Consider the following 57,671-nt stretch of genomic DNA (forward strand, 5'->3'; position numbering starts at 1 on the left):
TGAACAAATTTTCAAAAATTCATTGACCGGACTTCCCATGGGCGGCGGCAAAGGCGGCTGCGATTTTGACCCGAAAGGCAAATCCGACGCGGAAGTCATGCGTTTCTGCCAAGCATTTATGTCCGAATTATACAAACACATCGGAACAGACGTTGACGTTCCCGCAGGCGACATCGGCGTCGGCGCCCGTGAAATCGGCTACATGTACGGCATGTACAGAAAATTGTCCAACTCCAGCAGTCAAGGCATTTTGACCGGCAAACCGCTGACATTCGGCGGCAGCCTCGGCAGAACGCCCGCAACCGGCTACGGTTTGATCTATTTCATAAACGAGATGCTCAAAGACAAAGGCACTTCCCTTAAAGACAAAACAGTTGCCGTCTCCGGCTCCGGAAATGTCGCGATTTACGCGATTGAAAAAGCGCAGCAGTTCGGCGCAAAAGTCGTGACGTGCAGCGATTCCGGCGGATACATTTACGACGAAGAAGGCATCGATCTTGCCATTGTCAAACAGCTCAAAGAAGTCGAAGCCCGCAGAATTAAAGATTATCTGCAGTTCAGACCGAAAGCAAAATACGTCGAAGGAAGCACAAATGTGTGGGAAATCCCCTGTGACGTGGCACTCCCGTGCGCGACGCAGAACGAAATTGACAAAGCGTCCGCCGAAAAATTAATTCAAAACGGCGTCAAATTTGTCGCGGAAGGCGCAAACATGCCTTCAACGCTTGACGCGGTTGCCGCTTTCCAAAAAGCAGGCATCTACTTCGGTCCCGCCAAAGCCTGTAACGCGGGCGGCGTTGCGTGTTCCGGTCTTGAAATGACGCAAAACGCAATGCGATTGTCCTGGACTTTTGAAGAAGTCGATGAAAAACTTCAAGTCATCATGAAAAACATTTTCGCGGCATCTAAATCCGCCGCCAAAGAAATCGGTGATGACGACAATCTTTTGGCCGGCGCGAACATCGCAGGTTTCTTAAAAGTGGCCGACGCCATGATGAAACAAGGCATCATCTGAAAAGAAACTAAAAACAAATTATAACCAAAATATAACCAAAAAATAACCAAAAAATAACCAAAAAATAACCAAAAAATAACCAAAAAATAACCAAAAAATAACCAAAAACGAAGCCGAAAGTTCAAAAACGAATTTTCGGCTGTTGTTCCTCATTTTAATTTAAATGTCAAAAATGATTTCTTTTTTGAATTGTTGAAAGTTTCATTCTTTAAAGTGCAGCGGTCGCGTATTTTCCAATTTCTTCGGGTCATAAATCCTTTTTCCTTCTTTCAGAAAATCTGGTAGCCGTTTATTTTTTAGGCCGAGCATTTGAACGCAGTAAGTGATGCCGTCAATCTTTTCGCCCATCAAACCGTGAACGCGGTGTACGCCGATTAAATTGATGTAATCTTCCAAATCATCCCGTTCTGCTTTCATATGTTTGACGACTTCACAAAGCGCTTTTACATCGTCGATGGCGCGGTGGGAATTTTCAACGCCTTCAATTTGATAATAATCAATCGCATCGCTCAATGAATGCGGGTAAGTTTTTCGATCTCTTAAAATCGTAAATGTATCCAAAATATCAAATGAAACGGGAATGCTTTTGTCGTATTTTTCAAGCATTTTCAAAACAAAAGACATATCAAACTGTGCGTTATGTGCAATGATGAGTGTTTTTTCAGCCGGATTGAACAAATTCAAAAATTCATCAACGGCAACGCTTTCCGTTATTCCTTCTTCGTCAAGCATTTCATCCGTGATATTTGTCAGCTCAACGATTTCGGCGGGAATCTTTTCGCCCTCGGGCAATTTGATCAAAATATCAATTTCCCGTTCATCTGTCGTGTCAGGCTCGTATTCACAGCGCCGGATTGCGGCAAGTTCGATGATTTGATTCTTTTCAACCGAAAGTCCGGTCGTTTCGACATCAATAAACAGAATTTGTTCGTATCCCGTAAACAATTCCGATACGGGACAGGGGATATTTGTGACGGTCATGGGAGGTTTGTCCGTTAATTTGTTTCGTTAATTTGGTTTATTTTTTGTTTTTTCAAATTTGAATGAATTACTTGATTTCTTTTTAGAGATTAAACCGTTTCGCCGTTTTTTCGCAAAATTGAAAATAAAAATTGTTGGTCGGGTTTGAATTATTTTTTGAAAATGAGGGAATTCGCGCGCGGCGGCGGCTTTTGATGCAAACCTGAAGGTGGCAGCGGTAACAGAAATCTGAAGGTAACAGCGGTAACAGAAACCTGAAGGTAGCAGCGGCAACAGAAACCTGAAGGTAGCAGCGGCAACAGAAACTTGAAGGTAGCAGCGGCAACAGAAACCTGAAGGTAGCAGCGGCACGTTCGCGAATGCGAACGGATTACTAAAAAAAGAGCAGATGCAAGCGGCAACGCAAACCTGCCACGTCGCAGCAACATTAAAAGACAGTTGCAGACGAGCAGGCTCAGCCGGAAACCGACAGCAAAAAGACAGTTGCAGACTGGCAGGCTTGGCAGACACCGGAAAACGATTAAAACTCAGCGGTTTTTGTATTTTTTGTTTCGTATGGGAAGAATCCGCCAAGTCTCGTTTCCTCCGCTACGCTTCGGAAACTTGAAACTTCGTTTCAAGTCCGGTTCGCCGCTTCGCGCTGCCCGGAACTCAAATTGCGGGGGCGGTATTTGAAATTTTATTCAATCAAAAATCGATTGAAACATCTTTTTATCAAAATTATTCAAAAACGGAACGCCTTCTTTTTTTCAAAGATTAAATATTTCTTAGGATTTTATCGGGCGTTCGGATTTCACCGATTTTTGAAAATCGGATGTTTCGGTTTGACCCGAAATCCAAAATCGGCGGAAACAAAAGATTCGTTGAATTTTTTATATTGAATTCTGATTTTTTCATTATTCAATTTTCATTATTCAATCAAAGCCATTTCGGCCACTTAATTCCAAACGTTTCCGCCATTCCCGAAACTTCATCATGAATCGATTTGTCGGCTTTCAGCATAATCAAGCCGTAAAGAAGACCGCCGACGGTAAACGCAATTAAAAGCAAAATCACATTCGTGATCGGCAGCACATATTTGAATCCTAAAAGGAAGGCGCACATGATGAGCGATGCAATCACCATTTTGCCGATGGATTTCCAATTATAACTGACAGGAATCACTTTTCTTAAAAACAGATACGCCAGTAACGAGTTCAAAATCATCGCAATAACGGTTGCCGCCGCCGCGCCTTCCATGCCGTACATCGGAATCAAAATAATATTCAAAATCACGTTTGCCGCGATTCCGGCCGCAATTGAAATGAATGCCAATTTCGGGTGACTGATCGCGTTTAAACAAATGCTTTGCAAATACATAAAAACGGTAATGATTTGAATGAACGAAAGCAAAAACAATGCCGTAACACCTGAGACATAGGCGTCGCCGTAAAAGAGTGAAATGAAATCGTATCCCAAAATCAAAAAGCTGAAGAAAATCGGAATCGCAAGCATCAGCGAAAGAGACGTTCCGTTCCGAAGCCCGGCTGTAATGTTTTCAATATCTTTTGCTTCGTTCCAGGCGCTGAATTTTGGATACAAAACAGCTTTCACGGAAGTTGCCGCAAGTCCGGCGAGCATCGAAAATTGATAAACGATTCTGTAAATCCCGGCTTCCGTTTCCGTCATGAATTGACCGATCATCACGACATCAATATTCTGATAAATCAAATAGCAGCTCATCACCAAAAAAATCAGAACCGCATAAGTTAAAATGCGCTTGAAATGTTCCTTTGAAAATTTCACCAATTTCAATTGATTATAACGGTGCGCAAAGACCGCGGCGCAAATCATGCCGACCAAAAAACCGCCCGTCAAACCGAATAAATGGTAACCGAGATAGACAATGGCAATTTGAAACAAAGAACGAACGGCAGTGTTCAGAAACAAAGAGACTTGAAAAGCATTGACTTTTCCGTCCGCGTAAGCCGCATAAATCCGACTGTTGTAAAAGTAATCAATGATCAGCGCGGCAATGATCCACCAAAAAATTCCCGTTTCCATTATGGTTGAGTTCGGGAAAATAACAGCCGAAACAAACAGCAAGCCGACGCATAAAATCAAATAAATCGTGCGAAGCGTCATCGACGCCGTATAATATTCATTCCTTTCCTTCCCTTCACTGATCAGTTTCACACTTGATTCGCCGATTCCGCTTTCCGAAAACAGATAGAAAAGCGCGCTGTATGAAAAGAACAAAAAGTAAACGCCGACAATGGAAGGATCCACGACCCGCGTAAAATAAATCGTGCTCAAAAAACCGATGGCGGTCAATCCGAATTGCGAAAGGAGAGAAACAAAAGTTTGAGAACGAACGGAACCGGTATCACCGTCGTCGCCGCCGTCTTCGCTTTTATTTTTTCCCTTTTTTCCGATATTTGAAAAAATATCCGCCGTTTGAGCCATACAGCTAAAAAGCATCGGCAGTATTAAAATATTCTCCGAGACATGAAAATCCGGGTGCACAGGCAATTGCCGCGCCGCCCGCGCGCGAGCCGCATCATTTTTAATAATCTCTTAAAGAGGAATGCCCGTTTTTAAATCAAATCAAAAATAAGAAAATGTTTTATGATTCAGCATTCATAAAACGGTTTTTTAAACAAGTCGGGATAATTCTGCGGATTGACCAAAAAGTCCAATTTTTCCAAATCATTGACCAAACCGTACATATCAACGCCGGAATACAAATCAATTTCAGGATAACTTTTCGGCTTGCCGTACGAAAGCGGCGGCATTTTATCGTAATTGCCGTTTTGAGCGATTCCGTCTTCCGTGACGTAATAAGCGAGTCCCGCTCTGCATCGGACAGGCTCATATTCTGAATCAAAAGCGTCTGAGACCCAATTGGCCATCACAAGCTCTTCACTGTCGGCGTTGACCGTGACATGTCCGTAATTAGGCGGAATCAAAACAACATCGCCTTCATTCGCTTCAACAATAATGAAATCGGATAAATCTTTTTTCTGGAGAAGATACGTCGCCGTTCCGCGAATCACCTGATACACTTCGGGATACGAAAGCATCTCGGCTCCTTCGGCGCTGCAATAATCGGGACAGGGATGATAGTGGCCTGCCGTTTTCACAAATTCCGGACCGAGCATTGACGGCGGAATCACCGTAATATCGTAGCGAAGCTGCGCTTTTTTCATTTCCAAAAGCTCGGCGTCCGACAGATGGACCTCGCGGTACATATCGTAAAGGATTTTATCGGGATACGTAATCCACGTTTTGTCCATTAAAACATCCGTCATATCCTTTATTTTTCGGGTGCTGTGGGCGGTTGAGACTTTTGAAAAGTCGGGGTGTGCAAACATGAGTTTTTCTCCAACTTCGTTTTTAATTCAATTATTTTAATTTGATTATTCCAATTCAATTACTTTTAATTTAATTATTCCAATTCGATTATTTTTAATTGATTTAATATATTCATTATTTTTAATTCACCTGAAACGAATCAATAATTCATTCATTTAAATCAATTTTATTTGATTGTAATTTCATATGTTATGATTTTTATAAATATTTACTCATCGAAACGCTTTCTGATCGCTTCCGCGTGTTCAAAAAGCCCTTCCGTTTCCGCCAAATCAATGACGGCGTCTTTGATTTCGCTCAAACCTTCTTTACTGATCCTTTGAATCGTAAACGATTTCAAAAAGTGAGCCGTATTCAATCCGGAATACATCCGAACATAACCTGACGTCGGCAGAACGTGATTTGTTCCCGACGCGTAATCGCCCGCCGGAACCGGCGCGTAATTGCCGACAAAAACAGATCCGGCATTTTGAATCTGATTCAAAACCGAATCTTCGATTTGCGGGTCAACCATGATTTGCAAGTGTTCGGGTCCGAATTTGTTTGAAAATTCAATACATTCATCCATGTTTTTCGTCAAAAGGATCGCCGAATTCTTTAAAGACGCTTCAATAATTTCTTTTCGTTTCGCCGTTTCCGTTTGCTTTTCAACTTCGCTCATCGTTGCTTTCGCAAACTTCTCGGAAGGCGTGACCAATACGGAAACAGAATTCGGATCGTGCTCCGCCTGCGCCAAAATGTCTGACGCCGTCATTTTCGGGTCGGCAAAATCATCGGCAATGATCAAAACTTCGCTCGGACCGGCAGGGAAATCAATTTCCACTTCTTCTCTCACTTTCATTTTCGCGTACGTCACAAACACATTTCCCGGGCCGACGATTTTGTCCACTTGCGGAATACTTTCCGTTCCGTAAGCCATGGCCGCAATCGCCTGTGCGCCGCCGGTTTTGAAAATCTTGTCAACGCCTGCAATTCTGCAAGCGGCAAGCGTCAGCGGGTGCACCGTTCCGTCCGCGCGTGCAGGCGTGCAGACGATCACTTCGGAGACGCCCGCAACTTTTGCCGGCAGCGCCGTCATCAAAACAGTTGACGGGTAGCTGGCGCGCCCGCCGGGAACGTAGCAGCCGACCTTTGAGAGCGGAATCGTTTTCTGACCGAGAACGATGCCGGGCGTCTCTTCAATGTACCAGATTTCCTTGGGCAGCTGCGCGGCGTGGAAGCGGCGGATGTTTTCAGCGGCTTGCCTTAAGTGTTTCATCAAAGTCGGGTCAAGCGATGCGATTGCCTCTTCTGTTTCGGCCGGCGTGACGGCAAGCGTTTTTAAATCCGCCTTATCAAACTGTTTGGCGTATTCTAAAATCGCTGTGTCTCCATTCGTTTTCACATTCTCTAAGATTGCGTCCACAGCGGAGCCGACATCTGCAAGCCCCTTCCCGCGCGAAAGCATTTGGTTTAAATCCGAGTCGGAAAGCTCGGACAAGTTTTTGAAAATCATAAATGAAACAATGTCTGAACTTTCATAAACTTTACTCTTTTTTCAAAATCGAAAAGCTTAAAGAGGAGGCGAGACAGGTTAAAATTAAATAGCTTGTATAGAATTATTGTCTTACTTATTACGGGTGTTTGATTCATTTTTGCCGCATTGCGTTTTTGCGGGTTGAATCAATACTTTTAGAGTATTCTGTCAATACTTTTTATCGTGTATTGTATCAATACTTTTTATCGCGTATTGTATCAAATATTGTATCATAGAGGTTATTATCTTGGCGAAAAGAACTATCCGCAAACAAACTTCTGAACGCCGCACTTCTGATGATTCGGATACCGTTGTTACGGTTGACTATACTGTTGAAGAGTCCGTTGACGCGGATTCCGTAACGGTGGCAGAATCATATGAAGTCCGTTCCGAAGCGGCAGCGTCGCCGGAAGACGTGAAAACGAAGCCCGAGAAGAAAGGCTTCTTAGATGAGTATAAAGACAAAAACAATTTGATGAAAAGCCTTCTTTACGGAATCGGTGTCCTGTTTTCCGCATTGCTTGCTTTTTACATCCGTATTCTTCCAAGAGACGGCGTTTTCATGGAAAACGGATTCATCCGCTTCGGTGAGAATGACCCCTGGTACCACTGGAGAAACGTGGAGTTCCTGCTTGAAAATTTCCCGACTTATCTTTGGTTTGATCCGGCAACCACTTATCCTTACGGAACGCCTCAGGCATTCGCCCCTCTTTATGATATGATTTTGGCAACTGTCATTAAAATCCTTCAATTTATCACAGGAAACACGACCGAAGCGTTCGCGATGACTGTTGCAGCTTACTGGCCCTGTATTTTGGCGGCAGTTTGTGTCGTTATCGCTTACTTCGTCGGAAAGAAACTCTTTGACAGCAGAAACATCGGTCTCATGACGGCTTTCCTTTTGGCGGTCGCTCCGGGTCAATTCCTGTCAAGAAGTATCATCGGCTTCAACGACCACCACGTCGCCGAAGTTCTTTTCAGTTCACTTGTTATTTTGTTCCTTGTCATGACGCTTTTAAAAGCCCGCGGCAAAAACATTACGTATGAAGATATTTTCAAAGGAAGACTTTCGACATTCAAATCCATTCTGCCCTATGCGATTTTAACCGGTTTGGCGATGGGCACTTACACGCTTGTTTGGGAAGGCGCTCTTCTCTTCGCGTTCATTATCGGTATTTACATCACGGTTCAAATGATGATCAATCACCTCAAAGGCGAAGGAACGGCTTTCATTGCGGTGACGGGTCTCATTATTTACATCATTGATTTGCTGTTTATCGCTGTCACGCCGCAGATTGGTGAATACAAACTGCTTCACGTTCTGGCGCTCAGTGCAGGTATTATTGCAATGGTCTTCATGGCCGTTCTTTCCTACGCGCTTGAAAAGAAGAATTTGAACAGACTTTATTACCCCGGCATTTTGGCAGGGCTCGTTGTCGTCGTCACTCTTGTCGGTGTTTTGGTTTCAACGACCGTTAAAAATATGCTTCTCAGTCTTGTCAGTTTCTTTACAAGAACAGGCGGCGCAACGACGATCGGTGAAGCGTCTCCGTTCTTCGGAAGCGATGTCAATCCGCTTTTGTTCACGGCTTTGATTGCGATTTTCCTGATTCTTCTGCCGTTTATGGCAACTTCTTACATTAAAAGCGCAAATGTCAAGAAAGGGTTCTTAGCTGCTTGGGCGGTTGCTTTCCTTTTGCTTGTTTTGGCATCCGGAGAAGCAGTTGACTTGTACACAACTTTCTCTGTCATGGGATTCATTTGGATCATCGCTTTGCCGATCATGGCTTACATTGCGGTTAAAAACAACAGCATGGAAAAAATCCTTCTTGTTGTTTGGACAATTATTCTGCTTTGGGCTTTGGTTCAGCAGAACCGTTTCAGTTACTACTTCGTGGTTCCGGTCCTCATTTTGACGTCCTGGATCTTCATGGAACTCATGCGCGCCGTGAAAGCGGATGAAGCGTGGGCGCTCTTTAAGAAAAATTATCTCTCAAAAGACAGCAAATCCAAGAAAGAAGAAGCTGCGCCGATTTATTCTTCCAAGCAGGACAGAGCACAATCCCGCCGTGAATCTTCAAAGGTCAAAGCAAAAGCAGTCGACAACGGTAATGAAAAGATCGTTATTGCGGCAGTTGTTTTGGTGATTGCGCTTGCGGTCATTTTGGTTCCGACTTATTCAATGACAAAGCAATATACGGCAGGAACAGGCGGTCCGAATGACGCTTGGATCGATGCGTCTTTGTGGCTGCGCGACAATACGCCTGAAGTCGGCTTGGACTGGCACGGCATATACGAAGAACCGCTTCAGGATGCTGACGGTGACGGTGTTGCCGATAATAGTTCGGGTATTGGTATAGAATTCTTTGAAAATCAGGCCAGTACCGTTCCGTTTGATTATCCGGGTGTCGCTTACGGCGTCTTATCGTGGTGGGACTACGGTCATTGGCTCGAAGTCATCGGCGAGCGTATGGTTAACGCCAATCCGTTCCAGTTCGGTGTCGGCGGTCGCCGCGGCAACATCACGGATGATATGATTCCGGGTGCTGCTCCGTTTTTCGTTGCAGAATCGGAAGAAGAAGCAACCGGCTATTTGATCGACATTGACCCGCGCGAAGACATGATCGGCGCCCGTTACGTTGTAACGGACATTGAAATGGCGTCCGGTATGAGCAAATTCTATGCGATGACGGCGTGGACTTTGGATACGAATGACTATTATGTGACGTACAACATCAGCGGACAGACGAGTACTTTCATCGGCAGCGACCGTTATTTCAATTCGATGGTTTACCGCCTGCATATGCTTGACGCTGTCAGTATGGAACAATATCGTATGGTTTACGAGTCTTCGAAATACGATTCAAGCTACTACATGTCTCAGCAGGAAATCTTCTACAAGAGCCTTTACAACCAGCTTTATTCACAGAATGTGACCGAAAACAACACCGGTTACGTTAAAATCTTTGAATTTGTGGAAGGCGCTGTTCTCAGCGGAACGGTCGAGCCGAATGAAACGGTTGAATTGACTTTGACGATTCAGACAAACCAAAACCGTGTCTTCAACTACAACCAGACTGCCAAAGCAGATGCGAGCGGTGCTTATTCGTTCACTGTTCCGTATTCGACAACCGGCCCGATCGACGGTGAAACCAACTTCGCTGTTCAGCCGATGGGCAGCTACACCGTGACAACAAGCGCCGGCGAAGTCAGAGTTGACGTCACCGAAGAAGATGTTTTGAACGGCAACACGGTTCAGGTCTGATCGAGATCAAAAATCAAAATTAGATCAAAAACAATAATCAAAATTAAAATAAAAATATGAAACGGAATTCTTTTTCCGTTTCCTTTTCTTTTTTTTAGAATTCAGCCTCGCGCGCGAATTGCATCATTTTTCTTTAGATTTTCAAATTCATCCATCGTTTTTGTTTCATTTTCGGATAAATCTAAACATCCCTTTTTCAAAAATCGTTAAACATGAACGCCCGATAAAACCCTAAAAAATGTTTAATCTTTGAAAAAAAGAAGGCGTTCCGTTTTTTGAATAATTTTGATAAAAGATGATGTTTCAATCGAAAAAATCTGAATTAAAAGACCAAATACCGCCCCCGCAAGTTGAGTTTCCGAGCGCAGCGAGGAAACGAGACTTGGCGGATTCTTCCCATACGAAATGAAAAATAAAAAACCGCTGAGCTTATAATTTTGCTTTTCGGCTCCTGCTACGCCTGCCAATCTGTAACTGTCTTTTATTGTTGCCGTTGCGGGTCAGGTTTGCGTTGCTGCGTGCATCTGCTCATTTTAATCGTATCCGTTCGCATTCGCGAACGTGCCGCCGCTACCTCCAGGTTTGCGCTGCCACCCAGCAGCAACTCGCCCGCGCGCGAGCCGCTCCGCTTTTAATTAAAATGATAAACAAACCGAACCTTGATTTTAAAATAAAAATAAACAAACAAAGCCCCGAAATTAAAAAAATGAAAAAGCAGACACACGTTTTTTAATTTTCATCTTTGAGCCTGATGCTCATGAAAAGCACCGTCATAATAAACAAAAACCGTTACAATTTCGCCTTTTTCAAAATCCCGAATCCGCTTGTCATAAATTTTCGGAATATGTTTCAGCTTATTTTTGTCAAAATGATTTGAGACGGCGCGTAAGAATTCGATTTCTTGGGAAATATAGCCCGATTCATACTTTTTCGTGATTTCAAAAATATCGGCAGCCTCATTTTCATTGATTTCGGCGCCGTAAAGTCCGTGTTCATTGAGACCGCTGATTTCGCGCCAATCATACAAACCCGAATCGTCCTCTTCGCGGTGAATCATATAAGGATAAACGCGGCAGATGAGCGGGCGTTTTTCATAAATCCTGCAGCGGTTGTTTTCTAAAAAAATACAGCTGCCGACATCATCACCTTGCGTTTTTAAACTGTAGCCCGAAACATAAAAGCGGCCGTCTTGATCACAGAAGTCAAAATAAGGAGACGGAATAACAGCATCGGAATCAATTTCAAAAATGCGGGACGCGTCTTCTTTGAGCAGATAAACGTGATCGTTAAAAGCGTGCGTGCAGCATTTGCCGCACAAATCACATTCAAAACCCACATCTTGAACGACTTCCAAAAAATGAGATTTCGAATAGCCTGCGAGCGCTTCTCTCTCGTCTTCAAAATATTCCAAATCCGATTCCGCTTTTTTCATCAACGAAAAAAGGTATTTCATCTATTAAACCTGATGTTCAAATTTAAAACGAAAGACGTAAGATTTATATTTGTAAAACAGTGTAATAGTCAAACCTTAAAGATGACGATTACTTTTCAAATCTTTATCATTTTACACTTATTGTAAAATCAGGATTACTCGGCGGCAATCCGAAAACACAACGAATGAAAATAATTAGTAATATCGTGCACGATATTGTTTTTTAATTCAATGACATTCATAGAAATAATATTCAAAATAACATTCATAACGTAATTTATTATTTAATTTAAAGGAATATAATAAAGAATAGGAGGACTGATTATGGGCAAGACAGGAAGCATCATTTGGGTCAGAGTTAAAGGAAGAAAAGGTAACGCAAAGAAAGTTGAGAACGGATTGAGCACAAAAGCACACCCGGGACCGGCACAGAGATTCACCTCTTCCGGACACAAAAGAAGATACATGAAGAGATCCCCGAAGGCTCTCACAAAATAATTTCTTCAATTTTATTTTTTAACTTTTTGTTAAATTTTAAAATGAATTGATTATTAATCAATTTCATCATTTTTCAAAAAAAAGAACGAACAATTAAGTTCGTTCATATTTCGTTTTTAATTGTTTTTAACGATGTTTTTTAAAGTTACTTTCTGTAATTGTTTTTTAAAATTACTCTCTGTAATTGTTTTCTGCAATCGCTTTCATTTTCCATTGAATTGAAAATATTTTTCATCAATGTTTTAGCAATTTATTGGTTTTATGAAATATTTTTAGTGGTTCTGCAGCACGGTTTTTTCGTTGATGTTTTTTTCGCGGATTTTGCAGCCGGTTTTGATTCAGATTGAGAAAACTCTTCCGGAAGCACGATATTATCGGCATTGATAATAAAGTAATAAATCGTCTTGAATAAGAAATCAATGACGGATTGAGTAATGACGTGCGCTTCCATCTTGTTTTCGTCGCTGCCGATTGCGATCGCTCTTTTCACATCGGTAATGATAAAACAGCTTTGGTTGGTGAGATGGCTGTCTTCAAGCTCCTTCAATATTGATTGAACGCTTTCGGGATATTGCATGACAGGCAGTGAAAAGTTTTCATAATCCTTTTCATCATCCACTAAAATCAGCAGATTCAGGCGCTTTTTGACGGAAATCAAATCGCTTTCGATTTTTTTCAGCGCCGCGGGGGAGCGCGACAAAATAATAATATTCTTGCGGGATTCGTCCAGTAATTCATTGACTTTTTTGCGAATCGTAAATTCGCTTCTGAGATACTGGATATTCGTTTCAGGATTCGGGTCATCTTCAGCGTGCCGGTATTCAATTTCTTCGAATTGTTTCAAAATGTTTGTTGAAATCGATTCAAATTCTTCGCGAAGCATTAAAATCAATTCTTCCGGCTCAGTCGGCTGATAATGAACAGGCGTTCCCTGAAGAACGACTGCGTATCTTTTTTCGACAAGCCCTTCCAATACTTCATACACTTTCGCGCGCGGTATGTCCGTAAATTCATGGATCTCACGCGCGCTTGACTCTTTTCTGAAAACAAGCGCAATATACGCTTTTGCCTCATTTTCCGAAAGACCGAGTTTTTTCAAATTGAAAATTAATTCACCGCTTTTTCCGCTTAATGTCATCATTAATCTGCACCTGTTAAAGCAATTTCTGTTTTTATGCTGTTATCGTTTTTTTAAAATAAATGAAATTACAACACGTTTTTAAAAGGGTTACCTCAAATGTGACAACAATGTTTATATACTTTACTGTACCTTTCAGAATTATAGGAATTTGTTACCTTTGTCGTGACAACATTTCTATGCTATGCAATACCTCGTGTTAGAATGGAATTGTATTTGTATAAAAACGAAAAAAAATGAAAACTCGGCCGCAATGGACTCCCTGTTGCAGCTGTACGTAACAGATAACAAACTGAATAAATTTAATTTTCTTAATCCCGAGTTCGAAAAACGAATTTTAAACCCTATAAACCAAAACCCCCAAAACGAACCATAAACCAAATCAAAAACGAATCAACAAAACCCAAAACAAACCAACCCAAACAAACCAACCAACAAAAAATCAAACCCCAAAACCAAAACAACCTATCAAAAACAAACCATAAACCAACCCAAAACCACCCAAAAACAATCATAGACAATCAATTTCGAACTTGAAAAACGTTTAAGAAAATTAAATTATTATTTTAAATTATTATTATTACAATTTCAGTCAATTTATAATCAATTTTATTCTCCAAGTTTTGTCATTAAAATTTAATTTTAACATAATCAATAAAAATCCGTTTATATCACTCTTTTTCATTGTTTTTTATTTCTGTTTTTCGGATTTTGAAAAATTTGTTACTCTTTTCGTGACAACAAATTATATATAGTCGAGGATACTTCAGGGTATTGTATAAAACTGTTACTACTTTAGTGACAACAATTTTTGTAGCATTACTCCAAAAATAAAACAAAATATTGTAATTATTGTAACAGTAACAAATTGTAACAATTATCAAAATAATAAATCAAAGCAAAGGAAAAAACAATGGACGACAGGGATATGCTCAACGCAACTTCACAAACTTTAATTGTTCCAATCAAAATCTGCAAAAACGTCATCAAAGGATTATTGCTTTTTGCAGGCGCATTGATTATCGGAATCGGATACTTCACTGCTCTCGCATTTTTTGCAGTCGGGATCAGCGCAATTGTTATCGGCTTTATGAATTACACAGCCGGTGCCGGAAACGCATTTTTGTTCGCATTCGGCGGCGGCTTGCTGGCACTCAGTTTTACGGCCCCTTTGATCTACGTGTCAAATCACGCTCTTCGCGAATTTATTGACCTGAATAAAAAAACGATCAATGAATTTAAGAAAGGCGTTCAAATCGAGGTGGAATAATGGCAGAACAAAGTCTTCAAAAGAAAATACTGAAATACTCCGTTTTCGCGATCTTATTCGGCGTTATTCTTTCAATTTGGATGTATTCACGCAGCCGGAAAAACCAAAACTGTAAACAAAACTGCAAAAGAGAAAAAGGTGAATCATAATGGATTATGCAAAACTTAAAAACAGACTTTTAAAAGTGTCCGCATTCGCATTTGTTGCCGGCGGCATTTTCAGCATGATCGGAATATACACGGGCGGCCTGGACGCGCTTGTCATTCCTGAATCGTTTTTGAATCTGCTAACGGTCTTCGGCGTTACCTTGTAACAAAATGAAAACAGGAACCAATGAAAACAGAAAACAATGAAACAAAAGACAATGAAACAAAAGACAATGAAACAAAAGACAATGAAAACAGAAAGCAACAAAAAAATTGAATCAAAAAATTGTTACTCTGAAAAGAACAACATATGAAAATGTATATATAGGAAGACAGTGTTCTACGAATGTGCCATTCTATTACCTTTGGGGTAACAACACTGTGCGACCCGCTTTGATGCGGTGCAGCCTTTCAGGAAAGAATGTGTCTATATTCCAAAACGAATGAATTTAATTTTCTTTAAATTCACAATTCATCCAAACGAATTCTAAAACCCATAAACCAAACCCAAATTCAAACCACCCCAAAACAAACAATCCAAAAACCTATAACCATAAACCAACTCAAATGTATATACATAAGACTAAATATATAAATTAACTTATAAATATACATAGAATTGAAAACCAAAAAAAGATGAATTAAAAACGGTAAAGAAAATTAAATTCAATATATATTTGGACTAATTATAATATTAAAATCAATTTCTCGAGGAATTTCGGCATTGATTAAAATTTCTATTGATATCTATTGTATTGATATCTTATTGATATCTATTAGATAAGAAGAAGATAAGAAGAAAGAAGAGTTTCAAATCCGAAATTTTAAAAATCCGGAATCTAAAAACATGAAAATTAGAGATGAATCTAAGAATTAAAAAATGCAGCAAAACACGAAATTATATAACTTATAGTGTTTTTCAAAAGGTAAAATTCAAGTAATATTTAAAAACAACAAACCGAATCGAATTATAAAAGATTTTTATTTTAACAGAGGATTTTTATGTCTTTAACAAGCCTTTTCGAAAAAATGGGGAAATTTGCAGATCAAAACCGCAAATTAGTCTTCATCGGCTTTGTTGTTCTGATTCTTGTCGCTGTATACGGTGCAATGGGAATTACAATGTATTCCGGAATGGATACATACATTCAAAAAGATTCCAAATTGTATCAGGACCTTGACAAATATAACAGCATGTTCAGTGAAGAATCTGTTATTGTCATGGTGGAAGGAGCAAATGTTTACGATCCGGCCGTCCTGAAAGCAACCGAACGTTTTGAAAATCAAATGAAAAATGTATCGGGAGTAGATTCGGTCGGGAGTCCGGCGACAATTATCAAAGCAACAAACGAACAAGTGACAGGGCGAAGTGAAATCCCGTCTACGATTGATGAAGTCAAAGCACTTGTCGCTCTGAATCCGACCGTGTACGAAGGTTTGATTTATGACAACACACACTCGCTGATTGCAATTAAATACAGTGCGGATCTTTCAGAGCTGCAAAAAGAAGATATAACGACTGCGGCAAGAGACGCCGCCAATTTTTCGGTGTTCCCGCCGGGCTATAACTTGATTATAACAGGAGATGCTGCACTTTCGGCAGATATGAATACGGAAATGGGCGGCAGCATGGTGATATTGCTCCTTCTTGCAATTTTACTTATGATTGTCGCGCTGGGTCTCGTCTTCAAAGGCGTACGCTGGAGACTGTATCCGTTAGTTGTCGTCATCATGGGGCTTATCTACACATTCGGCGCAATGGGATTATTAAAAATAAATATGACAATGGTAACCATTGCCGCCTTCCCGATTTTAATCGGTCTCGGTATTGACTATGCCATTCAGTTCCATAACCGTATGGAAGAAGAACTTGCAAGATGCGCAACGCGCAAAGAAGCTTTAATCTCCACCTTCAAATATACAGGTCCGGCTGTTCTGACGGCGCTTTTTGTGACTTGTGTCAGTTTCGTATCACTTTTAACATCAAGCGTTCCGATGATTCAGGATTTCGGAAAACTTCTCATTCTCGGCTGTACTGCCTGTTATATTGCAGCTTTATTCTTCGGAACAGTCTCCCTTTATTATTTGGATAAATTCGCTGAAAAAGTGCACGCCAAAGAAAAAGAAACAGGAAAGAAGTCCCCGTTAAGCCGTTTCCTCCCCACGTTGAAAAAAACGGATTTGGAAGCATGCGGAACAAACGAATTGAATGCAGAAAATAATATTATTACGTCAACTTTAAACAAAGTGATTGATTTTACTCTTCGTCATAAGAAAACCATATTTTTGGTCGCTATCGTGACAGGCGTTCTTGGTTTTTATGCGGATTCCACAATTCCTGCAGAAACCGACTTTAAAACGTATATGCCTCAAGATATGCCGGCTCTCGTCGATTTCTATCATATGGGGACAGTTATGGGCGGAACGGACACGATCAACATTATGATCCAGACCGCAGACATTTCGTCGCCGCACGTTTTAAAATGGATGGACGAGTTCGGGACGTATCAGACGGCAAACCAGGATTATGTTTACGGCGCCGCAAGTTTGGCAGAAATTGTCAAAGAATATAACGGCGGCGTGATTCCCGACACGAACGAAGAAATCCGCGCCATTTACGAACAGATTCCGGAAAGCACGATGGAACAGTATTCGCACGGCAATTCTTTGCTTCTTCTGAACTTGGATGTCGGCTCTGCGATGAGTGATTTGCCGATGGAAGGCGTTAAAACGCTTGTTGCAATTGTTGAGGAAGATTTGACATGGTATCAAATACCGCCGGGCACAACAGCAACGATTACCGGAAGCACAGTTCCGTACACGGAGCTGCTGGATTCACTGCTGTCCGGACGTGTTCAGCAGACAATGCTTGGTATCGTGTTAGTGTTTGTCGCGCTTTTGCTCATCTACAGAGACGTTTACAAAGCGCTCGGCCCCGTGGTGACAATTGCGTTAGTTATCGGCTGGTCCGGCATGATTATGTACGCTTTCAATATCGTTTACACACCGATGACTGCTGTGATGGGCTGTATGATATTGGGCGCGGGGTCGGAATATTCGATTCTTTTAATGGAGCGTTATTATGAAGAAAAAAGCCATGGTTTGCAGGCAACGGAAGCCATGAGAACGGCTGTGACAAACACCGGTATCGCACTTGTCGTATCGGGAACCACGACGATTTTCGGATTCCTCGCGCTGACCGCATCGGCTTTTGGCATCATATCCAGTTTTGGACTGGTGACGGTGATTAACATGCTCATGACGCTTTTAGCTTCATTCGTTGTGTTCCCGCCGCTGATGCTTACATTTGACAGTTTCAAAGAAAAAGGACTCAAACAAATGTTAAGTGATTTTAAAAATTCAATTTACTCAATCATTAAACCAAATAAGAAAACGGAGATGATTTAAATGAGCACAATCAGTGAAATTCAAAATCATCCGACAAATACACAGTTAAAAAACCGAAATGAACTCGGTTTTACGAACTCGCATACGGAGAAACAGAGTCGCCCGAGCAAAAAGCAATCCAAATTCTGTTATTGGATTGCAGCGGCATTTATTTTAATGTCGATTTGCACTCCGGCCGCCGCTGAAAGTTTTATTCCGGTTATGGGATCGGACACACTTGACTATTATGTCGGCTACGGCGAGCCTGAAATTACCGCGTCGCTTCGCGGAAATCAGGAACTCGGAAAAGGCGAAACGGCATCCCTTCAGATTGCCGTTGCAAACAAAGGACTTCTTGAAAAAGTCTCATATCGGGAATATGTGATCGCAGCTAACTTGTCTTCATATATTGAAAGTATGGGGATATATGAACCGGATCCGGCTCCCGGAGGCGCGAATTACGTTCAAAACGGAAGTGTAGACGTTATTACAGTTAAAAATTATTCAATGTATTTAAAGGAAGCTTCCAACATGAACCAACAAAACACATTGGCTCAGACGGAAATGATGATTGAAGCAAACAGAGTCAATGCGGAAACTCTTAATATGAAATTCGTATGCGACAGTCCGTATATTGAAATTGACAACAGCGGGGATTACGCTTATTTGGAAAGTTTGAACAGCGGTACATACAGTGTTGTTTCTATTCCGATTAAGATCAATCCGGAAACACCCGCGGGGGAATATATTGTCAACATGACGGTCAATTACAAATATCCGTCCAACGCGAAAATGATTAAAGCGGGTAACGGAACCGACGGATTTACAACGTTTTTGTATTCCGATTCATATGTCCAGGAATATACGGGGGTCACTGAAATAATCCAAATCCCGATTTATATTTCAAGCGGTGCCGTTTTCGAAACATCTGATATCACTGAAACTATCAGAGCCGGAAAAACAAAGACGATTACGGTCACTTACACAAATATCGGCGATGAGACGGCTTACAACACGGAAGCAAAACTCAGTTTAATGCATCCGCTGAGTTCGACAAGAAATAAAGCATTGCTTGGAGATGTCGCGCCGGGAGAATCAGTCACTGTCGACTATCCGATTACGGCGCATGCCGATGCGATTGAGAAAGTTTACGGCGTGAATACAGACATCCGATATTATGATGAGGATGATAAACTGCAAATCGCCCCGAGCGTTAAACTGGATATTGACATGGTCAATCCGTTCTCCCTCTTCACATTTAAGAACGCTTTAGTCGGTGTCATACTTCTGGTTGTGCTTTCGCTCGTGTATGATTATGCGAAGAAAAAGAAAAAAGACGGCAAAGAAGATGAATCCGAAACATCTGTCAAAGAAATCTGAATGAATTAAATTTAAACAAATCAGAATGAGAATAATCAGTGTGAGACTAATCAAATTGAAATCATTGTGAAATCATTGAAAAATAAAATTTAAAATCTCTTAACATTAAAAAATCTCTTAACACTAAAAAAAATCTTAACATTAAAAAAAATCTTAAAATTGAGTTATTCTTAACATTAAAAAAAATCTTAAAATTGAATTATTCTTAACATTAAAAATAATCTAAAAAATAAAAACCGATTGTGATATTTATGGCAACGATTAAAAAATGTATAACCGCCGCACTTTTGGCGATGCTTGTCCTCAGCGCTGCGGCGCCGACAGTTCTTGGTGCAGCAGCAAATCAAACATATTACGGAAGCTTGAGCAGCAACTATTATTCATTCTACGGCGGACCTGACATTCATGTCAATGTTCAGGGCAACGGCGAATACTCCCGCGGGCAAACCGCAACTGTCCCGTTGGCACTGTCAAATCACGGCGTGATTGAAGGTTTCAAATCTGAAAACGATGTGAAAAAAAACGGAAATAATGTTGACATTATATTGAATGCAACTCTTCAGCAAATGGAACTTGAAAATATTAATACCATTTTGACTGCTGTCGGTGTTGTCGCAACCCTTGAATCCGATGTTTCAGGCATTACCGTTAAAACCGGTCCGCAAGAAGCGGGAAGTATGTCATCGGGAGCAATTTCAAATCCGCTCAGTTACTCTGTCGACATCCAAAAAGATGTTCCGGCAGGCGAATATGAATTAACTTTGAATGTGACATATAAACACTTGAGAAATGTAATTTACGATGCGGACGCAATTGATAACAACGGTTCGCTTGCAGGTATCCGCAACTTGAACGCTTCATACTGGTACAATGAGGACGTTTCTCAAAAAATTCCCGTAACAATTAAAGTCAAGGAAGCAACCAAATTTGAAATTGTCAATGTGGAACAAAGTTTGTCCGCAAAAAGCGACGGTATGCTGTATGTGACATATCAAAACAACGGCGAAGAACAGGCAAAAAGCGCTTATGTCCGCTTGAGCACGGCAACGCCGTTCAGTACGACGGACGACCAATCCTACCTCGGAACCGTAAATCCCGGTGAAGAAGTAACAGCCGCATTCAAAATCAGCGTGGATGAAGATTCCGTGATTTACGACAAACTTTACGCAATCAACAGCGAAATTTTGTATGAAGACAATTACGGTCACCAGCAGATTTCAGACTCTTTAAAAGTTGAAGTTCAGGTTGAAGAAACACCGTTTTGGACACCGGTAACAATCATCATCGCAATCATTGTTGTGATTGTATTGCTTGTTGCAGGTTATTATATTGTCATGTCCCGAAAATACAAGAAAGAAGGCATTGACAAGAAACCATTTGACGATCTTCGAGAAAAGCTCTCGGGCGGCAAAAAATAAAAAATTAAAACATTAAAACATTAAAACAAGATAATGAGAAGTGAAAAATCACTTTTCATTATTTACTGTTTTTACTCATTGTTCTTTTTTCTATTCTTTCCTTCGTTCTATTCTATTTTTTCCTGTATATTCCGATTTCTAATTTTTTTATATTTTCAATTTTTTTTATAATTTCCATTTTTTAACAATTTCTAATTCTTTTACAATTTCCAACTCTTTTACATTTCCATTTTTTTATAATTTCTAATTTTTTTACATTTCCAACTCTTTTACATTTCCATTTTTTTATAATTTCTAATTTTTTACATTTCCAACTCTTTTACATTTCCAATTTTTTCATAAATGAAAAATCCATTTTTGAAATTTTATAAAAATTCTAAAATTGCCTTAACTTTGTCCTTTACTTACTGTTTATAATTATTGTCCGACGATTGTTTTACAATATTTGTTGATTATAAAACAAATGGTGTATGTTTTGTCATAAAATGATAATTTAATCTGTTTGATAAAATTATTTCATTTCGACCGACAATCATTTCCAGATATATATAATTGCAAAATAAATCTTACTCCGAAAAATTCGAAATATATTTATTCTGCGAGTTCTGAGTGTTTTTTTGGCTCCGGGGGAAATCAGCTTTCATTGTGTTTGGTTCGGCATTGCTCACATTTGCCGCAAATGCAACTGCACTGCAGATTTTGGAGGTGATTTTGATTCAAAAACAGGATCTAATCAAAGTTCATGCCGATTTGGTCAAAATAAAAAATAATTATGAGAAAATGGGTTATCAAAAAGAATTCGATGAATATTATGACTTGTACATTACACCGTCGCATATTCACAAAAGTAAAGACGATCATCAGAAAGCGATTTTTACACTCTGCGATACTCTGACTGTAGTTGCAGAGGAAAACGCAGTCTACATGCCGGCTAAAACAGGAAAAGGGAGGAGAACCAAAAGAAAAAAACTTGTTTCGGATGATGAATTATACGAAATGCTTTTAAAAAATGAAGAAGAGAGATGAAAAATAAAAGAGAGAGGAAAAAACAAAACGAATAAAGACGAAACAAACAGAACTGATCTTCAATCAAGAAATGCATAATTACATGACTCACAGGTATCATGTCATTCAGGCATTTCTTGATCTTTTTATTATAATTTTGGAAAATTCAATCTTTCAATTCTGTCTTTTAATTCTATTTTCATTTGGTTTTTAATTCTATTTTTTAATTCTATTTTTTAATTCTATTTTTTAATTTTATTTTTTAATTCAAATCTTCTTATTCCGTCATTGGATTTTCTGATTCCGCCATTTGATTCGTTTTTATGATTCAGTCTTTTGATTCGATTTTTCGATTTAATCTGTCAATTCAGTCATTTGATTCGATTTTTGATTCGATTCCTTGATTCAATCCTTCGCTTCAAACTTCTTCTTCAACTTTTCATAAAACGCGTTTTCATCGCCTGTTGATGTCAAAAATAATTTCTCGACAATCAATTCCGGCGTGCTTTTTGCAATATGATTTTTAATCGGATTTCTGTTTACGATCAAATTTAAATTTTCGTCAAGCCCGGCCGCGTCAATGCCGTCAACGCGAATCGGAATGTCGCAGTTTTCCATAATGGACTCGGCCAAATGTGAAACAAAAAGCGAAAGCGTTTTGCCGTTTTCACAAAATGTTTCCAAAAGTCCTGCAATGATTTTTGCGGACGCGCCCGGCTCTGTAATGGATTCAAGCTCGTCGGCGAAAACGGCGCGCTCGGTCCCGTTGCTTTCCGAAACGATTGAAAAGTTTCGAAGCGTTGTTTCAAAGGCGCCCGCATCTAATGTTCCTTTGGATTTTCCGAAGTAATAAAATTCCTCAATCGGCGAGAATTCAAATGATTCGGCGGGAACGGGAAAGCCCATCTGCGCCAAAATAATACATTGTCCGACGAGTTCCAAAACCGTAGTTTTGCCGCCCGAATTCACGCCGCTCAAAAGAACGGTATTTTCCACGTCATAAGAAACAGGCGTGATCGAATCGAATCCGTATTTGGAAGAGAGGAAAAGGTTCTTTCCGTTAACGAGGTTAAAGAAAACGGAGTTTGAATCTGAAGTCGAATCCAAATAATTTGAATCCAAATCCGAGCTCAAACGGAATTGATTGGAAGCGGATTTTGAAAAGACGGGAAACGTCATATGATAAGCGTTTGCAAAGCTTGCGGCGGAATACCAGCAATCAAATTCAAGGCAATCGCTGACCAAAAGAGAAACGGCTTCCTTTTTGCCGGCGAGTTCTTTGGAAAGCTGCTTTTTTTGTTTTTGTTCGAGTTCGGCGGATTTCAATGAAATTTCTTTCTTAAAACGCGTCAGCGAATCCAAATTAAGCTTAATGGGGCACTCGATTTCATCGCCGTAAATGTCGGATAAAATCATTTCTTCATCGCGCTTCAAGGAAAGCGTTTTCGTAATTTCGGCAAGCATTTCCTTCAAAAGATCGCGGTAGGGTTTTGAAACGTTGGCGGTCACGATTTGTTTTAAATCGGCGCCCGATAAAATATGCATTAATTGGTCGCCGTCAAGCGTCAGCGTGTTTCCTGTGAGAACATTTTTGAGTTTTTCGGAAAGCTCAGCCGCTTTTTTCAAAAGCGTTTCGTCGCAAATCGCGGAAATATTTTTCAAACGATCGGCTTCGGGATCGGTTCCGGAATTCATGCTGCCGTCAGAATTCAGGCGTTTCAGAAGCGTGCGCAGTTCAAGCGCATCTTCGGCGGTGAATTGTGAAAAAATGCCGTCGGCAGATCCTGCCGCCAATATTTCTGCCAATCGAAGAGAGGCGTCAAAGCTTTTCAGATTTTTGACGAAATACGAAAGCGCCATTTCGGGAATGAGCTGTTCGATTTCAACGGCATCGACGCCGCGGAAATAATCATATCCGGATTCGGGCAGATCGAATTCGGGGAAGTCGAATAAAATAACGGAGCGGTACGAGAAAAAGAAATCGGCGCACTCCTGCTGATCCGAAACAAGATGAACGGGCAGAATGCTTCCGAATTTTTCGCGCGCTTCGAGATAAACGTGTTCGGAAAATGCCAAAACGGCGCGGTCACGGATTTTTTGAACCGTTCCGTCTTTTGCGGGCGTTATTTGAGAAAGCAAAGACTGAATCATTTCGCGCTCGTCGGGCGAAAACGACTGAAGAACCGCCAAATGTCCTTCGATTTTTTCGCGGACATCTAAAGCCAAATCCAATCTTCTTTTCGGATAGGGGACAAGTCTTTCGATGAAATCGGCGGAATATTCGGTGCAGCAATGCTTTTTCATAATTTTTAAAATGCCGGAATAAAGCGCTTCGGCTTCTTTTGTTTTCAAAAAGTCTTCAATTGACACGCCGTTCTGTTCTTTTGAAACGTTCAAAATCAAAGATTGAGCGGACTTGCGCGTCATGCCTTCGACGCGGCACAATTCATGAACATCGCCTTTCAAAAGCGTTTCAATCGCTTTTTCTTCGCTGCCGAAACAAGTCAGTAATCTTTTTTCCAAGATTGAGCCGATTCCCGAAATATCTCTGAGGCGCATATTTGTTTCAATCGCCGTGCTTTCTCCATCCGAAATCATAAAAGAGTAATCGGCAAAAACGCATATAAGCCTCTTATAAGCGGGGTGAAAGTATGAAAGTGAGAGAAAACAGGGAACTGATTGGATTGTAAAAGAAAAGCGGAGAGCGAATTGTTGTGTTAAAATGAAAAAATAGGGGACAGTTTGAAGAATAAATAAAAATGGTGCGGTTCGCGCGGCGGCGGCAGCTGCAGCCGGAAGCGGCACGGACCTGTCGCAGCAATGCAAATCTGAAGGCAGCAGCGGCAACAAAAACCTGACGGTAGCGGCGGCACGTTCGCGAATGCGAACGGATATCTAAAAAAAGAGCAGATGCAGGCAGAAAGATTGGGTCGCTGCTTCGCACCGCCCAAAAAACACAAACCTGACATGCAGCGGCAACATTAAAAGACAGTTGCAGACTGTTCCGCTTTGCAGGGATCGCAGCCGCAAAAGACAGTTGCAGATCGGCAGGCTTAGCAGGAGCCGAAAAGCAATTAAAAGTCAGCGGTTTTGTATTTTTCGTTTCGCATGGGAAAGAATCCGCCAAGTCTCGTTTCCTCCGCTTCGCTTCGGCAACTTAACTTGCGGGGGCGGTTTTTGAGATATATATTCAATCTAAAATCAATTGAAACATCGTCTTTCATCAAAATTATTCAAAAACGGAACGCCTTCTTTTTTCAAAGGATTAAACATTTTTTAGGGTTTTATCGGGCGTTCAGGTTCAACGTTTTTGAAAATCGGATGTTTAGGTTTTATCCGAAAATGAAACAAAAACGCCGGATGAATTTGAAAATTTATATAAAAATGATGCAATTCGCGCGCGAGGCCGACACTGTAAAAACGAAAAACAAAACATAAAATACAAAACACAAAAACAAAAAAGAAGAAAAGACGGCTGAAATGCCGTCAATCAATATCAATCAAATTTTAAATGGATCGTTAAACTTTTTCTTCCACAAATTTGACATCGGACAAATCGGTTTTTCCGAGCATTCTTTTGTAAAGAACGAACCAGGGCGTGTCTGCAATGCCGACGACGACTTTGACAACGAGCTGACCGATAATCAATCCTGTGACAACTTCCCAGGACATTCCGCCGAAGATGTAAAAAGCGATGACGACGAAAAGAACGGAATCAATCGCCAAACTGACGGCATCCGTCGTTAATGAGCGGATCCAAATATACGGATTGAAGAAAGCGTCTCCCTTAAAAGCGAGTTCTCTCGGGCGAAGTTTGTTTTTGATGTAAGAAAACATATAAGTGTCAAGTATCGAACAAATCAGGAACGAAATCCAGCTCGCGAAAGTCACGCCGATGCTGAGCGCAAAAATCGAAGCCCACGCGGCGTCCAATTCATAAAAAGAAGCCGCCGGCGTTTTAAGAGCCATTGCAATAAACATCACATAAAGAACCTGTGTCGCCAAAGCGATTGCGATTGCGCCCATCGCTCTTTTTTTACCGTAAACCTCATTGATCATATCCAGCACTTGAGCGATAAACGGATACAAAATTGCGGCGCCGGGCGTTGAAAGAATAATTGCGTAACCCCACCACGTTCCGAGATCAAAAGTGACCATTTTGGTGGCAATCACTTGAGAGCAAAGCAGGTAAGCGACATAAAAAGCAGTCAGCGCGGCAAACCCGTAAGCCGGATATTTTTTGACAATTTGAACAGATGAAAGCGTTACAATCGTCATCGCGATGATCCAAAAAACAAGAACAAACAAAAGATCATAATTCATAAATGAAACCTCGCTTGACCCTAAACCGTCCATAATATAAAAGAGTGTTTCAAAGATTTTTCAAGAGCGATTCAAAGACGATTCAAAAATATTTCAAGGATATTCGATATTTCCAAAAAAATATTTCAAAAAGAGAAAAAAATAAAAAGAAAATTTAGACGAAAATTAAGCGAAAATTAAGCGAAAATTAAGAAGAAAATAAAAAAGAAAATCAGCGTTGACAACTAATTATAAATATTTTTCAAACCCATTGAAACCATTGGAAAAAAGAAAACATTCAAAGTAATCGTAAAAATCAAAAAGGATTAACATGACTGCCGACTCAAAAAAAGAAAAAATAGAGGAAATTCGAGCCGAGATTTTAAAGCGCGTCCGCCCGACGGATGAGGAAAAAACAAAACTCGAAACGGTTCGAAAAGGCATTATTGACGATATCGTTCGAATCGCGGACGCGCAGGGACAGTGCGACATCGTGCCGCTTTCTGTGGGATCGGCGGAGAGAAACACATGGCTTCACGGCAATCATGACATTGATGTTTTCATTTCATATCCCGAAGACATTCCGTTTGACGAATTCTACAAAAGAAGCCGCATGATTTTGACAGAGATGGCAAAAACCGGTGACTCCTGGGAAGACCGCCACTCTGAACATCCTTACATTCACATTCAAAAAGAAGGCTTTGAAGTCGATTTGGTTCCCTGTTTCCGCGTGAAAAGCGGCGCTGATATCAAATCCGCTGTTGACAGAACGCCGTTTCATTGTGCTTACATCAAAGAAAATATCAAAGGCTTGGAAGAAGACGTTTTGATCATGAAGCAATTCATGAAAGGAACGGGCGTTTACGGCTCGGAAGTTCGAACCGGCGGCTTTTCCGGCTATTTGACTGAAATTTTAACCATCTATTACGGCGGATTTGAAGGCGTTTTGGAACACGCGTCAAACTGGAAATACGGAACGGTCATTGACATTGCCGATCATCAAACGCTTGAACATGATAATCCGCTTGTCGTCGTCGATCCGACAGACCCGAAAAGGAATGTGGCCGCCGCTTTGTCGCTGACAAAATTCGCGCTTTTTATTGACCGCGCCCGTGAGTTCTTGAAAAATCCGATCTTGGATTATTTCACGCCGAAAAGTTATCCGCCGATGACGCCTGCCGAGTTCGAAAAAATGATGACGGCGCGCGGAACGGAAATGATCGGCATTTCATTTCAAACGCCGCCAAAAGCGGAAGATACGCTTTATCCGCAGCTTTTCAGAATGGAAAAATCATTGGAAGAATTGCTGACAAGAAATGAATTTACCGTCATCAATACATTTTCGTGGTCGGAAGAAATGGAAAAAAGCGTTGTTTTTATCGAACTTCTCACAACAGTGCTTCCGCCGCTTCAAAAAAGAGCGGGCCCGCCCGTTTGGAATGCCGCAAACGCCGAATCGTTCTGTAAGAAATACAAAAACAATCCGACAACGTTCTCGTTTTCAATTGAAAATGAAAAATATGTCGCGGAAATTCCGAGAAAATACAAGACGGCGGAGTATTTGATTGAGGATATGATTTTCAAAGAAGCGGCTTTGGGGCGCCACGTTCGCGATTCCATGAAAAACGGTTATGACGTTTTGAGAGAAAAAGAAATTATGGAAATCAAAGGCGACGACTTTTGGAAATTTATGAACGAAAAGTTAACGGCTCAGATTGAGCCTTAAAAACGTGGTCTCGATTGATTTATTTTTTTTGAAAAACGGCGGTATGATTTTTCATTTTTTTGAAAAATGGTGGTACAAATTTCATATTTTTTTGAAAAATAGCAGTGCGATTTGATTTGTTTTTTGAAAAATGGAGCGGATCGCGCGGGCGGGCGGCAGCGCCGAAAAAATCGCTTTGCGATTTTTTCAGTAAACACCTCCCTCCCCCTGCAAACAGAAACCTCCCTCCCGCTGCAAACAAACACCTCCCTCCCGCTGCAAACAAACACCTCCCTCCCGCTGCAAACAAACACCTCCCTCCCACCGGAAACAGAAACCTGACTCCAATCGGAAACATAAATCTCCCTCCCGCTGCAAACAAACACCTCCCTCCCACCGGAAACAGAAACCTGACTCCAATCGGAAACATAAATCTCCCTCCTGCTGCAAACAGAAACCTCCCTCCAATCGGAAACATAAACCTGACTCCAAGCGCAAATCGTCGAAGCCGGAAAAATCGCGAAGCGATTTTTTACCAACACCGCCTCTGCCTGCAACTTGAAATTTTGTGAGGCGAAGCCGAGCAAATTTTTTTTACCAACACCGCCCTCCCTCCGATCATGAAAAATTGTGAGGGCGAAGCCCGAGCAATTTTTTTATACAAAAGGATTTATCCCTTCATTTCCAATTGAATGAAAGATGACTGAAATTCTTTTTGACGATATCGGCAGTTTCCCGCTTCCTGCAAACGCCTCTAAAACAGCGTTGTCCGAAGCCGCTTTTGCCGGAGACAATGACGCTTTTCTTTTTCCCGTTCTTGACGAGATCCTTGAACTGAAAATGAATGCAGGCGTTATGATTCCCAATTACTCTCAAGTCAGAGACATGAACGAACAGTTTTTACGCCCGATGAAAGACGAAAAATGCTGTGACGGTCCTTTTGAATTAAAAGAAGAATGCGCCGGAACTGTTGAAATGAAAGCAATGGATCTGTATTGTCAAAAAATCAAAGAAAAAACAGGCGAAAAGCCGCTTGTTCGCATGTGCGTGACGGGACCGACAGAGTTGTATCTCAAAGAATTCGGCGGCGCGTCTTACGCCGACATTTATCAGTTATTTGCAAAGGACGTCAATTTATTTGTCAGAAACGCAATGAAAAGCATGAAATATTGTCAAATCGCAACCGTTTCAATTGATGAGCCGAGTATCGGAATCAATCCGGATCTCGCGCTTCCGGCGGATGAAATCATCGCCGCGTTCAACACCGCCGGCAAAGATGCTGTCAAGAACGGCGCGGATGTTGAAATTCACATTCATTCTCCGCTTTATTATGATTTGGCCTGCCAATCGGAAACGATCAACGTCATCGGAATGGAATCGGCAGCAACGCCGTCTTACGCTGATATGATCGACAAAAAAGTGCTTTCGGATTACGATACATACGTCCGCGCGGGAATTACGCGAACGGATATTTTCAGCATGGCCGGAACACTCAACGAAAAATACGGCGGCAATGTTTGGGACAAGCCTGAAATTATGAAAGAAATCATAACCGTTTTGGAAACGCCGGAAACGGCTGAAAAAAGGCTCGAAAAATTGTACGCGGTATTCGGCGACAGGATCAAATACGCGGGTCCCGACTGCGGTCTCGGGTCGTGGCCGTCGCAGGAATTGGCAGCGGATTTGCTGAAAAATACAGGAATTGCGATTGCCTCTTTTAATAAAAAACATAAATGAGTTAATGAATAATGAATTCAAAAACAAAACATGAAATGAGGCTGAAAAATGGCTCAAAACCGCCGCAAAAAGAATAAAGATTTATCCAAAAAAATCGCCGAAGAGCGCATTATCCTTCTTTTTGAGCTGGCGGAACAGAATTTTAAAACACATCCCGAAAGAACAAAGCGCTACGTTGAGCTTGCGCGTCTCATCGGCATGCGCTACCGCGTCCGTCTGACACGCGACCAAAAAAGACGCGTCTGCAAACACTGTTATGATTATTTGGTTCCCGGAAACAATTGCAGGATCCGGTTAAAAGACAGCATGGTTCAAACAACGTGTTTCAAATGCGGCAAGATGAGCCGCTATCCGTATTATGAAAGACCGGAAAAAGAGTAATGTTTTTTGTTTATGTCGGGCGGCGGCGCGCGTGAACAGTTCCGTTTTTGTAATTTTTTCGAATTTGTTCTGCGTTTTTATTTTGTTTTTCAGGATGAAACCTAAACATCCAATTTTCAAATTGATGAACCTGAACGCCCGATAAAACCCGAATCTTATTTTTTTAGATTTTGGATAAAAGACGGCGTTTCGTTTTTGAAATTTTTTGATGAAAGAGGATGTTTCAATTTATTTGAAAATGAAATGAAAAGACAAAACGCCGCCCCCGCAATTTGAGTTCCGGGCGGCGCGAAGCGGCGAACCGGACTTGAAACGCAGTTTCAAGTTTCCGAAGCGGAGCGGAGGAAACGAGACTTGGCGGATTCTTCCCATACAAAATAAAAAATGCAAAACCGCTGATTTTTTTAGTTGCTGTTCGGCTTCGGCAAAATGTCTTCTTACGCCTGTCTTTTGCTTTCAGCTTCCGGCCGGGTCTGCTCGTCTGCAACTGTCTTTTAATGTTGCCGCTGCGGGTCAGGTTTGTGTTGCCGCCGGATCTGCTCTTTTTTTAGAAATCCGTTCGCATTCGCGAACGTGCCGCCGCTACCTTTGTTTCTGTTTCCGCTGCTGTCGACATGCAGTTGCAACCGCGCGCGAATCGCTGCATTTTTCAAATATTTTTTCAAAAATGCCATCGATTTTTCAAAAAAATATTTCAAAAAAAGACACCCGGTTTTTAATAGAATCATTATTTAATGAATCAGCGCTTTTCCGAAAATAAAAATTAAGGTTTAATATGATCATTCTCTCCGGCGGCACCGGCACACCAAAATTGATTGACGGGTTTCGACAACTGATTCCCGACGAAGAAATAACCGTGATCGTCAACACGGGCGAAGACATTTGGTCATCGGAAGTTTTTATTTCGCCCGACATCGACACCGTTCTTTATCTTTTTGCGGGAATTTTGGATAAAAACAAATGGTGGAGCATTGTCGATGACACTTACAACACTTATCATCAAATGAAAGAACTCGGGCAAAACGAAATTCTCATGCTCGGCGACCGCGATCGCGCCGTTAATTTGGTTCGAACGCAAATGATGAAAAACGGATTAACGCTGACGGAAGCAACATCTGAAATTGCGAAGCGGTTCAAAATCTTAGCAAATATCGTTCCAATGTCTGATGAAACTGTTACCTGCATGGTTGAAACGCCTGAGGGAAAAATTCATTTTCAGGAATTCTGGGTGACAAAAAAAGGCGCGCCGGAAATTATTTCTTTTGAACACGTCGGCGCCGAAAATGCAAGATTATCGCCGGCGGCAAAAGCGGCTTTGGAAAAAGAAGATGTTGTTGTTATCGGCCCGAGCAATCCGATGACGAGCATCGGTCCGATTTTAGCGCTTCCCGAAATGAAAGAGATTTTGAAAAACAGAAAGGTGATTGCTGTCAGCCCGATTATCGGAAACGCGCCTGTCAGCGGACCGGCAGGAAAATTGATGACAGCTAAAGGTTTGGAAGTGTCATCAAAAGGCGTTGCCGATCTTTACAAAGAATTTATTGATATTTTTGTTTATGACATTCGGGATGATATTTTGAATCCCGAAGAAATTGAAGCGATGGGAATTTCAGCGATTTCGTTGGATACAATGATGACGGATGAAGAGAAACGAGTGAGGTTGGCAAAAGAGCTAATGAAATTGTTTAAAAAAGACTATAAATAAAGTATTGGAGAATATTATGTCTTCAAACTTTATCAAATTTAGAAGAGTTTAATCAAAAATTAAACCAATTATATAAAAATTAGTTACTTCTCCATATAATGTTCCTTGAATATATAATTCCCCGTAATGGTACTCACTGCCGTATCCGGTTTGGTTACGAGAGGTTTGGCCGCCCAGTGAATAGGGTATTTTAAACGGCAATACTTTCTGTGGATTTTCATTTGCATTGAGAGTTTCAGAAATTAAGCTATTAAGGGGACCCCAATTACATTGTTTTAATTTTGTCATGGTAAGTGATGAATTCGTAAAGTTGACTTTATATTGTGGTCTTTTCATAATCACAAGGGAATATTTAAGGAAATCTTTCAGAGAATAATAAGGTCCTATTAACAAATATTCATATTTCTCATTAAATTTATCCATAATTGGAGTTGTTTTTGTGTCATTATACAAACGAACTTTGTAACTATTTTCATCAGTAATATTGTATATCTCTGAAAGATATCTTGATGTGTTTTCATTAATTTCTTTATTTGTTTGTTCGTTTTTGATTTTTTCACTTTCTTTTTCCAATGACTCTATCTCATTTTTTAAAATATCTATTTTGTAGTTTATTTCATCCAATTCCATAATATCACCATAATTAGCTGTGAAGAATAGTTCTATGATTATATATATATAATTTTAACTAACTAATACGATAAATATTGAAGGTATTATTTTATTGGGGACGTTTTCAGGTTACTTTAAACTTAATCTAATGTTTTTAAAATCAATAAAAAAAGCCTCTCAATCCGAAGATTGAAAGGCTTTCTGTTTTTCGGTTCGTAAGTCAGCGTCCAGACCGGGATTCGGACCCGGGTCGGGGCCTCGACAGGGCCCCATGATAGTCCCCTACACTATCTGGACAGGCTGATATTATTTCAGGTTCGCACCTGCGCCCCTAAAATGTTATTTTCATATAAAAAGGTTACCCGTTTTACATGTTATTTCGAGTTTTATTTTTAAATTATTTTTAAACGTTTTCAATTACGGAAACGGAAAAATCCGAAATTCCGTAATGAATACAAGTCCCACCTCCCAGACTCGAACCGGGGGCATCGCGGTGCCTGCGCGAATTTCACAGACTGTGAAATGATCATACTACAGCCGCGCACTCTACCACTGAGTTAAGGTGGGCTTCTGACAAATCCGCTTGTAATGTTCAAACGGACATTGTTTTGATGCCTTACACTCAATTTTCGTTTTCCATAGCGCTTGATATGAATCAAATGCTGTCGAAAACGTAATCCTTCACATAGGATTCTTCTTATTTATTCCTTTCGTCACAAAAACTCGATCTAATTTCAAACGTTCCTTTTAAATGAACTGAAAAGAGGATGAAGCAAATTGGTCCATGTTCCTCTTTTAAATTCGGTTAATAATAACTGCCGTAATTTCGAATATACCAGACCTCATGATCTAAAACAGTAAATGAAGCTTCATATCCGTTGACCCGAACTTTGTAAACGCCGTCTTCCATTTCATTGAGCTTTCCGATTGAAAATTGTTTCTCATAAAGAGCCATCTCCAAAGTGATTGCTTCATAGTTTTTTTGGACGGCAGGAATATAAATTTTGTACGTCTGATTTTCATCAAATTTTTCAGATTCTTCGATCATTTCATCATCTATCGAAAAGGCGGACCGTGTTCCTGTCGAAACCCAAGAGGATACCAAAACATTTGTTCCGTCTGATGAAATTATAATCGATTCCACCCCCGCCGGATATATTTTAAGCGTGTCGTTTTCCTCAAATACAAATCCCGATTTGATTTCTTCATCTTCATTAATTAAAACCGTATAAAATGTTCCTGTTTCATATTGCGTCAAATTTGTAATATCAATTGTATATTGGCGGTTCATAGGTCTTGAAAGTTCATCAAAAGGCAAACCGATATAAACCACATCATCTGAAACAGTTTTCGTCACACTGTCAATGTTATATGCGTTTTTAAAATTAAGATCAAGTAAAATTTGTCCGTCATATTTGCGAACAAAAATGGATTGTAAATCAATACCTCTTGATGATTTATCTGGACGTCCTGCTGAAAACGATTCGTAATTATTGCCATAAGTAAAAAATGAAATCCTTTCTTCATCCGTTTCGCCGTTGACACTGACTCTGTAAAGAATCTCCGGAATGACTTTGTTTTTTGAAAGAGTTAATACAATCGTTTCATAATAACTGCTCACAGAATTGTCAGTTTTAACTTCCGAAGCAGGCAAATAAACCTGAACCAAATCATCAGAAACATTAATTTCTGCCTTTTTTTCATTAATTGTCTGTCCGTTGTGAACGGTGACATTCAAATAAATAATGACGTTTTCATCGTCAGCCAATACTGAAACAGAATTGACGTCAGCATATGTTTCATTTTCATCTTCAATACAGCCGCCGGCACCGACTGCCAAAAACAAAAAAAGAGTCATAAAAATAAAAACAAATAATTTTTTCATCATCATTCACCCGCTGAATCATTCAATATACATTCAACATTTATTCAGAAACACCAAACTGAATCAAACTGCTCATCATTAATCATTTCATGATTTTGAATTTCAAACGTCAGCTCATAATCATTAATCGAAACCGTGTATTTGCCGTCTTCCAATTCTTTTTGGTTGCCGACAACAAATTCGGCATGCCCCTCCCTGTCATTTACAGAACGCCCGTAATCCGCGGTTTTAGCAGGAAGATAAATGAAATAATTATTCTCTGAATCAAATCCGTCCGATTGAATCATTCCGTCATAATCAAGATGCTCGGCGCTGTTGAAATAAATGGTCCCGGCTCTGAAAATAATCTCATCTCCGTCTAATTCAAACTGCCCGCTTTTAATGGATGCGGCGCCGTAAACATACAAAGTTTCGTTTTCAACGGAAAAACGCCTTGTTTCATTTTCATCCTGACCGTTTACGGAAACAGAAAAATTTCCTTTGTTATCGTAATCACTTTTCTTGCCGATTGAAATATTTGCTCTGTAAATCTCATATTCTTCTTCTCCGGCGGACGCGCGAGTTTGCCAAATCGGAATATCAATATAAATCATATTTCCGTTGTGCTCGACGGTTATATTTTCTTCCAAAACGGTTTGATTGGAAGGATCCGTTAAAATGATTGCAGCGGCGGCATATATGTCGTCATCAATTGTAAAAACCTCTGAAGTAAAAGGATTGCCGGAAATCATTTCACCTTCAATGCCGGGGTTTTCGCCGTCGGTCAAACATCCGGAAAAAGCAGCCGCAAAAACTAAAATCAAAACCATCCAAAAAAATAAAAATTGTTTCATACTTCAATCAGGATTTTGAGTTATATATAAATTGCCAAATGATTTTCAGCCCGATGCAATCATAAAAATCCGAAAAAAAACCGAAAAAAAATCAGAAAACAAAAATCAATAAAAAAGCCCCCAAATCCGAAAGAATTTGAAGGCTTGGAGGTTTCGTATGGAATTTTACACAGAAATTTAATTCAAGGTCGATTCACTTTTTATTGGTTTTTTATCGGTTTTTATCGGTTCGTTTTTGTTTATGTTTTTTGTTTATGTTTTTGTTTATGTTTTTGTTTATTTTAGATCGTTTTTTCGTTTTTCAAAATTATTTTTAAAATTAAAATGATGAAAAATTAAAATGATGAAAAATTAAAATGTTGAAAAATTAAAGTTGAAAAATTAAAGTTGAAACTTAAAAACATAAAATTGAATTTTGAGAAGCCGATTACTCGGTAACGACTTCACCGTTTTCAATTGTAAATGTCACTTCGATGCCGTTGACGAAAACAGTGTATGTTCCGTCTTCAAACTGATCGAGCTGACCGATGACAAAGGATTCCTCGGCGTAAATCAAATTCAAAGTCGTGATACCGTCTTTGATTTGAGTCGGGATGTAAATTTCAAACTTGCCGTCTTCGAATTTGTCGGACACGGTAATGTTTTCTTTGTCAACTGTTTCGGCGCTGCCTGCAAGTATGACTGTGATGTCAACCGTCAGATTGTTTCCGTCAGCTCCGATTGTGATGTCGCCGATACTTCCGGGTTTGTAGTAGTAAAGCTGTCCGTCAACGAACTTGATGTCAGATGTAAATTCCTTGTCGGTTCCGCCGTTCACAACAACAGTATATTCACCGTCTTTGAGTTCGTCTTTTGTACCGAGAACGACTTCAACCGTTTCATAACCCAAGTCTTTTGTATTGACTGCGCTTGAATTCACGACAGGGACATTCACATAAATCTTGTCTTCAATAATCGTTACTGTAATGTTGTCATTGTCAACACTCTGGCTGTGCGTTCCTTGAATTTGAACAAGAATCGAAGCCGTTACAGTGTCACCGTCAATCGGGTATGTGTAGTAAGTTACTGTTTGAATTGCTGCAGGGTTGTCAATGACGACAGGTTTGTCATCGCCCGATGCTAAACAGCCGCTGAAACTGACTGCAAGAACAGCAATGACAAGAACCGTGAGCGTTAAAAGAATTGTTTTTTTCATGATTTTTCCTCGTTTTGATGTGTCAATAAGGTCAATACAAATTGTTTTGAAATTTGGATTTTGTTTTGAAATTTGGATTTTGTTTTGAAATTTGGATTTGATAATTTGTAATAATTGAGTTTGATGGTTGGATTTGAATAATTTTTTGAAAATTGATTTTTGAAAATTAAAAATTGATAATTATTTTTTGAAAATTGGTAATTGTTTTTTGAAAATTGGTAATTGTTTTTTGAAAATTAAAAATTGATAATTGGTTTTTGATTTATTGACAATTTTTGAAATTTGACAATTTAATTCATTTTTTGATTGTTCGTTTTTGAAACTTTGATTTTTCATTTTTTTCAATTTTTTTGACAATTAAGGCCGATACTGAATTTTGAATTATACTGAATTTTACATCTGCATTGCCGGATTCACCCGCAAATCGTTTTTTATCGTTTGCCGACATCCGTTTTTATTTACGGATGAAACCGGACTGATTTTTCATTTTTATTTCGTAAAATCTCGTTTTTGATGCCGTTTTTTGATTTTTCAGTTTGATATGGATAGATGTTTTATGGTTTTCGTTTTTGTTTTTCGTTTTTTTGCAGATGTCCAAGAAGCTCAATGAACTAATAATAGCTTATGAAACTTCATGTAATTTCTAAATATATCTAATTGCTTATAACCGTTGCTTTAAATACGAATCTGTTTGAAGTTATTATATTTAATACTAAATCAAAAACAAGAGGATGAAATTTTTGGCGCGGAAATATTCGAATGAAACGAAAGTTTCCGTCACATACATCTTTTTTCAAATGACATTTAAAAACAGATGATAGACGGCGTAAATGCCGAAGATTATATAAGCAATACAGCGAATCTATTCAAACGTGTTACACCTCTTAAAAGCACCCGATTTCGTCTCAATGATTAATCTTCTTTTTGGGATGGCAGCAATATTACTCGCGTTCAGCGGCGCTTACGGGACGGCGGCGGCCTGCCTGTTGGTTGCAGCGGCGGCCGACGGCGTTGACGGATATGTTGCTCGGAAAACTTCCAGCGGGCCGCTCGGCGCGCACATCGACTCGCTTGTCGATACAGTTTCATTCGGCGTTGCGCCTGCCGTCATCTTATATTGCATGAGCGAAAGCATTATTTCAATCGTTTTTATTTGCTTCTACGTCATTTGCGGCATTTTAAGACTGGCGCGTTACAACGCTTTTCCGTCAAAAGAACCCGGCTATTCCGGAATTCCGATTACCGGCGCGTGCGTTGCAATTGCAGTATTCATTATATTATATCTGAATTTGGAAAACATGGATATTGCCGTTCCTTACGCCATTGAAATGCTTTTAGTTTTCATGTTTATTCTTTCATTGCTGATGATCAGCACTGTTCCTTACTCAAAAGTGATGAAGAAGGCAACTTTTGCAGTATTGGTCTTCATATTCCTCGGAACAGTCGCTTCCGCCTTTTTAATCACACCGTATCTTATCATTTGCCCGATCATCCTCGGCGTTTTGATGGTGATGTATCTGCTTTCACCGCTGACCGGCATCATCGGGAAAAAGAAAATCGTTGAACTCTAAAGTTTCACGAAATGAAATTGAATGAATAAGTGAATGAATAAGTGAATGAAATGAAAGAAATTAATCCGCCGAAAATCACCGATCGCGATAACGCTCTTTTTGAAGCCGGAATCAAACTCGGCACGCTTTATCATCAATATGTCGGAAGCCCGATCGCGATTGCAGGCATTGATTCAATGGAAAAAGCAATTCAAGAAAGCATTTTTGCTCAGCCTTACGTTGAATCCGTTTTTGTCGAGATTGATAAAAAGAAAGTGATTGCCGAAATTAATGAAACGTTCATGTATACCGAATTAAAAGGATCCATGTTGAACGTGAGAGCCGTCATTCGTTTCAATACCGTTCGCGTATTTGTTTCGCTCAAAATGAACGAAAAATTAAATTATCCGCTGATGCAGATTGATAAAATCGAAGAAGATATTGAAAAATAAAAAGATGTTGAAAAATAAAACATTGGATCTTTTTTATTGAGCCGATGGTCTATTACATATCATTTGTATATCATTAATCCGTTCGCGGCTCGGGGAAAATGCGTATCAGCAGCTTATATGATTCAACTAATATGATTTTGCAGATGATATAAATCGGAATGCTCAGAATCATACCCAGCGCACCGTAAAGCTGTGAAAAAATCAAAATCAGAACAACAGTTGTAAAGGGATTGACACTGACTTTGCTTGAAATCATAAACGGCACAAGATATAGATTGTCAACAATCTGGGCGATAAGACAAACCGCGGCAGCCAATATTGCAACTTTCCAGCCGATCACAAAACCGATTACGATTGGAGGAATGGTGGCAATGATGGGACCGATATAAGGAACATTATTTAAAAGACCGGCTAAAATCCCGAGGAAAAGCCAGCCGGGAAGGCCGATTAAATAAAAACCGATACAGCAAATGACTGCAATGCCGACGCTTTCAATGATTTTTGCAACGAAAAAGTTATTGGACTGCGTCAAAATTGCATTTGCCGTGTATGTAAACTCATTTTCAAATCTTTTCGGAACGGCTTCTTCGATGACATGTTTGATTTTGCTTTTGTCTTTAAAATACATGCTGAACATAATCGGATAAAGCAAAACGATTGCCAGGATGTAAAAAGATGCCTGAGATAAGAAAACGCGCATATATGAGAAAATAGAAGTGACAACGCCGTCAATCGCATTTTCAATCCAATCCGTTACAGAAAGCGGAAGAATGGAGAGCATATCCATTAAAAGCTGAGTTCCTTGTATAATCATTGTCTGAATCGCCGTCAGATCTGAAAACAGCTCGGACAGATTCCGTACCTGCGTCACGCAAAAATAACCGCAGATGCTGACGGTTAATACAATAACGGCGATTGCAAGGACTTGTTTTTGCCTTCGGGTGCATTTGACCGTATATTTATTAAAAATATTGATGGCTTTGTTTAAAAGAGCAATAAAACATAATCCGAAGAGGACGACGATAAAAATTTCCGAAAAATAAAACAGTATCATAACAATGGCGCAGAAAGCAGCAAAAATAAGAGCCATTGCCATCCAAACACGCTTATTCGTGGTCAGCGGCAGCGGGATTTGATAAAGGTTTGTAGACGTTATTTTTGCTTTCCCCATTGTATTCCCTGCAAATTATTTTTAATGATTTGTTTTTAAATGATTTGTTTTTAAATGATTTGTTTTTAAATGATTTTGATATAATTTTAAATGTTTTTTGAATATTATAATATTTCGGCAATTTTAATATTTGCAATCATGTTATTTGTTTTTTAACGATTTTGTTTTTAACGATTAACTTTACAATAGGGGTCTGATGATATTTATAATACACGAATCGCAGGAACACTGCTTTCATATATGATTGTTTCGCAGCCCGGCGAAAATATTGAATGTCGAATTAAAGAGAAATATTTAAATTCTGATATCCGATTCAAATATTCACATAACAAATTCAGATTATTGTGAATCATCAAAACTATATTTTTTCATGATTTAAAGACTCAGTTTCGGGTCAGGTGATTTTTTTGTTTATTGAATTCAAAAATCAGGTTCAAAAAGTGCTGGGCACGGCCGCAGTTTCTCTCGGTTATGATATCAAAGAAGAAGAGGTTCCTTTCGAGCTTTCCGAGCATGCGGATTTAGCGACGCGGCTGGCATTTCAGCTGACCGCTCAAAAGAAATCGGAAGGGAAAAATCCCGCGCAAACGGCGCAGGAAATCGTCGGCGCAATTTCGGAGAGCAGTTTAAAAGAAGCCGATTTGATCGACAAAATGACGGTTCAAGGTCCGTACATCAATATTTTCGCGTCCGGCAAATATTTGACAAAAACTGTTGAAAATGTCGTGACGGATAAAGAAAACTACGGCAGCGGAAAAAATACGGGAAAAATTCTTTTGGAACACACTTCTGCTAATCCGAACGGTCCGCTTCATGTCGGACACATTCGAAATGCGATTCTCGGCGACACGCTTTCCCGAATTTTAAAGAAAGCCGGATATGAAGTGGAAGTTCAGTATTATGTCAATGACATCGGCCGCCAGATTGCGGTCGTGTCGTGGGCGGCATCCAAATATCCGCTCAACATGGACATCAAACCCGATTACGCAATCGTTGAAGTTTATGTCAAAGCGAATGAAGACATCGCAAAAGACGAAACCGTGAACGGGCACATCGAAGCGCTTATGAAAAAAGTCGAAAGCGGCGACAAAGAAACGATTGACAGTTTCACCGACGCGGTCAACATGGCGGTTGCCGGCATTTCCGAAACGCTTCAATTGATGAACGTGAAGCACGACAAATTCGTTCGCGAATCTCAGTTTATTCAAAGCGGCGCCGTTTGGGACGTGATTGAGCGTTTGGAAAAAACGGGCAAAACAAAAGACGCTGACGGCGCCCTTGTCGTTGACCTTTCGGATTACGGTTTTGAAAAAACGCTTGTCATCCGCAGATCCAACGGCACTTCGCTTTATACGACAAGGGATTTGGCTTACCACGAATGGAAAGCACCTCAATGCGACCGCATGATCGATGTTTTCGGCGCCGACCACAAGCTCATTTCCGGTCAGCTTCGTGCCGCGCTTCAGCTGCTCGGCGACAAAACGCCTGAGGTCGTTATTTTTGAATTCGTTTCTCTTCCGGAAGGTTCGATGAGCACGCGCCGCGGCGTTTTCATCACGGCGGATGAGCTTCTGAAGCAAATGGTTGACAAGGCGTATGAAGAAATCGAAAAGCGCCGCCCCGAAGAGTCGGAAGATTTCAAGAAGAAAGTTGCGAGAATGGTCGGAATCGGCGCAACGCGTTACGATATTATTAAAGTTTCATCCGACAAATCCACTGTTTTTGACTGGAAGACGGCGCTTGACTTTGAAAAACAAGGCGCTCCGTTCATTCAGTACGCCCACGCCCGCGCGTCTAACATTTTGGCAAAAGCCGAAGACGACGGAACAATCACCGGCGCCGGCATCAACATGGAATTTGCAGACTTCACGCTTCTCACGGAACCGCAGGAAGCGGCGCTGATCAAGAAGATTGCTCTTTTTGAGCAGAAAATTGAAGAAAGCGCAGCCGGCTTGAAGCCGCATACGTTTGCGATTTACGCGCGCGAGCTGGCGGATGATTTCAATCAGTTTTACAGATACGTTCCTGTTTTGAATGTTGAAGACATCGAACTGAAGAAAGCAAGGCTTGCTTTGGTCTTTTCAGGCAAAACAGCGATTGCAAACGCGCTTTCCTGCCTCGGAATCGACGCCCCGGAATCCATGTAACGGATTTCCGGATTTTTCTTTTTTCAATAAAACTCATGGTTCATTTTTGATTTAATTTTTCAATAAAAAATGTGATTCGTTTTTGATTCATTTTTTTTGAAAAATGGAGCGGCTCGCGCGGCGGCGGGGGCATCAATAATTTCATTTCAAGACTATTTTCCAATAAAAATCATGGTTCGTTTTTGATTCGTTTTTTGAAAAGTGAAGCGGCTCGCGCGCGGCGGACAGCGGGCAGCGCCCGAAAAAATCGCTTTGCGATTTTTTCATAAACACCTCCCTCCCGCTGCAAACAAACATCTCCCTCCCATCGGATACAGAAACCTGACTCCAACTGCAAACAAACACCTCCCCCCCCACTGCAAACAGGCGAAGCCATAAAAATTGCGAAGCAATTTTCTGCAAAGACAGACTCCCCCCGCCCTTATGAAAAATTCCGAGCGAAGCGAGGAATTTTTACACAAAGGTTTTTACATATCCTTTTCGTTCTTTCTGCTATGGAATCTTTTAAACAGAACGCCATCGTTTTCGATTGTGCCGGAACTCTTGTTGAAATGTACCGCGTCACAAAAGACTTGGAAACCGGAAAAATCCTTCTTGACGCCGACAATTTAAAACTTATTTCCGAGTCTGCCGGCAGAGGACTCATTATTATGGATGCGCCGCTGGATTTGGTTCAGCAGCAACCGCCCGAAAGACTGCTGTCGGATTTTCTCAGGAAAGAAAAAATTCCGTTCGGCGTGGCTTACGCAACTCAAGGGTTTGACAGCGGTGATATCTCGCGCATTCTTTTAAACGACCAAACAAAAATGGCCGAGTTTTTAGAAACGAATAAAGAAGCGACAGCGCTTTTTGATGACATTATTTACGAAGTTTTCGGCTTTGTCGCCGATTCCGGTAAAAATAAAATCACGCATATTATGAGTACGGGCGGCAAATTGTTTGACAGCGCCAAAGATGTTGTTGCCGCCGCCAAAGAAAACTGCGATGTTTATATCGCGTCGGGAGACGACTACGCAAACTTAAACCGCGTTGCCGACAAACTCGGAATTTCAAAAGAAAATGTCATCGGCCTCTGCAACGATATGAAAAAACAGGAAATCGTATTTGACCTTCAAAATCATTATCCGAAAGTGATTATGATCGGCGACGGCCTCAATGATATGCCGGCGCTTCAGGCAGCCGATTTCGGTATTTTGATCAGCCGCCATAATTATTATACACCCGACGAACTCAAAGACGCGGCGGATGAAATCGTCGATGATTTGGGCGAATGCACCGCGATTTTACAATCATATATATTAGAATAATTAAAAACGAAGAAATAATTAAAAAAGAATTTGGGTATGATGAATATAATTCAAAAAATAAAATTATCGGATAATTCATATAGAACAAAATGGTTGTTAAATCATAGAATTATCAATCATCTGTAATGTTTATAAATAAAGAATCTAAAATGAAATATCTAAAATTTCAATAATCTGTAAGAATAGAAAACTGCCTTTTCAATATTGCAACGGTAGCAGTATAGAAATTTGCAAGCTCAGGAAAGGAAAAAGAAGCTTTCAAAGACAGATGAACAGGAAAGGATAGTTGAGAAATTATGTCTGCTTTCATTGAAGTGAAAAACTTGTCCGTTGATTTTGACGGCAAATTCGTATTGCAAAACGTAAATTTAACAGTCGACGAAGGAGAAGTCATCGGCATTCTCGGAAAAAGCGGTGCCGGAAAAACAATTTTGATGCACGTTTTGAGAGGAACGGAAGCCATCGGAAACGTAACGGGACAAGTCTTGTACAACGTCGCAAGATGCGAATGCTGCCACCATGTCGAATTTCCGAGCATGGTCGGAAAGAAATGCAATTGCGGCTGCAACGGGAAATATGAACCCTTTTCAGTTGATTTCGCAACCGCAGACCTTCATGACGAAAGCCGAAAAGACGTCACAAGACGTATCTCGATCATGATTCAGAGAACATTTGCGCTTTACGGCGACGACAGCGTTCTCACAAACATTTTAAACGCGCTGAACGAAGTCGGCTACAAGGGAACCGATACGATCAAAAAAGCGGCGGACTTGCTCGAAGAAGTGAACGTTTCTCACCGCATGCTCCACATTGCGCGTGAACTTTCCGGCGGCGAAAAACAGCGTGTCGTTTTGGCGCGCCAGCTCGTGAAAGAGCCGCTGCTTCTGCTCGCCGACGAGCCGACGGGAACGCTTGACCCGATGAACGCTGATTTGGTTCACAAAATCCTCACAAAGGCCGTTGAAACGCGCGGCATGACGATGATTATTACATCCCATTGGCCGGATGTGATTTTAGAACTCGCTCACAAAGCGATTCTGCTTGATGAAGGAAAAGTCATCGGCATGGGCGATCCAAAAACAATTGTCGATCAATTCATGGAAGGGTATACCGAAATCGTTACCGAAAAACCCAAAGAATTCGGCGAGCCGATCATTAAAGTCGAACATTTGACAAAAAAATATGTTTCCGTTGATCGCGGCGTTGTCCGCGCTGTTGATGATATTTCATTTGAAGTTTACGAGCGCGAAATTTTCGGCCTCATCGGCGAAAGCGGTGCCGGAAAAACAACAACATCCAAGATTTTGATCGGCGTCGTTCCGCCCACAAGCGGCGAAGTTTTGGTCCGCGTCGGCGAAGAATGGGTCGACATGACCGTTCCCGGCGTCGATAACAAAGGACGTGCGACAAAATACATGGGCATCTTGTATCAGGAATACTGTTTGTATCCGCACAGCACCGTGATTGAAAATTTGACGGAATCCATCAGCTTAGACCTGCCCTACGAACTCGGCGTTCGAAAAGCGATTCAGACATTGAAAGTGGCCGGATTCACGGAAGAAGGCGCAAAAAGCATTCTGAACAAGCAGACATTCGAGCTCAGCGAAGGCGAAAGACACCGCGTCGCGATGGCGCAGGTTCTCATGAAAGAGCCCAATATCGTTATTATGGACGAGCCGACGGGAACAATGGACCCGCTCACGCGCGCTTCCGTTACAAATTCGATTTTAAACGCCCGCGAAAAACTCGGCGAAACCTTCGTGATCGTTTCTCACGATATGGATTTCGTTCACGAAGTTTGTGACCGCGTGGCTTACATCAAAGGCGGCAAGATCGAAGCAATCGGCGACCCGCATGACATCGTTCCCAAACTCATGAAAGATGAAAGGCCTTCCGAAAAGAAGCCGGCATCTAAAGATGAAAAAGAGAAAAAAGCGGCTAAAGACGACAAAACCGCCAAGGACGAAAAGAAATCAAAGTCAAAAACAACTGAAAAAACCGCGGCAAAAACAACCGTAAAAACAACTTCAAAAGCGACTTCAAAAACGACAAAGACAACCGCGAAATCCGCTTCAAAAACCGACGCGTCTAAAAAGGCGGACTTGAGCAAAGCGGAAGAAAAAGCGGCGGAAAAAGAAAATATTGAAATTAATACTGACGGCGGCTGTGTTTAATCGGCGGTTGTTTCTCAATAAAAACAAAACAAAATCAAAACAAAACCAAAACAAAATCAAAACAAAACCGATTGGAGATGGAATGGTGGCATCTAAAATCAGCGTGACAGTCAACGGAACAGCACATTCGTTCAAGAGTCAAATTACGCCGGCTGAAATTATTCAAGAAATCGGCGCTCCCTATACGGAAGGTGCCGGAATCTGCATTGTCAAAAAGCAAAAAGAAGAAGAAAAAACACAGACGAAAGAGTTTATCCTTCAGACTAATAAAGGTCCTCTTGTCATTGAATTAAAAGATCCGTCTTCGCTTTCCTCTCAAATTTGGATTGAAAAATACAAAGAATTGGCGCCTTTGCCGATTCTGATGGAAAGCACCGATGCGCTTTCATTCGGTCCGTTTGAAACGGATTACGAGTTTGTCCGCGGCAGCAAACGCTATAAAAAATACGATGTCGTGTTCAGTGCCGGCGGTTTTGACACGTCTAAGACGACGCTGATTATTTCAAAGAAAGACCATTACGCCGAATACGGCGCACCCGCTGACGGCGTTTTTGCCGAACTCGTTGCCGGCCGCACGAATTTGGAAAAAATTGACAAAGGCGATGTGATTGAATCGATCACGCCTCATGTTGAAGAAAGTATGGCTTACGGTGACGGTTATTGTACGACGGATCTGTCCGTTCCGCTTGAAGACGGTGACCGTTTGATCACGGCGGCTGAAATTGAAATGTCGCCGCATTCTCCTCAGGGAACGGAAACATTTTTTGCGATCATCAAAGACGGCACTTTTACAATTGATGCAACGGCAAACGCTTTTCGATCGGACGACACGCTGAAAGGCGAGCCGTGCGAATATGAAAACTTCGAGCCGCGCAAAATCGGCGCCGTTTGTTTGAGAACGGCCGGAACAGGACGCGGGCGCGCTTACATTTCAACGGCCGATCGCGCTTCAAGCTTGCTTCATTCCGTTGTCGGGCACGTGACTTCCGGCATGGAACTCGCTTATTTTGCCAAGCCCGGCGATAAATTTACGGTTGAAACGGCGCCGCCGAGACTTCTTTTGCTCGGGCACAATTTGAAAGATTCCAAAGAATTGCTTGACGCGCTCGGCATTGCTATGCATGTCAGCGGTGAAGAAGGAAGCGACAGCGTGATTGTTGCGCAACTGCCTGCAACGACGATCGAAATTTTAAGAGAAGGCGAGGTGACGGTAACCGCCGTTCCGGTTTCCAAGTTGATCGAAGTTGAATTTTATTATGATAAAGCGCCGAAAAGCGTTGAATTCTTCCGCCATTCCATTGATTTGAAAACACAGCCTGTCGGATCGCTTCCGGTGTCAATGGTTTATGATGAAACTTATATTTTCAAAGCGGTCAAGCAGGCTGAAAAGTACAAAGAAATCATGCCGGAAAACACGCCGAAGGGTGAAGTCAAAGCGTATGACATCGGCATTACGAATCAGTCGGCAAAAAGAATGGGATACATCGGTGTTCGCCTTGCCGATGAAACGATGTTCGGTCCGACCGGCGAGAAATTTGAAGCAACAAACATTATCGGTCGTGTCCTCAATCCTGAAAATATGAAAAATATTGAAGAAGGCGACGTCATTTACATTCAGGAAATCAATGCAAAATCCGAATCCGAGTTAAAAGCGGAAAACGATGAGCACGACGAAGAACAAGAACAAGACGAAGAGCAGAACGGGCAAGACGCGGAAATGCAGGAGGGAGAAGAATGAGCAGTGAAATTTCCAAGCAGGAATCGGCTGAAAAAGCCGCGCCCGCATTTCGAAACAAAAATGTGAAAAAACCGCTTTCGGGGCAAAAGGAAATTACGAAAATCGTTGCCGTCAGCTCCGATAAAGTGCTTCCGGCAGACGCTGCGCAAGCGGCTTACGCGTCGGGCTATCCTGTGACGCTGAAAGAAACCTGTTACGGCCTTGTGCTGACGGGAACGGAAGAAAACGTCAACGCCGTCGTTAAAATTGTTCAGGATTTAGATAAAAATCATATTTTTGTGAAAGACCGCGGATTTCCCGCAGGCGATCCGCGCCGCTGCCGCGCCACGCGAAACGGCGGTCAGCGCCCCGGATTTTACACGCTTCACGAAGAAATTTCAAAGATGGGCACCGTCGGCGACGCGCTTGACAATTATGAAGCCGGCGTTGAAAAAACAGAAGCCGAATGGCCGAACCGACCGAGTTCGTTTAAAATTGAAGATTATATCACAGATGAAATCGGGAAAAGCAAGAAGAAACCCGAAATGGCAAAAGTGGTTGTCGACAGAATCGCCGCAAAAAAAGAAGCGGCACAAATGAAAGCGGATGCGGAAAACGCGTCGGCGAAGAAAACAGTTTCTGAGACGGAAACAAAGAAAAAGGCAGCGAAAGCAGCAACAAAAACAACAACAAAGCCGGCAGTAAAAACAACAACAAAGCCGGCAGTAAAAACAACAACAAAGCCGGCAGTAAAAACAACAGCAAAACCGGCAGCAAAAGCAACAACAAAATCAGCGGCAAAAGCAACCGCAAAGAAAACGACTGCAAAGAAACCTGCTGCAAAGACTGCGACAACAAAAACGGCATCAGAAAAAGCGGCTTCAACAAAAACGACCGCAGCAAAAACAGCATCAGAAAAAGCGGCTTCAACAAAAACGACCGCAGCAAAAACTGCCGCAGCAAAAACTGCCGCAGCAAAAACAAGTGCAAAAAAGACAAGCGCAGAGAAGCAGACTGCCGAAAAAAAGACAACTCAAAAAACAACAGCAAAAACAACAAACACAACAAACACAACAAAAACAACAGCTGAAAAGACAACGGCCAAAAAGAAATAACGGTCGGATTCAAATATTATAATTTTAAGAAATGATTAAAAACAAGAGGTGGATGCTTTGGTGAAAGTTTTTATTTACCCGACAAACAGCTTTATTCTGGCCGATTTGGTGACGCGCTCAGGTCATGAGCCGCTTGTCATTATGAATCAAGTTCGTGAGAAAGTCACGTCGCTGAGTGTGGATTCTCCGCCGCTCAATATTACGCCGGAAGACCCGAATCTCGGTTTGAAATACGCGGCAATCGAAGTGCCGGCAGGTGTTCGCGGGCGCATGTCATTGATGGGACCGATGGTCGAAGAAGCGGAAGCGGGAATTATTGTTGAAGACACGCCTGCTGATTTCGGATGTTCCGGCTGCAACCGAACAAACGAATTGGTCAAATATTTGGCTCGAATCAAAGTGGACAGAAGCCGGATTTTGGAAATCCGCTACCCGACAAATGAAGAGCAGATGCATGATTTCGTTTATACGATTTTAGATTTCTTAAAAACAATTCCGATTGAAGCAGATGAGGCAGAAACAAAAGGCGGTGACAAGAAATGAGCGAAGCAAAACCTTTGAAAATGGCGAACGCCGGCGAAGAAAAGCTTTGTTTGGACTCCGAGCCGCCGAAAAATTTTGAAAACGGACCCGAAACCAAACCGTCAAAGCCCAAGCAGCAAGCGAAACCCGAAGCGAAAGTTAAAATCGCGCTCGTTTCATGCGGAACGGAATACGGCGGCGTTCAGCCCGCCTTTGAAGCAGCAGCGGCAAAAGTCAACGCCGAATTCATTTATCCCGAAATCGATGTCGCCGTTTTGGATACGATCGGCAAAGATTTCGGCATTGAAGCGGCCAGCGGCGATCTCAGGCTGATGATGGCGCGCGCTCAAGCCGTCGTCCGCGGCGAAACAATTGCAGACGGCGTGTTCGTTACGACCTGTTTCAGATGCGCCGAAGCGGCGATTGTCAGAAACGAAGTCCGTCGTTACATTCACAAATATTCCGACGTTCCCGTTATCAGTTATTCTTTTACCGAGCAGACCGACGCGGCAACGCTTTACACGCGTTTTGAAGCGCTGACGACCATTGCCAAGCGCCGCCATTTGCTCGCGCGCGAAGTGCAGCACGGCATCACGGCCGGCATCGACTCAGGCTCGACCACGACCAAAGCGGTCATCATGAAGGACAACAAGATTCTCGGTTTCGGCTGGGTGCCGTCAAACGAAGTGATCGAAAGCGCCGAAAAAGCGCTGACGCAGGCGCTTGAAATGTCGGGCATCGACAGAAGTGAAATCCAAGCGCTCGGCACAACCGGCTACGGCCGCTACCTTGCCGGTGAACATTACAACGCTGATTTGATTCAGGAAGAAATCACGACAAACTCGAAAGGCGCCGTTTACTTGGCAAACGTTCAAAAAGGTCCGGCAACCGTCATTGATATCGGCGGCATGGACAATAAAGCGATTTCCGTTGAAGACGGCATTCCCGGAATGTTTACGATGGGCGGCATTTGCGCCGGTGCTTCCGGCCGTTTCTTTGAAACCGTTGCCAAGCGTTTGAATGTTGACATCACCGAACTCGGCGATTTGGCGATGAAAGGAATGCAGGAAAACGTTTCCATGAACAGTTACTGTATCGTTTTCGGAACGCAGTCACTTGTCAATTCACTTGCAAAAGGCGCGCTCCCCAAAGACGTGGCCGCCGCCGCCTGCCGCAGTGTCGTTGAGCAGATTTACCAGCAGCAGCTTCAGGAAGTCGATGTCAAGGAGCCTGTCATTCTTGTCGGCGGTTCGTCTTTGATTAAAGGTGTTCCGCGCGAGTTAAGCAATTTGTTGAACGTGAAAGTGATCGTTCCCGAAAATTCACATCTCATCGGCGCCGTCGGTGCCGCGCTCTTGGCATCCGGATTCGTGGAGGAGTAATCATGATCATGGAACCGCTGGAGATTTTTGAAGTTTACTCCGCCGTTGAGTCGGAAGCGGCTGTTTACCGCGACATTACGGCTGACGTGATGTCCGACCTTCGCTTAGCGTCTGCAGTCGGCAGAATCCGCGTTGAAATTTATCCGCCGAGTTCGCTTTACATGATGGCTGCAATTCTTCGCGATGTTGAAATGCCGATTCGGATTTCGGATATGGCTGCCGTTGATACATCTTATGAAGGCGGCGAAGGTTTTGTGAAAATTACGATTGAGCGCGAAAAATATATGCCTGAGCTGACGCGTTTTTTGTGGAACAAATATACGCCTGCAAATGTCAATCAGGCCGACCGCTGGACGATTTTGATCCGCGCGGAAGAGCCGGCAAAAGAAGCGGAAACACTTCCGTCTCAGGTGATTGCCAATCCGTCTCAGAATCTGCATGCGGATATGATCGAATTTTCGATCCGCTGTGTTCCCGAAGGTTTCCGCGTTCGATATCACACGTTTGAAAACAATGAATTTATGTTTATCGCATCGGAAGACATTATTGAACCGAATCATTTAGAGCACGCGAAAAAGATGCTGGACAAGCTCAGAGCGGCTGTTCCGGATGTGACGGCAACGAAAAAAGCTGACGGCAAAGAAAAGCGCGAAGCGAAAAATAAATCTCAAACGGCTTCTGCCGATGCTTCCGGCGCTGCGGGCAATACAAAGGAGGGACAGTGATGGGAACGGTTTACGAGCCTTATGTTTTCAACGGCGGCGTTTACAAACACGGTCAGATCATCGAACTTTTGGAAGATGTCGGCGGTTATTTGGTCAACAAAATGATCACGATTACGGAAGTCACGATGGACATGATGATTCCCGAAGACGATGTGCCTCTGATTGAGGCGCTGGCGAAGAAAAATCTCGGAACGCTGGTGAAATCGCCGCTGACAGGCGTTGAAATCGCGGTCGTCTCTCCGACGCTTGCTTCGCACCACCTGCCCCACTCGGCCTGCGACATCGCTGAATATTTGCGCCACCCGGGTGCGAAGACGACGATGATCGGTCTTGCCCGCGGCATGGGACGCCGTGTTTCGCTGAATGATGATTTTGAACGCAAACTGATCAACGAGCACGACATTGCGCTTTATTGTCTCGGCTCTTTCAGGGATTGTATTGTCAATAAAAAGCCGCGCCTTTTTGAAGGCGTCGAAGTTCCGATTGTCGCAACGGGTGGTCCCAAAGACCTTGACGTTGAAGAAATCACCGGTGCCGATATGTATATCGGTGGCCTCGGTCGTCTTTCTCACAGAATGCGCAGTACGGATGAATTGAATGCGCTTGACGTGATGAATGAAAATGTTGCCGTTCTCGTTGAAGAAATGCGCCGGGATTTGTCAAGAGATCCGCCGGCCGTGCTGCCCGCGCGCGCGATGAAGGAAATCGAAAATCAAATTCCTGAAGTGACAAGGTCACTCGCGCCGTCGCCGCTCGTTTTGAAAATGTCGGGCGTTCGCGTGAAGCTGCCTTATGAAATGTTCCATGAACGCGTCAGAGAAGTCGAGTTTGACGAAGGTCCGAAGCTCGGTGATATTGCGGAAATTACGAAATCGAAAATGAATGATTACATTTTGGTTCAGATTAAACCGAAATCGGAAGTCGGGTTTGAGATTTGACGAAAAGGTGAATTTATGGAATGCTTTTGCAGAATGAAAGATGCGGATAAAATTAAAACAGAAACATTTGTATGGAGTGGACCGTTTGCATGGTCCGGCTATGAAAATGAAACAGGGCTTGACTCAATTCCTGATGTTGAAGGTGTTTATCTTTGGACATTTGAATATGAAGATGGGTATTTGCTTTATTTGGCAGGTGTAACGAAGTCAATGAAAACTCGATTTCAATCACATTCTCGCACCTTTAAAAATGGCGGATATACTGTTTTAGATATGGGTGCTGCCCAAAAAGGAATCCGAATTGAAATTTGGCACGGCTGGCCCTCAAAAGAGAATGAAAAAGAATGTAAAGAAGCGTTTAATGCTGATACCGTTAATTTGGAAAAGCTCAAAAATCAATTATATTCAATGCGTGTTTTTATTTTAGAAAGTTCAGATAAGCGTTTGAGAGAAAGAATGGAAGCGGCCTTGATGCATAGTCTTGTTTATTCAAAAGAATCTTGGGCGGATTTGGCAGATCGGGGAATGGCATTAAACGGTGTCAGATATAATAGCGAAATGCCGATTATTGCAAAAAATATTATCGAAAATAAAGATGTGAAAAAGATATACGGTTTATTCGACGAATAGGAAATATAAAACAATTACAAAAACGGTTATATATTCCCTGTTCTGTTTTAGCATATCAATTTCTAAATTTACTCACTTTATATCTTTATAAACGGTTTTAGAAATATTAATCACGCAAAAGGCGTATTTTCACATTCATCACATCATTTTTCATCAGGCAAATTTGATTTTTGGAGGATTCATAAATGAAAGAACAAGTTGAAATGAAGGAATTAAAAGAAGGCAGATACGTTATCATTGACGATGAAGCCTGTGTCATTAAAAGCATTGCAAAATCCAAACCGGGAAAACACGGCGCAGCAAAAGCGCGTGTCGACGCCATCGGTCTTTTTGACAACTCAAAACGTTCAATTGTCGGCTCGGTCGCAACAAAAGTCTATGTTCCGATCGTTGAGAGAAAAACCGCTCAAGTTTTAACAATCACAGGCGACGTCGTTAACTTAATGGACCTCGCAGAATTCAACACTTTTGAAATTCCGCTTCCGGAAGAATACAAAGACCGCGTTAAGGAAGGCGAAGAAGTTTCTTACTTGACCGCTCTCGGTAAAATCAAATTGGATTTGAGAAACTAAGTTTTCTCTATTCTTTTTTATATTTGATTATTTTGTTTTTTGTTTTATTTACTTTTCATTTTTTGTTTTTATTTTTGTTTACTTTTCATTTTTTAGTTTTATTTTTGTTTACTTTTCATTTTTTAGTTTTATTTTTGTTTACTTTTCATTTTTTTTAGTTTTATTTTTGTTTACTTTTCATTTTTTATTTTTGTTTTACTTTTTTATTGTGTTTTTATTCATTTGCTTTGCTTTTATTCTATATAGTCTATGTTTTTTTCGAGAGTGATATCTTTATATCAAATGACTTTCATATTTTTGGTTGCTGTGATGCACGATCGGCACCGCTTGCAAGCAAACTTCATTTCGGTGAGAAATATGAAACAAAAAACAATCCTTTTTATGGTGCTTGCCGCATTTACTTTGACGGCTGCTTTCAGCGGCTGTTTAGGAAACGGCAATGATAATCATATCGATCGGGACGAGGCAGATATTCGTTCCGTAACACTAACGACAAACGGCAGCGAAGTCATTGCAACTGTTGTGACAGAACTTGATTTTGATGAAAAAATTGATACCGCTAATGTTACTGTCCGCAAAGTTTCGGATACGATTTTTATTACGATTCTTTCCTTTGAACATATCACCGATACCGGCAGCAACAGCAATATTGTTGAAGTCAAGCTCGGAAATATCAGTGAATTCAATGACGGGAATACGTATTCCCTCGTTGTCAACAATGAAAATGACAGAGATGATCGTCTTGAGTTCAAATTTGAAAACAATACGCTGCTCGTCTTTAAAGAAGCGTTTGTCAGAAGCGTGACTTTTGAGACGGACGGAAACAATTTAATTGCCGTTGCGGAAATTTCCGGAATCGGCGCAAATGACAGCGTTGATGAAGAAAATATTACAAAAACAAGATTTGATCTTGAAAATGAAATGGATATTTATGTTCCGCTGAGAACGGAGCCGGATACGCCGGGAAACGAGACGGTTTACGAAAGAATTGTAATCGGTCAGCTTGATCAATTGAGTGACGGAAGATATTTCGTTGAAATCAATGATCGTGACGGTTATTTCACGATTCAAAGCGGCGCTTTAAAGTCTTAAAGCGTTTTAAATCAAAGTTTAAATCAAAGTTTAAATCAAAGTTTAAATCAAAGTTTAAATCAAAGTTTAAATAAACTTTAGTTTTGATTTTAAATCGGAATGTGTCTCCTTCAATTTCGGAGACATATTCAATTTAAACAAATATTTCCCTTTAATTTTATTTGACTTACACTGTTTTTTTATTCATTTATGCTTACCATATCTTTTATATACCTAAAATCTCTTTTGAAGTTGCCAATAAAAATTCTATTCTTATTTATGATTTCATATCGAAATCAATCGGCTTCTTTGAAGCATTGTCTGTTATTGAAATAAATAATGACAAAACTGCATGCGTATGCTATGGCTGCATAACGCGTTTGCTTTTTGCTTCAAACAAGTTTTAAAATTATATTAAAATTGAAAGAAAACAAAAAGAGTTTGTTTTCTGCTTTTGAAATTTAATTTAAATTTAATTCATTTTTAATGAGTTATTTTTAATTTTATTAATTTCAATCACGGCTTATTCAATTTTTTAGTAATTTCAGTAATTATTGTTATCATTCTGTTGAACGTATTGACGTTTTTACATACGGAATTTATCAAATATTCAATTTAAACGAAATAATTTAAAAATATTGAAATAAAAAATAAAATTTAATACAATCATATCTCGGAGGAAAATATTATGGCAAGAAAACAACAAAAGAAAGTGGACAGCTGGAAGGAAAAGAAATGGTACAACATCGTTGCGCCCGAATTTTTAAACCGCGCTGTTGTCGGACAAACCATTGCATCCGATCCGGCACTTCTTCCGGACCGTATCATTGAAACGACTGTCGGCGAAATGTCCGGTGAAATGTCCAAGAACAACATCAAAATGAGATTCAGAATCGTCAACGTCAACGGCGATGTCGCCGAAACCGTTTTCCTCGGTCACCACCTGACAAACGACTATCTCCGCTCCATCGTTAAGAGACAGACCTCTAAGATTGACGCCATTTTGACTGTCAGAACCGCAGACGGCTACATTGTTACAATCAAGCCGACCTGTTTCACAGTGAAAAGAGCAAGAACCAGCCAGATCAAAGCCATCCGCAACATGATGACAAGAATCGTCGTCAGACGCGCTGTCAAAACCAACTTCGAAGATCTCGTTCAGGAAATCGTCACCGGTAAACTCTCATCCATGGTTTACAAACAGACCAAAAACATTTACCCCTTGAGACGCGTCGAAATCAGAAAGACCGAAGTCGTCAAGACACCGGCACAGCGCAGAGTTCCGAAAGTCGCAGAAGAAACAGCACCTGCCGAAGAAGTTGCAGCACCCGTTGAAGCACCGGTCGAAACCCCTGTTGAAACTGCAGCAGCAGAAGTCGCAGCAGAAACACCTGTTGAAGAAGTTGCAGCAGAACCCACAGAAGAAGTTGCAGAAGCCGTTGAAGAAACAACGGAAGAATAATCTTTTTTCCGGCTTCATAAATTTTAATTGGGAAACGGCATCGCCGTTTTCTTCTTTTCTTTTTAAAAACAAAATCTGTGATTTACTGATTTTCTTGAATTGATTTTTGTTTTCAAGTCATCTTTTGTTGCTGTTTGCAGTTTCTTCTTCTGCCTTTTTCAGATTCCTGCACTGCTGTCGATTTCAATTTTTGTTGTTGCTGCCGCTGCGGTTTGCACCGCCGCCCTACGGTTTGTGTTTGCGCTTTTGCGGTGCGTTTGTCGCCTTACTGCTGTCAATCCGCTGCGACCCGCCGCGCGCGAATTCGCCCGTCTTTAAAAATCTCACTAAAACTGCTCATCCTTTTTCAAATATTCTTTTGAAAAAACAACTTCTATTTTTATTTTATCCTGATCGGGGCGGGATATTTCATTTTAAAAATGAATTAAAAATATCCTTAAATAGGATAACTCCCTTTCAAATCAAAAGCTTAAGGAACATTTTTATGGAATTTACAAAAGAAGAAATCCTCGGTGTTTTGGAGACGTATGATTTGGACAATATCACAATTGCCACAATCTGCTCCCACTCCAGCCTCCAAATCTTTGACGGTGCCCGCAAAGAAGGTTTTAAAACGCTCGGGATTTGTTTAAGGGCGCCTCCGAAATATTATGACGCTTTTCCGCTGGCAAAGCCCGACGAATTTTTAGTGCTTGAACGCTACGACGAATTATTGGACAAAGTTGAAGAACTGAAGGCCAAAAACGTCATTATCGTCCCGCACGGCTCTTTTATCGCTTACATGGGAACCGACAAATTCGCGCAGCTCGGGCTTCCCACATTCGGAAACAGAAACGTTTTGGAGTGGGAATCCGACCGCAAAAAGGAAAGACAATGGCTTATCGGCGCCGGCATTCATATGCCTGACGTTATTGAAGATCCGAGAGACATCGACGGTCCCGTGATGGTCAAATACGACGGCGCGCAAGGCGGCAAAGGTTTTTTCATTGCGAAATCTTATGATGACTTTTTGGAACACATTGACGATTCCAAAACTTTCACGATTCAAAAATTCATTACGGGGACACGCTATTATTTGCATTATTTCTATTCTCCCGTCAAAGAAGACGGCTACACGCTCAGCAAAGGCAGTTTGGAAATGCTCAGCATGGACCGCCGCGTCGAGTCTAACGCTGATGAAATTTTCCGCCTCGGTTCTCCGAAAGAACTTGCGGAAGCCGGCATTATTCCGACTTACGTTGTTACCGGAAACACGCCGCTTGTCGCCCGCGAATCGCTTCTGCCGCTCATCTTTGAACTCGGCAGCCGCGTGGTTGAAGAATCTTTGAAAAAATTTGGCGGCATGATCGGTCCGTTCTGTTTGGAAACGGTTTTTACCGACGACTTGGAAATCAAAGTGTTTGAAATTTCCGCAAGAATCGTTGCCGGAACAAATCTTTATGTTTCGGGCTCTCCATATGCCGATTTGGTTGAAGAAAATATGTCGACAGGCCGCAGAATCGCAAGAGAAATCAAGGTCGCAAAAGAAAAAGGCAAACTGGATGAAATTATTTCTTAAAATTTCTTAAAATATGATTTTTAATTAAAAATTTCTAATTAAAATTTCAAATTAAAAAAATTTCAAATTAAAAAATACAAAGAAAGGTTGAAATATGAATTCATATTCAACTTTTCGATTTTATTGTTCTGCTTCGTTATTTATTTCATTATCTGTTTCGTTTTCTATTGTGTTTTTCATGCCGTTTTTGATTCCTTTCGGATGAATCACAAACGAAATTTTTATTTTTGTCTTAATTTTGATCGAAATCCCGCAACAACTGCCGAAACGGCAATTAATGTCATTAATGCGGGTAAAACTCTTCTTGATCTTCTGTTTTGACTGTTTTTTATGAAAGATTTTTTCATTTTTGATTCCTCGTTATTTTTTAACCAACGCCTGAAACCAATATATGAAAAGTCGTACTGAAATATATATATTTCGGACTAACTCAATACATTTTTAAAAAATAAGTAAATATTCTGAAAATGATTTCATCTTTTGGATTCTGTTCATTTTCGGTTTTTGTTTTTAATCAATCTTCAATTTCAAAAGCGTCTTTTCCTTCGCCGCAAACGGGACATTCCCAATCGTCGGGCAGATTTGCAAAAGGCATGTCTTCTTCATCTTCATCATAAACATAACCGCAAACGGTGCAAACATATCTTGCCATTTTAATCGACCTCATTTTTCATTTTTATCAGATAACTGTTCTGCTGTTTTTGAAATTGTAAACAGAATGCTTTCGCATTCATATAAAACAGGAAGCTTCGATTTTATATAATTATATGTATCTTTCACAGATTTTGACTTTGATTAAACTGTATATTTGTTTTTATGGCATTGATTAAACGGTATACTTGTTTTTTTGTTTTTTTGTTTTTTTGAAAAATGGGGCGGCTCGCGCGTTGGCGGGCTGCTGTTTCCGGACAGAGGCAACCGCATAAACCTGATTGGCAGCAACAACAGTAAAAGACAGTTGCAGATTGACAGGCTTAGCAGGAGCCGAAACCGTAAAAGACAGTTGCAAGAAGGAACA

Annotated in this window: 50 protein-coding genes and 2 tRNA genes (1 of these 52 running past the window's edge); 31 read left to right on the forward strand and 21 right to left on the reverse strand. The window is 41.2% G+C overall.

Going from position 1 to position 57,671, the window contains the following annotated elements; translation table 11 throughout:
• Positions 1-1,015: the 3' portion of an NADP-specific glutamate dehydrogenase gene (gdhA, locus tag MmiHf6_RS08410; RefSeq protein ID WP_316557343.1), read on the forward strand. It extends 332 nt beyond the left edge of the window; the window shows 1,015 of its 1,347 coding nt (coding positions 333-1,347); its start codon lies off the left edge, out of view; its stop codon occupies positions 1,013-1,015.
• A gap of 201 nt (positions 1,016-1,216) precedes the next feature.
• Here gdhA and MmiHf6_RS08415 read toward each other — a convergent pair whose 3' ends face one another.
• The 5 genes from MmiHf6_RS08415 to hisD form a co-directional block, all read right to left on the reverse strand.
• Positions 1,217-1,996, reverse strand: coding sequence for a 3'-5' exonuclease (locus MmiHf6_RS08415; RefSeq protein ID WP_316557344.1), 780 nt, complete (start codon positions 1,994-1,996; stop codon positions 1,217-1,219).
• 27 nt (positions 1,997-2,023) lie between these two features.
• Positions 2,024-2,569: a hypothetical protein gene (locus MmiHf6_RS08420; RefSeq protein WP_316557345.1), complete on the reverse strand. Its 546-nt coding sequence runs from the start codon at positions 2,567-2,569 to the stop codon at positions 2,024-2,026.
• A 345-nt stretch (positions 2,570-2,914) separates the two neighbouring features.
• Positions 2,915-4,501 carry a flippase gene (locus MmiHf6_RS08425; RefSeq protein WP_316558667.1) on the reverse strand — a complete coding sequence of 529 codons (1,587 nt, stop codon included), beginning with the start codon at positions 4,499-4,501 and terminating at the stop codon, positions 2,915-2,917.
• 107 nt (positions 4,502-4,608) lie between these two features.
• Positions 4,609-5,349 (reverse strand): glucose-6-phosphate isomerase family protein, encoded by a 741-nt coding sequence (locus MmiHf6_RS08430; RefSeq protein ID WP_316557346.1) that lies wholly within the window; start codon positions 5,347-5,349, stop codon positions 4,609-4,611.
• 209 nt (positions 5,350-5,558) lie between these two features.
• Positions 5,559-6,845, reverse strand: coding sequence for a histidinol dehydrogenase (hisD, locus tag MmiHf6_RS08435; protein ID WP_316557347.1), 1,287 nt, complete (start codon positions 6,843-6,845; stop codon positions 5,559-5,561).
• A gap of 268 nt (positions 6,846-7,113) precedes the next feature.
• Between hisD and MmiHf6_RS08440 the strand changes: the two genes are divergently transcribed.
• Positions 7,114-10,131: an oligosaccharyl transferase, archaeosortase A system-associated gene (locus tag MmiHf6_RS08440; RefSeq protein ID WP_316557348.1), complete on the forward strand. Its 3,018-nt coding sequence runs from the start codon at positions 7,114-7,116 to the stop codon at positions 10,129-10,131.
• 437 nt (positions 10,132-10,568) lie between these two features.
• Complete coding sequence (locus tag MmiHf6_RS08445) at positions 10,569-10,766, forward strand: hypothetical protein (protein WP_316557349.1); 198 nt, start codon at positions 10,569-10,571, stop codon at positions 10,764-10,766.
• 101 nt (positions 10,767-10,867) lie between these two features.
• Here MmiHf6_RS08445 and MmiHf6_RS08450 read toward each other — a convergent pair whose 3' ends face one another.
• Positions 10,868-11,584: a YkgJ family cysteine cluster protein gene (locus MmiHf6_RS08450; protein ID WP_316557350.1), complete on the reverse strand. Its 717-nt coding sequence runs from the start codon at positions 11,582-11,584 to the stop codon at positions 10,868-10,870.
• A gap of 303 nt (positions 11,585-11,887) precedes the next feature.
• Between MmiHf6_RS08450 and MmiHf6_RS08455 the strand changes: the two genes are divergently transcribed.
• The gene (locus MmiHf6_RS08455) at positions 11,888-12,061 is read left to right on the forward strand and encodes a DUF5350 domain-containing protein (protein ID WP_316557351.1); all 174 of its coding nucleotides are present in this window, start codon (positions 11,888-11,890) and stop codon (positions 12,059-12,061) included.
• Positions 12,062-12,320: 259 nt separating this feature from the next.
• Here MmiHf6_RS08455 and MmiHf6_RS08460 read toward each other — a convergent pair whose 3' ends face one another.
• Positions 12,321-13,202, reverse strand: a complete 882-nt coding sequence (locus MmiHf6_RS08460) for a TrmB family transcriptional regulator (RefSeq protein WP_316557352.1) — start codon at positions 13,200-13,202, stop codon at positions 12,321-12,323.
• A 910-nt stretch (positions 13,203-14,112) separates the two neighbouring features.
• On the opposite strand from MmiHf6_RS08460, the gene MmiHf6_RS08465 reads away from it, so the two are divergent.
• The 6 genes from MmiHf6_RS08465 (at position 14,113) to MmiHf6_RS08490 (ending at position 21,826) form a co-directional block, all read left to right on the forward strand.
• Positions 14,113-14,469 (forward strand): hypothetical protein, encoded by a 357-nt coding sequence (locus MmiHf6_RS08465; RefSeq protein WP_316557353.1) that lies wholly within the window; start codon positions 14,113-14,115, stop codon positions 14,467-14,469.
• Positions 14,470-14,617: 148 nt separating this feature from the next.
• Entirely contained in the window at positions 14,618-14,782 is a 165-nt protein-coding gene (locus tag MmiHf6_RS08470; protein ID WP_316557354.1) for a hypothetical protein, read from the forward strand.
• 835 nt (positions 14,783-15,617) lie between these two features.
• On the forward strand, positions 15,618-18,023 hold the full coding sequence (locus MmiHf6_RS08475; protein WP_316557355.1) for an RND family transporter: 2,406 nt from the start codon (positions 15,618-15,620) through the stop codon (positions 18,021-18,023).
• Entirely contained in the window at positions 18,024-19,382 is a 1,359-nt protein-coding gene (locus MmiHf6_RS08480; protein WP_316557356.1) for a COG1361 S-layer family protein, read from the forward strand. It begins immediately after the preceding gene.
• A gap of 251 nt (positions 19,383-19,633) precedes the next feature.
• On the forward strand, positions 19,634-20,800 hold the full coding sequence (locus tag MmiHf6_RS08485) for a COG1361 S-layer family protein (RefSeq protein ID WP_316557357.1): 1,167 nt from the start codon (positions 19,634-19,636) through the stop codon (positions 20,798-20,800).
• Between the two features lie 660 nt (positions 20,801-21,460).
• Entirely contained in the window at positions 21,461-21,826 is a 366-nt protein-coding gene (locus MmiHf6_RS08490; RefSeq protein WP_316557358.1) for a UPF0058 family protein, read from the forward strand.
• Positions 21,827-22,210: 384 nt separating this feature from the next.
• Here MmiHf6_RS08490 and MmiHf6_RS08495 read toward each other — a convergent pair whose 3' ends face one another.
• From MmiHf6_RS08495 to MmiHf6_RS08505, 3 genes are all read right to left on the reverse strand, one after another.
• Positions 22,211-24,403, reverse strand: a complete 2,193-nt coding sequence (locus MmiHf6_RS08495; RefSeq protein WP_316557359.1) for a helix-hairpin-helix domain-containing protein — start codon at positions 24,401-24,403, stop codon at positions 22,211-22,213.
• Positions 24,404-24,437: 34 nt separating this feature from the next.
• A complete protein-coding gene (locus MmiHf6_RS08500; protein ID WP_316557360.1) occupies positions 24,438-24,932 on the reverse strand; it encodes a hypothetical protein in 495 nt (164 codons plus the stop codon).
• A gap of 392 nt (positions 24,933-25,324) precedes the next feature.
• Positions 25,325-26,128 carry a queuosine precursor transporter gene (locus MmiHf6_RS08505; protein WP_316557361.1) on the reverse strand — a complete coding sequence of 268 codons (804 nt, stop codon included), beginning with the start codon at positions 26,126-26,128 and terminating at the stop codon, positions 25,325-25,327.
• 310 nt (positions 26,129-26,438) lie between these two features.
• On the opposite strand from MmiHf6_RS08505, the gene cca reads away from it, so the two are divergent.
• Positions 26,439-27,833, forward strand: coding sequence for a CCA tRNA nucleotidyltransferase (gene cca / locus MmiHf6_RS08510; RefSeq protein ID WP_316557362.1), 1,395 nt, complete (start codon positions 26,439-26,441; stop codon positions 27,831-27,833).
• Here the strand turns inward: cca and MmiHf6_RS08515 are convergent.
• A complete protein-coding gene (locus MmiHf6_RS08515) occupies positions 27,830-28,399 on the reverse strand; it encodes a hypothetical protein (RefSeq protein ID WP_316557363.1) in 570 nt (189 codons plus the stop codon). The genes cca and MmiHf6_RS08515 overlap by 4 nt on opposite strands.
• Positions 28,400-28,511: 112 nt before the next feature.
• Here MmiHf6_RS08515 and MmiHf6_RS08520 point away from each other — a divergent pair, with 112 nt between their 5' ends.
• The 4 genes from MmiHf6_RS08520 (at position 28,512) to cofD (ending at position 31,635) form a co-directional block, all read left to right on the forward strand.
• Complete coding sequence (locus MmiHf6_RS08520; protein WP_316557364.1) at positions 28,512-29,549, forward strand: methionine synthase; 1,038 nt, start codon at positions 28,512-28,514, stop codon at positions 29,547-29,549.
• 48 nt (positions 29,550-29,597) lie between these two features.
• The gene (locus MmiHf6_RS08525; protein WP_316557365.1) at positions 29,598-29,930 is read left to right on the forward strand and encodes a ribonuclease P protein component 4; all 333 of its coding nucleotides are present in this window, start codon (positions 29,598-29,600) and stop codon (positions 29,928-29,930) included.
• Between the two features lie 307 nt (positions 29,931-30,237).
• Positions 30,238-30,690 carry a hypothetical protein gene (locus MmiHf6_RS08530; RefSeq protein ID WP_316557366.1) on the forward strand — a complete coding sequence of 151 codons (453 nt, stop codon included), beginning with the start codon at positions 30,238-30,240 and terminating at the stop codon, positions 30,688-30,690.
• Between the two features lie 15 nt (positions 30,691-30,705).
• Positions 30,706-31,635 (forward strand): 2-phospho-L-lactate transferase, encoded by a 930-nt coding sequence (gene cofD, locus MmiHf6_RS08535; RefSeq protein WP_316557367.1) that lies wholly within the window; start codon positions 30,706-30,708, stop codon positions 31,633-31,635.
• Between the two features lie 48 nt (positions 31,636-31,683).
• On the opposite strand, the gene MmiHf6_RS08540 is transcribed toward cofD, so the two are convergent.
• The 6 genes from MmiHf6_RS08540 to MmiHf6_RS08565 form a co-directional block, all read right to left on the reverse strand.
• A complete protein-coding gene (locus tag MmiHf6_RS08540) occupies positions 31,684-32,265 on the reverse strand; it encodes a hypothetical protein (protein WP_316557368.1) in 582 nt (193 codons plus the stop codon).
• Between the two features lie 206 nt (positions 32,266-32,471).
• Positions 32,472-32,544 (reverse strand) — tRNA-Asp (locus MmiHf6_RS08545).
• A 162-nt stretch (positions 32,545-32,706) separates the two neighbouring features.
• A tRNA-Tyr gene (locus tag MmiHf6_RS08550) sits at positions 32,707-32,814 on the reverse strand.
• Between the two features lie 238 nt (positions 32,815-33,052).
• Complete coding sequence (locus MmiHf6_RS08555; protein WP_316557369.1) at positions 33,053-34,132, reverse strand: hypothetical protein; 1,080 nt, start codon at positions 34,130-34,132, stop codon at positions 33,053-33,055.
• 44 nt (positions 34,133-34,176) lie between these two features.
• Positions 34,177-34,965 (reverse strand): hypothetical protein, encoded by a 789-nt coding sequence (locus MmiHf6_RS08560; RefSeq protein WP_316557370.1) that lies wholly within the window; start codon positions 34,963-34,965, stop codon positions 34,177-34,179.
• Positions 34,966-35,392: 427 nt separating this feature from the next.
• The gene (locus tag MmiHf6_RS08565; protein WP_316557371.1) at positions 35,393-36,160 is read right to left on the reverse strand and encodes a hypothetical protein; all 768 of its coding nucleotides are present in this window, start codon (positions 36,158-36,160) and stop codon (positions 35,393-35,395) included.
• Positions 36,161-37,032: 872 nt separating this feature from the next.
• Between MmiHf6_RS08565 and pssA the strand changes: the two genes are divergently transcribed.
• Both pssA and MmiHf6_RS08575 read left to right on the forward strand, forming a co-directional pair.
• A complete protein-coding gene (gene pssA / locus MmiHf6_RS08570) occupies positions 37,033-37,731 on the forward strand; it encodes a CDP-diacylglycerol--serine O-phosphatidyltransferase (RefSeq protein WP_316557372.1) in 699 nt (232 codons plus the stop codon).
• Positions 37,732-37,781: 50 nt separating this feature from the next.
• Complete coding sequence (locus tag MmiHf6_RS08575; protein ID WP_316557373.1) at positions 37,782-38,162, forward strand: dihydroneopterin aldolase family protein; 381 nt, start codon at positions 37,782-37,784, stop codon at positions 38,160-38,162.
• A gap of 73 nt (positions 38,163-38,235) precedes the next feature.
• Here the strand turns inward: MmiHf6_RS08575 and MmiHf6_RS08580 are convergent, their stop codons facing one another.
• Positions 38,236-39,333, reverse strand: coding sequence for an AI-2E family transporter (locus tag MmiHf6_RS08580; protein WP_316557374.1), 1,098 nt, complete (start codon positions 39,331-39,333; stop codon positions 38,236-38,238).
• A 407-nt stretch (positions 39,334-39,740) separates the two neighbouring features.
• Between MmiHf6_RS08580 and argS the strand changes: the two genes are divergently transcribed.
• Entirely contained in the window at positions 39,741-41,480 is a 1,740-nt protein-coding gene (argS, locus tag MmiHf6_RS08585) for an arginine--tRNA ligase (protein ID WP_316557375.1), read from the forward strand.
• A gap of 141 nt (positions 41,481-41,621) precedes the next feature.
• On the opposite strand, the gene MmiHf6_RS08590 is transcribed toward argS, so the two are convergent.
• Positions 41,622-41,882: a hypothetical protein gene (locus MmiHf6_RS08590; RefSeq protein WP_316557376.1), complete on the reverse strand. Its 261-nt coding sequence runs from the start codon at positions 41,880-41,882 to the stop codon at positions 41,622-41,624.
• Between the two features lie 92 nt (positions 41,883-41,974).
• Here MmiHf6_RS08590 and MmiHf6_RS08595 point away from each other — a divergent pair, with 92 nt between their 5' ends.
• The 13 genes from MmiHf6_RS08595 (at position 41,975) to MmiHf6_RS08655 (ending at position 56,653) form a co-directional block, all read left to right on the forward strand.
• Positions 41,975-42,787, forward strand: coding sequence for an HAD family hydrolase (locus MmiHf6_RS08595; protein WP_316557377.1), 813 nt, complete (start codon positions 41,975-41,977; stop codon positions 42,785-42,787).
• Positions 42,788-43,083: 296 nt separating this feature from the next.
• Complete coding sequence (gene atwA / locus MmiHf6_RS08600; RefSeq protein WP_316557378.1) at positions 43,084-44,961, forward strand: methyl coenzyme M reductase system, component A2; 1,878 nt, start codon at positions 43,084-43,086, stop codon at positions 44,959-44,961.
• Between the two features lie 82 nt (positions 44,962-45,043).
• A complete protein-coding gene (mmp3, locus tag MmiHf6_RS08605; protein ID WP_316557379.1) occupies positions 45,044-46,699 on the forward strand; it encodes a methyl-coenzyme M reductase-associated protein Mmp3 in 1,656 nt (551 codons plus the stop codon).
• Complete coding sequence (locus MmiHf6_RS08610; protein WP_316557380.1) at positions 46,696-47,793, forward strand: methanogenesis marker 6 protein; 1,098 nt, start codon at positions 46,696-46,698, stop codon at positions 47,791-47,793. Before mmp3 ends, MmiHf6_RS08610 begins: the two co-directional genes overlap by 4 nt.
• Positions 47,794-47,850: 57 nt before the next feature.
• Positions 47,851-48,336: a methanogenesis marker 5 protein gene (locus tag MmiHf6_RS08615; protein ID WP_316557381.1), complete on the forward strand. Its 486-nt coding sequence runs from the start codon at positions 47,851-47,853 to the stop codon at positions 48,334-48,336.
• A complete protein-coding gene (locus tag MmiHf6_RS08620) occupies positions 48,333-49,697 on the forward strand; it encodes a methanogenesis marker 15 protein (RefSeq protein WP_316557382.1) in 1,365 nt (454 codons plus the stop codon). Before MmiHf6_RS08615 ends, MmiHf6_RS08620 begins: the two co-directional genes overlap by 4 nt.
• A 2-nt stretch (positions 49,698-49,699) precedes the next feature.
• Positions 49,700-50,422, forward strand: a complete 723-nt coding sequence (locus MmiHf6_RS08625) for a methanogenesis marker 17 protein (RefSeq protein ID WP_316557383.1) — start codon at positions 49,700-49,702, stop codon at positions 50,420-50,422.
• The gene (locus tag MmiHf6_RS08630) at positions 50,422-51,360 is read left to right on the forward strand and encodes a methanogenesis marker 7 protein (RefSeq protein WP_316557384.1); all 939 of its coding nucleotides are present in this window, start codon (positions 50,422-50,424) and stop codon (positions 51,358-51,360) included. The genes MmiHf6_RS08625 and MmiHf6_RS08630 overlap by 1 nt, the downstream gene beginning before the upstream one ends.
• A 15-nt stretch (positions 51,361-51,375) precedes the next feature.
• Complete coding sequence (locus tag MmiHf6_RS08635; RefSeq protein WP_316557385.1) at positions 51,376-51,990, forward strand: hypothetical protein; 615 nt, start codon at positions 51,376-51,378, stop codon at positions 51,988-51,990.
• 185 nt (positions 51,991-52,175) lie between these two features.
• Positions 52,176-52,562, forward strand: coding sequence for a translation initiation factor IF-5A (locus MmiHf6_RS08640; RefSeq protein WP_316557386.1), 387 nt, complete (start codon positions 52,176-52,178; stop codon positions 52,560-52,562).
• 357 nt (positions 52,563-52,919) lie between these two features.
• A complete protein-coding gene (locus tag MmiHf6_RS08645) occupies positions 52,920-53,654 on the forward strand; it encodes a hypothetical protein (protein ID WP_316557387.1) in 735 nt (244 codons plus the stop codon).
• Positions 53,655-54,321: 667 nt separating this feature from the next.
• A complete protein-coding gene (locus MmiHf6_RS08650; RefSeq protein ID WP_316557388.1) occupies positions 54,322-55,095 on the forward strand; it encodes a 30S ribosomal protein S3ae in 774 nt (257 codons plus the stop codon).
• A 484-nt stretch (positions 55,096-55,579) separates the two neighbouring features.
• Positions 55,580-56,653: a formate--phosphoribosylaminoimidazolecarboxamide ligase gene (locus MmiHf6_RS08655; protein WP_316557389.1), complete on the forward strand. Its 1,074-nt coding sequence runs from the start codon at positions 55,580-55,582 to the stop codon at positions 56,651-56,653.
• A 514-nt stretch (positions 56,654-57,167) separates the two neighbouring features.
• Here MmiHf6_RS08655 and MmiHf6_RS08660 read toward each other — a convergent pair.
• Together MmiHf6_RS08660 and MmiHf6_RS08665 are read right to left on the reverse strand one after the other, a co-directional pair.
• Positions 57,168-57,305 (reverse strand): rubredoxin, encoded by a 138-nt coding sequence (locus tag MmiHf6_RS08660; RefSeq protein WP_316557390.1) that lies wholly within the window; start codon positions 57,303-57,305, stop codon positions 57,168-57,170.
• A 174-nt stretch (positions 57,306-57,479) separates the two neighbouring features.
• A complete protein-coding gene (locus tag MmiHf6_RS08665; protein WP_316557391.1) occupies positions 57,480-57,662 on the reverse strand; it encodes a hypothetical protein in 183 nt (60 codons plus the stop codon).
• Positions 57,663-57,671 lie beyond the last annotated feature (9 nt).

This window comes from Methanimicrococcus hongohii (genome assembly GCF_032594095.1).
GTDB classification, from domain to species: Archaea; Halobacteriota; Methanosarcinia; order Methanosarcinales; family Methanosarcinaceae; genus Methanimicrococcus; species Methanimicrococcus hongohii.

Coding starts and splice junctions, on each gene's coding strand:
- MmiHf6_RS08415 (WP_316557344.1), bottom strand. CDS start 1,996: ATGACCGTCACAAATATCCCCTGTCCCGTATCGGAATTGTTTACGGGA.
- MmiHf6_RS08430 (WP_316557346.1), bottom strand. CDS start 5,349: ATGTTTGCACACCCCGACTTTTCAAAAGTCTCAACCGCCCACAGCACC.
- hisD (WP_316557347.1), bottom strand. CDS start 6,845: ATGATTTTCAAAAACTTGTCCGAGCTTTCCGACTCGGATTTAAACCAA.
- MmiHf6_RS08450 (WP_316557350.1), bottom strand. CDS start 11,584: ATGAAATACCTTTTTTCGTTGATGAAAAAAGCGGAATCGGATTTGGAA.
- MmiHf6_RS08455 (WP_316557351.1), top strand. CDS start 11,888: ATGGGCAAGACAGGAAGCATCATTTGGGTCAGAGTTAAAGGAAGAAAA.
- MmiHf6_RS08460 (WP_316557352.1), bottom strand. CDS start 13,202: ATGATGACATTAAGCGGAAAAAGCGGTGAATTAATTTTCAATTTGAAA.
- MmiHf6_RS08465 (WP_316557353.1), top strand. CDS start 14,113: ATGGACGACAGGGATATGCTCAACGCAACTTCACAAACTTTAATTGTT.
- MmiHf6_RS08470 (WP_316557354.1), top strand. CDS start 14,618: ATGGATTATGCAAAACTTAAAAACAGACTTTTAAAAGTGTCCGCATTC.
- MmiHf6_RS08475 (WP_316557355.1), top strand. CDS start 15,618: ATGTCTTTAACAAGCCTTTTCGAAAAAATGGGGAAATTTGCAGATCAA.
- MmiHf6_RS08480 (WP_316557356.1), top strand. CDS start 18,024: ATGAGCACAATCAGTGAAATTCAAAATCATCCGACAAATACACAGTTA.
- MmiHf6_RS08485 (WP_316557357.1), top strand. CDS start 19,634: ATGGCAACGATTAAAAAATGTATAACCGCCGCACTTTTGGCGATGCTT.
- MmiHf6_RS08495 (WP_316557359.1), bottom strand. CDS start 24,403: ATGATTTCGGATGGAGAAAGCACGGCGATTGAAACAAATATGCGCCTC.
- MmiHf6_RS08505 (WP_316557361.1), bottom strand. CDS start 26,128: ATGAATTATGATCTTTTGTTTGTTCTTGTTTTTTGGATCATCGCGATG.
- cca (WP_316557362.1), top strand. CDS start 26,439: ATGACTGCCGACTCAAAAAAAGAAAAAATAGAGGAAATTCGAGCCGAG.
- MmiHf6_RS08520 (WP_316557364.1), top strand. CDS start 28,512: ATGACTGAAATTCTTTTTGACGATATCGGCAGTTTCCCGCTTCCTGCA.
- MmiHf6_RS08525 (WP_316557365.1), top strand. CDS start 29,598: ATGGCTCAAAACCGCCGCAAAAAGAATAAAGATTTATCCAAAAAAATC.
- cofD (WP_316557367.1), top strand. CDS start 30,706: ATGATCATTCTCTCCGGCGGCACCGGCACACCAAAATTGATTGACGGG.
- MmiHf6_RS08540 (WP_316557368.1), bottom strand. CDS start 32,265: ATGGAATTGGATGAAATAAACTACAAAATAGATATTTTAAAAAATGAG.
- MmiHf6_RS08555 (WP_316557369.1), bottom strand. CDS start 34,132: ATGAAAAAATTATTTGTTTTTATTTTTATGACTCTTTTTTTGTTTTTG.
- MmiHf6_RS08560 (WP_316557370.1), bottom strand. CDS start 34,965: ATGAAACAATTTTTATTTTTTTGGATGGTTTTGATTTTAGTTTTTGCG.
- MmiHf6_RS08565 (WP_316557371.1), bottom strand. CDS start 36,160: ATGAAAAAAACAATTCTTTTAACGCTCACGGTTCTTGTCATTGCTGTT.
- MmiHf6_RS08575 (WP_316557373.1), top strand. CDS start 37,782: ATGAAAGAAATTAATCCGCCGAAAATCACCGATCGCGATAACGCTCTT.
- MmiHf6_RS08580 (WP_316557374.1), bottom strand. CDS start 39,333: ATGGGGAAAGCAAAAATAACGTCTACAAACCTTTATCAAATCCCGCTG.
- MmiHf6_RS08595 (WP_316557377.1), top strand. CDS start 41,975: ATGGAATCTTTTAAACAGAACGCCATCGTTTTCGATTGTGCCGGAACT.
- atwA (WP_316557378.1), top strand. CDS start 43,084: ATGTCTGCTTTCATTGAAGTGAAAAACTTGTCCGTTGATTTTGACGGC.
- mmp3 (WP_316557379.1), top strand. CDS start 45,044: ATGGTGGCATCTAAAATCAGCGTGACAGTCAACGGAACAGCACATTCG.
- MmiHf6_RS08610 (WP_316557380.1), top strand. CDS start 46,696: ATGAGCAGTGAAATTTCCAAGCAGGAATCGGCTGAAAAAGCCGCGCCC.
- MmiHf6_RS08620 (WP_316557382.1), top strand. CDS start 48,333: ATGAGCGAAGCAAAACCTTTGAAAATGGCGAACGCCGGCGAAGAAAAG.
- MmiHf6_RS08625 (WP_316557383.1), top strand. CDS start 49,700: ATGATCATGGAACCGCTGGAGATTTTTGAAGTTTACTCCGCCGTTGAG.
- MmiHf6_RS08630 (WP_316557384.1), top strand. CDS start 50,422: ATGGGAACGGTTTACGAGCCTTATGTTTTCAACGGCGGCGTTTACAAA.
- MmiHf6_RS08635 (WP_316557385.1), top strand. CDS start 51,376: ATGGAATGCTTTTGCAGAATGAAAGATGCGGATAAAATTAAAACAGAA.
- MmiHf6_RS08640 (WP_316557386.1), top strand. CDS start 52,176: ATGAAAGAACAAGTTGAAATGAAGGAATTAAAAGAAGGCAGATACGTT.
- MmiHf6_RS08645 (WP_316557387.1), top strand. CDS start 52,920: ATGAAACAAAAAACAATCCTTTTTATGGTGCTTGCCGCATTTACTTTG.
- MmiHf6_RS08650 (WP_316557388.1), top strand. CDS start 54,322: ATGGCAAGAAAACAACAAAAGAAAGTGGACAGCTGGAAGGAAAAGAAA.
- MmiHf6_RS08655 (WP_316557389.1), top strand. CDS start 55,580: ATGGAATTTACAAAAGAAGAAATCCTCGGTGTTTTGGAGACGTATGAT.
- MmiHf6_RS08660 (WP_316557390.1), bottom strand. CDS start 57,305: ATGGCAAGATATGTTTGCACCGTTTGCGGTTATGTTTATGATGAAGAT.